The sequence below is a fragment of the Xenorhabdus miraniensis genome (assembly GCF_002632615.1).
Map to the genome: position 1 here is coordinate 1 of NZ_NITZ01000025.1, position 48,102 is coordinate 48,102.

The following is a 48,102-nucleotide window of genomic DNA, read 5'->3' on the forward strand; positions in this document are numbered from 1 at the left end:
TCACCTAATTCATCGATTTTTCGACGGTGATATTCGGATGCCAGCTTGTCTTTTTTTAAAGCAGAACGAGGCGGTATCATGACGGCGCTACCTTGTAGAGATGTACTGTGTCTACATTTTACTCAATTTTGTGGCTGTGAAAAGTTTTTAGAGGTTCCCTAAATATATGCTTAGTTTTTGCTTAGTATACTTTGTTTTCCCATATACTATAGGCAGATGTACCTGCTGCCACATGATTCCAAGAGATGGATTTATAGTTAAGTATAACTCTTTCATATGGCATGGCATCAAAATCATTTATAGAATTCGGATAGGCACAAGAAACTTCAGAAATTGTGGCTTCCGTGATTTTGACTTCATAGAAAAGTTTTAAATTCCCTGCTTGACCAGTACTGTAAAAAATAAATTTACCATCTAACGATTCGTTGGAATCTATTGCCATGGCTAATAGTGGTGATGATTTTTCTATGGATTTAATAAATTGTATAGGGCTGTGACTAACGTTTTGTTGACGAGTTATTGAGTGGTTTAAACTCAGTACCTGTATTTGGTTTTCGTGTCCGTTCTGATATCTGTTTCCTATTGAGTCGGGGGTTGAGCACCCAGTAGATATGAGGCCTTGCTTTTTACCATTTAAAGTTAGATAAATCATGTATGACATAAAATTACCATCCTAGTTTTTTTAGATCTGGAAAAGGTAAATTAACATACAAGCTAAAATTACAATAGTAATTCAAAGCAAAAAATAGGTATTAAAAATGCTTTTTGTTAGTCGCATTAGTGAATTTTAAATAAAAATAGCGATTTAAGTCGATATTTTTATTTGTTTATCTTCTTTAGATCTAAAATGCAGAGCTACTACGGCTCGGCCTTTTTTTACAATATCCACTGATACCACTAAATCGCTTTTTTCATTTAATTCTTTTATGGCTTAGTGGAAGTGAAGCTGTAACCGCAATAAACTTAGGCTTTGATATCTGGGTCATGACGCCAAAGCGTTAATTTGATATTATTATGCTTTTTCGGAGGGGGATCATCATGACTGCCACGATAGCAGTCGTTTGCCGATACTGCGCCAGTACGTAAACACGGAACAGGTAAAGCGGGTTTTCCGCGCTATTACTGCAAAGACTGCCAAAAAACCTTTCAACTTAACTATCTTTACAATGGTCATAATCCCGGCATGAAAGAAAAAATGATTGATATGGCTATGAATGGTTCTGGTGTCAGGGATACCGGTCGTGTTTTAGGCATCGGCATCAACACGGTTATACGGACTTTAAAAAACTCCCACCAAAGCAGGTAACATCAAAGTAGGAGGCTTACCATGATGTCACGCTCATTTGCGAGTTGGATGAACAATGGCCTTTCGTAAGGAATAAAAAACAACGTCATTGGCTTTGGTATGCTTTTGATACTAAAAGAAAACAAGCCATCGCCCATGTATTTGGTTCCCGAAAAGATGAAACCTGCCGAAAACGCCTTGATTTATTGGTACCTTTCAATATTCGTTTTATGACGACCGATAACTGGGGAAGCTATGCTCGGGAAATTGAACCAGAAAAACCTTTGCTGGGCAAAATTTTTACCCAGCGTATAGAGCGACATAATCTTACTCTACGCATTCATATCAAACGATTAGCAAGAAGAACTATTTGTTATTCACGCTCGATAGAAATTCATGAAAAACTTATTGATGCCTATATTGAAAAACATCGTTATAACACTTTGGAGTCATGACCTAAAAACAAGACATTGGATGCGTGTTTTGAAAGGCTTAATTCTTAAGATTCTGTATATGATTGAAAGAGAATACTATATTTAAGGCAGATCAACGGATTGAATATGTGACCGATGATTGTATCAATGACTATACATGTAATATCGATATTATTAAAGCTAAAAATAGGAATAAAATAAGTATATCAAATACGTTTTGGTATCGAAATTAAACTGCGCCTTTATTTTATAAAATATAAAGATGCAAAATACTTATTTATATTAATCAAGGGAAAGTCATGGCTGGAAAAGATATTGATTACATAAAGTTATTAGAAAAAGATGTTTGTACAATGTGTGGAGAAAAGAATTGTCCGTGGGGGAAAGGACATGGATTTATGAATAAGATCATGAAAAGTTTTGTAGAGGCTTATTGCAAAAACGATATGGGTCAGGTTAAAAAAATATATATATACAACGTATGGCTGCTATGACTGGTACATTTAGAAATTCCCTTGCCAGGGCGCAAGAAGATAATAGTATGAGTTCTATTGGTTTAATGAATCATTATAGAAGCCATACAGGACAACCAGTAACACTTTCTCAAGTAGGTGTACAAGAGAAAATTAGCAATTTGATACAAAAGCCGGGTGCTTTTAATAGATTGGATAATACAAGTGTTCAATCTCGTTTTATTTCACAAGTTCAAAATGGTGAGCGAATTCATTTCATAAATTCTTATGATCTTCGTAATGAAACAGGGAAGGTAAATGATCCACTATGGACTATGCGAGGAGCATTGGTTGGTGGTCATTTAAGTAATGTCAAAGCATAACCCAATGGGAATAAATATAACTTATCGGGTGAGGTTAATTATAATTTTTATAATAAGTTCAAAGATCCACTAAATATTTTTGATTGGTTTGGAAAAGACTGGAATCCAGATGGAACCCCATTCGGAATTTCGGGGGACTGGAAACAGCGTGTGAATTTTGATATTGATAAACATATGTATGAAAATAAAATCAAATCAAACCAATGCTTGATACAACTAATAGCATGAGTGGATCAGGCATGAGTGGATGGGACATGTTTTCTCATTATAGAGGCGACTCAGGCCGGTCTCTTACGCTCTCTGAAATTGGTGTGCATGATAGAGTTCGCGAGTTAATGCATAAATCAAATGCATTTGGGAAAGCAGACGGTAGCATCCATTCTCGTTTTATTTCACAAATTCAAAATGGTAAAGGAGTTGATTTTAATAATGCATATGATTTTACTAAAGAAGCAAAAGAAGTAATATTCGATCCACTATGGGCTATTGGTGGTGCAAAAGTCAGCGGGGTTTTGACAAATGTTAATGCTGAAAATATAGGCGATAAGTATAATGTATCTGGTGTAATAAACTATAAACTGTATGATAATTTTACCGATCCATATGATATGAAGGATTTAATTGGTGTAGAATGGAATCCTAATGGTACTCCATATGATATTCATGGGGAATGGACAGAATCAGTTAATTTCGATGTAAAAAAAGATATTTATGAAAACACAATTAGACCAAAACTTAGTCAATAGAAATAACTGATAAAATAACCATTAGTCGCACATTAAATGTGCGACTTTATAAAATATGCTCATCTAAAAAATGTATTTATAAAGAACCATAGGTAGATAATGACTTATAACTGCAATAATAGTCATCACTATAGACACTAATATTGTTTTTTTAAAGTTTCTTTTAAAAATGAAAAAATAATTCACAAACACTGTTATGATAAAAAAGAACACAAATATCATAAATAAAATAGCGATGAATGGCATAATACATCCCTTGTCAAAAAATGTTCTGTCATTATATATCCATCCAATTAAGAATTATATCATTATTTTGTCACGCATTCAATCCGTTGATCTGCCTTAAATATAGTATTCTCTTTCAATAAAAGTCCCGATAAATTTGTCATGCATCTCAGGGAATTTTGAGTAGTCGAGTATTTTATGGTTCAATCGTTTAATTCTGTTACGAAGTGTAAGATTTTCACGTTCGATACGTTGCGTGAAACTTTTCCCGACGAGGTGTTTATTTTTAGGCAACATATTGTAAGCTTTAAACTTATCTGTACACCAAAAAGCAACATGGAATCGCGATAGTTTTTTCAGAAGCTTTTTAAGTGTTTTCTTGTTCCGCCTTCCAAACTGTTGCATTGCTATACTGCCGCTTCCACCGCTTGAACTCTGTATTCTTTTTCTGCATCTCCTATAGGCAAATCATATACAGGGTCTTAAGCAATAACCGCCTATTTTAGATAGTAAAAAGGCTTCATTTATGATCTGATAATCGTCGCCAAACTAATATCAAAACCACGGATGAAGCCTGTGACGATTATCGCTATAAAACACCAGCTAATGCAATTCTTCAATGACGTTTCTTTGAAAAATATCGCCTTCTGATGCGGATTTATAAAACGCATCAGAAATATCGAACCCCATGTGTTATGCCAAATAATGTCCGATACTGGATTTTCTGTATTTCTTTTATCTGGCGGTTTCGCTGACAGCAAGGATAAGCACGCTGTTCATTCAGATATCCAGCCACCTGTCTCTGGATCACGGATTGCTGGATAGCGTTCAAAAGCAATTATAGATTCAGACAGGAAGAGTCCAATGTCATTGGGAGAGTCGGTATTTTTTCTATCGTGAATAATTTCTCGGTATGGCTATTCCCTGATTTATCGACCATTGCTATTTGGATCGTGAGTTGTATGATGCTGTCCTCCTAGGGTGATTTATTTGTTAAATAATAATATTACATTCTTTTTATTTAATTGAAATTTGCAAAATTAAATTCATTTTAATTATGCATATAACTGTTTGAATATTCAATAATTTTAATATAAAACACCAGAGATTAACTAAATCAAAGTGAATTAAACTTTATTTGAAAAACAACAAATATCATTGGAAAAATAATTTGTTTTTTTGTATTTTTACTATTGAATTAAAAACGTTAAGGATAAAATAAGATGTCTAACATTATTTATTTGACAATTAAAGGTAAAAAACAAGGGTTATTATCTTCTGGGTGTTCATCAGAAGACTCCATTGGAAATCTTTATCAAAATGGTCATGAAAATGAAATATATATTTACGAATTAAACTCCTCTTTATCCAGAGAACAAAATGTAAATCACTTCCCTATTAACATAAAAAATCCAATAGATAAGTCAACTCCATTACTAGGAGTAGCAATATCAGATAATGAAGAATTAGAATGTATATTTAATATGTATAGAACAGATAGCAACGGTGGATTATCTCTTTATTTCTCTACAAAAGTCACAGGTGCAACAATTTGCAACATTGATATTATTTGCCCTAACTCATCAACTCATAATGATGCACAACCATTAGAGAGCGTCTCATTTAAATACAAAAGTATAACATGGCAACATCACTTAGCTGGTACTAGTGGTTATAGCATCTGGGATGATAGGGTATATTAATCATGTACATAAATAGAAATAATGATTATTTCTCTGCAATGGGAGCATTATCTGCCAAAAGTGTGAATGAGAGTGCTTTATCTGCGTCAAGATTTATTAATAGTCCTTTTGTTAAATATAAATTTCAAGAGGAAATAAAAAAATTCACTAATTATCATATAGGGATAATAATAAGCAAATCATCTCCGGAATCCTCTAAATTAAAATCAATACAAGAATTAAAAAAAGAAAAAGAATACTTATGCAATCAAGAAAAAATATTGAGATACAATCAAATTGAAAAATATGCCATTATAGAACTAAAAAAAGAGAACGATGTTGTTAGTTATGTATTAAAAGGAGTCGGTTTAGTTGCTGGTGTCTTTCAAGTTATTTTGGGATATACCATGTTGACTACAACAAGCGTTACTGTTGTTGGTGCTGTTGCAGGCGCATCCCTTGTAGTTCATGGCTTTGGTAACATAGAAGAAAATTTTATGTCATTATTAAATAATGATGCCGAATATAAAGGTTATTTAAGAATAGGATATGAAAAAACTTTTGAATTTTTCGGATCAGATAAAAAAACAGGAAATCTAGTTTATGGTGGAGTAGATATTGCACTATCTGGATATGGGTTGTTCCGAAATGTATTAAAACCTGACGCATGGAGATTATTCAATTATATAAATGAAGATTTTATAATTGGATATAAAAATATGGGCGGTTATTCTCTGATGTTTGAAATGACAGTAGATGGGATGACGATAAAATCCACCTATGACTCATATAACGACCCACAGAATAGCAAAAAATAAAACTATATAAGTCGTTTATATTTTTTCATAAAAATAAACGACTTATATGATAACTTGAAAGCTGTTATATACAGTGCTAATGGAATTGTAAGCACAAGTGATATAAAAAAACCAATTAAATTCATTTTACCGGCTATTAAAAAAATACAAGCAGCCACAAAAAAAACAAACAACAATGCAAATAGAGACCTGTAAAATCTTCTTTCCAATTCAATTAATTCATTTAGTAATGTAGTGTTGTTTTTTTTATTTATGGACTTTAATAACTTTATATCTTTAAAAGTAAAGCCACTTTTTTCCATTAATTCTTCTATTTTTTCACTATTCATTTCTTCACTCCCTATTTTCCTTAAACTTTTCATAATCATTTGTAATTAAATTTAATTTCTCTTCTAGCTGCTTAACTTTTTGATAAGTAGCAGCAACAGCATTATAATTATTATCAAGCGCAGAACCAAAGAATAATTTTACGCTCAATGCGATTACCACAAGTACAGCCACGATGTTTCCTGCAAAAACGAGGGCAACCATAGATTTTATGCTCTCAGTAAATTTGCCTGTGATTACATCCAAATCTAATGTCTTTTATAGCAGATCATTTTTGCTGATAACAATCAAGCGATGGCGGTGTACTTCGGTATTATACCCCCAACAGAATGCTTTCCACTTTCCAATAAGTTCATTGGTCATGTATTCAACGCGTTGAATACATGACTATAATAAGCTGTTAGCAGATAAAGTTAATGGTGTGGCAATTGCATTGAAAATCAGTCACTCAAGGTAAAAAGTTACTAGGTAAAAAATTTATACAAAAATTAAGTTGTTAGATTGATAAATAGGATGGTCTTTTTGTCACCTATTTATTCTATCAATAAAAATACCTAATCTCGAATTAGATGAATAAAAAAAACTGTACAAACAAACAGAAGTTCCACCACAAAATTTATGATTATCGCTTGATTCTTATCCCCGATTCACTGGATAATCATTCGCCTCAAATTTTCTCACTATTTTTTTGCCTTAAAAGCCAAACGATTGCGCAAGCGAATGGCTGAACTGATGAGTACAGCACGGATTTTTTTATCCAGTAACGTAATCGTTTTCGTTGGCGTTCCGTAAGGCAAGGTAGAGAGAGAGTGATAGGTTTTTAGCGAAATAGTCAACAGAAAGCAGGGGAAAAACATGTCTGGTACGCAGGCACCAACTCAATGCAAACTCGATAAGTATTTTAAGATTACTGAACGCGGATCGACGGTACGTCAGGAAATTCTCGCTGGATTAACAACATTTTTGGCGATGGTGTATTCCGTTATTGTAGTACCGGGTATGCTTGGACAAGCCGGATTTCCCCATACTGCCGTATTTATTTCTGTCTGTTTGGTGACGGCCTTTGGTTCATTATTGATGGGGTTGTGGGTTAATTTGCCGATGGCGGTTGGCTGTGCAATTTCGTTGACTGCATTTACTGCGTTCAGCTTGGTATTAGGCCAACAGGTGAGTGTTCCTGTGGCGCTGGGAGCTGTTTTCCTGATGGGATGTTTGTTTACGATCATTTCAGTGACAGGGATACGTGCATGGATTTTGCGCAATATACCGATGGGAATTGCGCATGGGGCAGGTATTGGTATCGGGCTATTTCTGTTGTTGATTGCAGCAAATGGGGTTGGGCTGGTAATTAAGAATCCACATGCAGGTTTACCCGTTGCGTTCGGATCATTGACGGCTTTTCCTGTGCTGATGACGTTATTGGGGTTAGCGGGTATTATTGCTCTGGAGCGAAAAAAAGTTCCCGGTGGTATTTTGCTGATGATTATTGCAATTTCAATTATCGGTTTGATTTTTGATCCTGCCGTAAGATATCAAGGGTTTTTTAAATTTCCTACGTTGGGGGAAGATGGTTTATCCCTGATGTTTAGTATGGATATAATGGGCGCCTTACAGCCTGTGGTGTTACCGAGCGTTCTGGCGTTAATAATGACTGCGATATTTGATGCGACAGGAACGATCCGGGCTGTAGCCGGGCAGGCGAATTTATTGGACAAGGGCGGCCAGATTATCAGTGGTGGTAAGGCATTGACCGCTGATTCTGTCAGCAGTATCTTTGCCGGTGTAGTTGGTTCCTCTCCTGCCTCAGTTTATATCGAATCTGCTGCGGGAACGGCGGCAGGCGGGAAAACGGGTTTAACTGCTTCCGTTGTGGGTATTTTGTTCCTGCTGATTTTATTCCTGTCTCCGTTATCGTATTTGGTTCCTGCCTATGCGACAGCTCCTGCTTTGATGTATGTCGGGTTACTGATGCTGAGTAATGTGCGGAAGCTGAACTTTGATGATTCTATTGATGCGATGTCAGGCTTGTTGTGTGCGGTGTTTATCGTGCTGACTTGCAATATTGTGACAGGAATTATGCTTGGCTTTAGTGTACTGGTTGTTGGGCGTCTTTTTTCTGGTGAATGGCGTAAGCTGAATATTGGCACGGTTATTCTTACCATCGTATTAGTGATATTTTATGCCGGAAACTGGGCTATCTAGTTGGTTCTACGAACTGGGGTTATTTAGCCTAACTGAGAGAGGGATGAAGCGGAGATACTTCATCCCTTTCAATCACAACGACATGTTTCTTCACAAAAACACTTTCACGAAATACCTTTTTAATCTGTCAAAATCAAACGTTGATAATTTGGATCTGCGATAATCTCTGATTCTTTAAATGGCAGGCGTAACCATTGCTTCGCCTTATACGAGCGAGTGGCATCGTTATAGTGAGGGGAAGCAGGATCATCTGACAATGAGGTTAATAATAAAGTATAAGCCTCCACTTTATTATGTGGGAAGCTAATAAGCTGTAAGTAACTATTGCCAACAATCTTGGTCTTTTCTCCACCGATATTTTTTATACAGGCGATAGTGAAATAGCCAATTTCACTACAGCCACCATATAAAGGAATACGATGCTTTTCTCGTGATAAATATAAATAGTCACCCCGTTGGGCATTCAGGGCTAACCCACGGTGATTTAGATCCAGCACGGTGGCTCCCAGAGCTTGTCGGAGTGTTTCAGTGATATCAGCATGTAATTTACGCGGCGTATTTAATGGGTCATTTTTGTTAAAGGGAATGGCAAATAAAACATGATCCGGTAAATTCAATAGCCGGTTCCAAACACCATCCCAGATATGAGCACCCCGCGCGGTGAGATTACCACTATTATCCCAAGCCTTCAGGATATGGCAGGCTTGAGTTACATCAACGCGTTGTGGTGAAGAATAGGTTGTGTCATTCAAAGCATCATGTTTTACATCGATCAACGGTGAATGACAGACTCTCTCTAACAGTTCGGATTTGAACAGTTCAGCGGTCAGAACACGGCTGTCCAATACCATTTTCTGGAGTACGTCATGGTTGATGTATTTCCCCGGAGATTGATCCCGGCCTTTCAAATGTTCTTGTATCATGATATGGCCTAAACGCGTACGCATACTGACAGGTTCATTACTATCAGGGCCAAAGATAACAGGGTAGCCAGTCAATGGTGATTGGGGATTGGTAAGCCAATAACTGTCGTTCATGTTGGCGACATAATCAGTGCGCATCAAACTGGGCATTCGTGCCGGGCCTATGGCACCTGCCTGAGCTGAATCGGGATCACTTTGCCAATCGCAGAAGCTGCGCGAACCGTCAAAAAATGGGATAGCAGGCGATAATTGATTAGCCAAGGCTTGGCGTGACTCAGTAGTACAGATTTTCTCCTGCTCAGGGGAAACATTGGGCACAACTCCTATATCTGCATACCAGGCTTTATCGCTGTCACGTCCAACGGCTACGGTATTCACCCAAGGCATAGAAGCTTCTTGCTGTTGAATGGCAACGAATTCTTCAAGAGAACGGGTTTGGCCCCAGCGCAGCCAGTTCCGCCATAAGCGAAAATTTTCTTGATTGATATCGCGGATCGCAAATGCTTTTTTTGTATCCCAACGTAATGGGGGAATGTTCACCAGCGGGCCGTATTCTGATTTATACAAGGTACGGGTAATAGGGGTCAACGTGCCAGAATCTTGCTTAACCTGAACTGTAATGGTATTGGCTTGCATTTTTATTATCTTGCCATCACGGAGGTAACTTGATGGATCATCAGGCGCCAAACTGAGTTCGTAAAAACCCATGCGAGCGGCTGTCGAGACGGTGTGGCTCCACGCAATATTCTCGTTAAAGCCAATTTGGATGAGGGGGATACCTAAAAACGCCACACCACTGACATTGATTTCTCCGGGGATTGTAAGCTGAGCCTGATAAAAACGATCTGGGCTAAACCAATACCAATGCGGGTTACCAAATAACAGCGGAGAGTCTGAATTGGTGGCTTGTGTGCCAAATCCATAGATATTACTGCCGATGCCTTCACTCACTAAGCTGTCCAAATGAAATGAAGCTATCGACATGGTGGATTCTGAATCTGAAATGTCCGTAGCTGGTAATGCGGCAGGAGGTTGGGCGTTGACAATATTGGTCAACATACGGGTATATCCCTTTGCAAAACCGATGGCATACATGCGTCGATAAATATCCTGCTCACTGATTGGCTGAATCCAGTCCTTATTACGACAAGCCTGATGAACGGTCGGGTGGAGAGGTAATTCGTGAAGGTATCGGTTATAACCGGCAGTGAAACCGGCAACAAGCTGTTTGATTTTTTCAGGCTGGGCCTGAATCATGCGTTCCAGCATATCTTCTGAAAGAATATGGCGGTGATAAAAATCAGAATCTAAATTTTTCACTCTATCCGTTAATCCCTCATAAACCAGTGTGGCTTGTCCCCCAAAATATCGGGAACGTTCACCACGGTAAGTCAGAAAGGAATCTGCCATAGTACAAAGATTGTCTTGTGTCTGGACATAACCATAGCCATAACCCAATCCAACCCAATTTTTTGCTTTAATATGCGGAACCCCGAAACTGGTACGGCGTATTTCTGCATAGGTATCCAAATGACGATTAGCCTGCTTCGTGGGGACATGATGAAGGCAGGCACTTAATAAGCTTGAGAGTACAATCAAAGTAAACACTTTAAGGCAGGTTTTTATTTTTATCGTTTCAAATATCATGTTACTTTTCCTCAACAATTATTAATATTCAGTCAATAATTTTCTTTCGTGGTTGTAGTGGCTTTGAATAAATCTGACCGACATGCTTTACGTGAGGTTTCTGAGTGATTAGGAATAAAACGCTTATCCTTAGTACAAAAACACTATTATTTTTCTCCATTAGATTAATTTGATATTGAAAGTAATGGTTATTTGGGGCTTCAGATAAAAAAATCATATTTTCGGGATAGCGCATTTTATAGCTCCCTTTTTATATTTCTTTGATAACTGATAAAATAAAAATTAAATGCTGATATAGTACCGAATCGTTTTTAATTAAACTGGGTCTATTAGTTATTAGCGTTTTTTGATTGTTTTGTATATTTTAATTTAAAAAGTGGTTGTTGTTTTTTTGTTAAAATCAAATTCAGGTATGGAATTAAATTTACTTTATTAAACTAACTATTGTTACTAATCAATTTTCATTGTGTTAAAAATATCTAGCTCTTATTGAATTTAAGAAGAAATAATGGTGAGCCTGCTCCAGAAACTCAGGAAGAGATGGAGGCATCTGCATGGAGGTTTGTTGTCGAATTTTCAAAATAAGTTGAAACATTAATAAAATAATTGAGGGTTCTCCTGGAAGCTTGAAGGTGCTTCTTTACTACCGGACACATTTCAAAATGTGCTAATTTTTCACCAAACTCTTGCCGATAAGTATAAAATGAACAAATGACTTGTTGGTCATTGATTCATAATGTGATTGTTTTTTGATTTTCTTGAATAACTGCAATATTTATGCTTATTAGCGCTGTTATTAAAAGTAAAAAACAGTCACAATCTTTTCACCGACGGATTTTTGGCAATTTGTAAGGGTAACATGGAAATATTCTTTACTATCTTGATATTGATTTTGGTGGTGTCAGTTTCTGGTGTTCTTACTAAAATGATTCCGTTCCGTGTCCCCTTGCCTATAGTGCAAATAGCAATGGGAGCACTGCTCGCCTGGCCTCATTTTGGTTTACACGTTACTTTCGATCCAGAATTATTCCTCGTTTTACTTATCCCTCCTTTGTTGTTTGTTGATGGTTGGAAAACACCGACCAGAGAGTTTTTCCAGCATGGACGTGAAATTGTTATTTTAGTTTTAGTATTGGTATTAGTGACAGTTGCCGGTATTGGCTATTTAATTCACTGGTTACTGCCGAGTATCTCACTTATTGCTGCTTTTGCACTGGCGGCAGTATTATCACCTACTGATGCGGTTGCATTATCATCAATTGTTGGAAAAGGGCGTATTCCTAAGAATATGATGAGCATACTGGAAGGCGAAGCATTGATGAATGATGCTTCTGGTCTGGTGGCTCTGAAATTTGCTGTGGCAATTGCCATGGGAACGATGGCCTTTACCGTCACTGGTGCAACGATGAAGTTTTTCTTAGTTGCGCTTGGTGGATTGGCTTCCGGTATTGCTGTCACATTGATATATAGTAAATCTCTCCGACTGATGAGTCGCTGGAGTGGTGATGATCCTGCAACTCAAATCATGTTCATGATGTTGTTGCCATTCGCTTCCTACATGATTGCTGAACATATCGGTGTATCCGGTATTCTGGCAGCAGTGGCTGCGGGTATGACGATCAGTAAAGCAGGGGTGATCCGTAATGCACCACTGGATATGCGTCTGCGTGCTGATAGCGTATGGGGAATGCTGGCCTTCGTCTTCAATGGCCTTGTATTCATCATGCTGGGGCTGCAATTACCGGGTATTTGGGAAACCTCTGTCGCTCAGGCTGAACTTGATCCGCAAGTTGAAACGTGGATGCTGTTCTCTGCCGTAGGTATCATTTACGTAGCGTTGGTATTACTGCGGTTTGCTTGGTTGTGGCTGATGAAAAATAGCAGCAGAGTATTAATGAAGAAGAAACCGCTGGAGTTTGCTTCTTACACAACCCGTGAATTGTGGTTGGCTTCGTTTGCCGGTGTTCGCGGTGCAATTACACTGGCGGGTGCGTTGTCTATTCCTCTCTTTTTACCGGATGGTGATCCGTTCCCGGCTCGTTATCAGTTGGTTTTCATTTCAGCGGGTGTGATTCTGCTCTCCCTGTTTATGGGGGTTATCGCTTTACCTTTGTTGCTTCGTGGCATGAAAGTGGGTGATAAATTGGCGGATCTCAATGAAATCAGAATGGCAAAAGCAGCAATGGCTGAAGTTGCGATTGTCAGTATGAATAAGATGGAAGAACGTTTATCTGCCAGTACGGAAGAGAAACTGGATGCAGAAGACATTAGTGAAATCGCTTCCCGGGTTATCGGTTATTTGCGGCGTCGTACTGCGGGTACGGATGAAATCGAACACAATTTGATGGTTGAAGAGCTGGAACGTCGTTTCCGCTTAACGGCATTAAGGGCTGAGCGAGGAGAACTGTACCATTTGCGTGCAACCCGTAAGATTAGTAATGAAACACTACAATCGCTGCTGCATGATCTGGATTTGCTCGAAGCGCTTTTAGTGGGGAAAGATCAATAAGGGTAGGTAAAGACGAATAAATTATGTGGCTGTTAACAATCACAACCTTTTTGTGGGCCGCTTCATTTAGCCTGATCGGTGTCTATCTCGCTGGTCAGGTTGATAGCTGGTTTTCAGTTCTTGTCAGGGTAGTGCTGGCGGCAATGGTGTTTTTGCCATTTTTGCGCTGGCGTGGTCTATCATTGAAAGTTATTTCACTGTATATGGCCGTCGGTGCTTGTCAGCTTGGTGTGATGTACTTATTTGTGTTTCATGCCTATCACTACCTGACTGTTGCGGAGTTTTTGCTGTTTACCATCATGACGCCGCTTTATGTCACATTGATTTATGATTTGATGGGACGCCAGCGGCTGCGTTGGGGGTATGCGCTGAGTTCTTTGCTGGCTGTGGCTGGCGCAGCGATTATTCGTTATGACCGATTGAGTGAATCTTTTTGGGTTGGTTTGGTACTGGTGCAATTGGCGAATATTTTCTTTGCGATGGGGCAGGTTGGGTATAAGCGTTTGATGGAGGTCCATCCAATTCCACAGCGAGTGGCGTTTTCATGGTTCTATCTGGGCGCTTGTGTTGTTGCCATCATCGGCTGGCTGATGTTTGGTGATCCGCAAAAGTTACCGACAACTCAGATACAGTGGGGCGTCCTGATTTGGCTGGGAATTGGTGCATCAGGCATTGGTTACTTCATGTGGAACTATGGCGCAACCCAAGTGGATGCCGGAACACTGGCAATTATGAACAATATGCTGGTTCCGGCCGGGTTGTTGGTCAATTTTGCAATTTGGCAGCAGCATCCTGATTGGCTGAGTTTTACCATTGGAGGCAGCCTGATTGTTGCATCGCTTTGGGTGCATCACCGCTGGATACTGAAACCCGTTTCACAAAAGGCAAATTGTCCACCGCGTGTTGGCGAGCAGAACGAATAAACGTATCAATGGCAGGTTGACGCTGTTCTCCTTCCCGGTTGGCAGCGTACAATCTGCTCCATAACCCTTCCCCTAACGTTTGGGTCACAACCAACCCCTGCCTTTCGAATGTTTCCACTGCCCAATGTGGTAATGCAGCAATACCCAAACGGGCCGCCACCATTTGGATCAGCAATAGCGTATTATCAACAGCTTTCAATGTCGGAGTGACATCCGCAGGTTCGAGAAAACGCCGCCAGATATCAAACCGTTGCCGCTGAACGGGATAAATCAATAGGAGCTCAGAAGCAAGATCTTGCGGATGGATATCTTGTTTATTTGCCAGAGGATGATCCGGCGCGATCACCAGTTTTACTTCATAATCAAACAGTGGAGTGTAGTGCAGATTACTGTCCGCAATGATGTCTGATGTCAGAACGATATCCAATTCTCTCTTTTGCAGAGCAGGCTGAGGATCAAACGTTACACCGGATTCAAAATCCACGTTAACTTGTGGCCAGCTTTCACGAAAACGCTTAAGTGCGGGTGTCAGCCATTGAATACAACTATGGCATTCAATGGCAATGCGTAGATTTGTCTCTTCTGGTTCATTACATTCACGCAGGGAAGCCGTAATCAAGGGCAATACTTGTTCCGCCAGTCTTAATAATATTTCTCCCTGGGGCGTTAACCGCAGAGGCTGGCTTTTACGAATGAATAGCTTAAATCCCAGCCGATGCTCTAATTCACTGAATTGATGAGAAAGGGCAGATTGCGTCTGATGAAGATAATTTGCAGCCGCCGCCAACGATCCACAATGGTTCAGTGCTTGTAGTGTTTTGAGATGTTTTATTTCGATCATGAAAAACCTTCAAGTTGATAATGAATAAATTGCGCTTGTGGTTTATACACTACATGTTGATTATAGAAGTGTAAACATCTAGACGGCTAAAAATTTCACGGGTGATAACATGACGGTTTTGAATCATACTTTAGGTTTTCCACGTATTGGCTTGAAAAGAGAGCTGAAAAAGGCGCAAGAAAATTATTGGGCAGGCAAGATTTCCCAACAGGAATTGCTGGAGACAGGTCGTGAATTACGCGCCCGTCATTGGCAACAACAAAAAGAAGCGGGCGTTGATTTAGTCCCCGTTGGTGATTTTGCCTGGTATGACCAAGTATTGACCACTAGCTTGTTATTGGGCAATGTTCCACCACGTCATCGAAACGAAAGTGGAAATATTGATCTGGATACCTTGTTCCGTATTGCTCGTGGCCGGGCACCGACAGGCACACCAGTAGCAGCTTCGGAAATGACCAAATGGTTCAACACAAATTATCACTATATCGTGCCTGAATTTCAGGAAGGGCAGGAATTCAAACTAGGCTGGAACCAGTTGCTGGATGAAGTGGATGAAGCTCTGGCGTTGGGACATAAAATAAAACCTATCCTGTTGGGACCGGTGACTTATTTATGGCTTGGTAAAGTGAAGGGCAAGGCTTTTGATCGCTTATCTTTACTGGCAGATATCTTACCGATATACCAACAAGTGCTGACAGAACTGGCAAAACGTGGCATTGAGTGGGTACAGATTGATGAACCAGCGTTAGTGCTGGAACTGCCAGAAGAATGGCTCTCGGCATTCTCAACGGCTTATCAGGCTCTTGAAGGGCAGGTGAAATTACTGCTGACGACCTATTTCGATAGCATCGGTCATAACTTGGAGACAATCAAATCACTGCCAGTGCAGGGGCTGCATGTTGATTTAGTGGCAGGACAGGATTCTCTTGAGAGTTTGGATAAATCACTGCCGGATAATTGGTTGCTTTCATTAGGTGTCATTAATGGCCGCAATGTTTGGCGCGCAGATTTGAGTGAGAAATATCAGCTTGTTGCACCATTGGTCAGTAAGAGAAATGTGTGGATTGGCACTTCCTGTTCATTGCTGCATAGCCCGATTGACCTGAATGATGAAACAGGGTTAGACGAAGAAGTGAAAAGCTGGTTTGCCTTTGCATTGCAGAAATGTGCGGAGCTTTCTTTGTTGTCACAAGCATTGAATGCACCAGAAGGCAGTAAGCAGGCTGAACTGGATGCTTATAGCGCACCAATTCGTGCCCGCCGTAGCTCTACAAGGGTAAATAATCCAGCGGTTACTGAGCGTATCGCTGCGATCAAGCCGCAAGATAGTGAACGCTATCAGGCATATCCTGAACGTGCCAAGCTTCAGCGTCAACGTTATAACTTACCGCTGTGGCCAACAACAACCATCGGTTCATTCCCGCAGACAACGGAAATTCGTGGCTTGCGTCTCGATTTCAAAAAGGGCCGGGTGGATAGTACGCATTACCGCACTAATATCAGTGAACATATTAAGCAGGCGATTCAGGAACAGGAACGTTTGGGGCTGGATGTGCTGGTGCATGGGGAAGCTGAACGTAACGACATGGTGGAATATTTCGGTGAACACTTTGATGGTTATGTCTTCACGCAAAATGGTTGGGTGCAAAGCTACGGTTCCCGTTGTGTAAAACCACCAGTGATTATCGGCGATATCAGCCGCCCAGAAGCCATTACTGTAGATTGGGTGACTTATGCACAATCCTTGACTGATAAACCTGTGAAAGGGATGTTAACAGGGCCGGTGACAATTCTCTGTTGGTCATTCCCAAGGGAAGATGTCAGCCGGGAAACTATCGCTAAACAGATAGCGCTGGCTCTGCGTGATGAAGTTGATGATTTACAAAAAGCAGGCATTGGTATCATTCAGATTGATGAGCCTGCATTGCGTGAAGGGTTGCCACTGCGCAGAGAAGAATGGCAGGCATATCTGGAATGGGCGGTGGATGCCTTCAAGCTGAGTGCAGCCGTTGCGGAAGATGACACCCAAATCCACACTCATATGTGTTACTGCGAGTTCAATGACATCATGCCGTCTATTGCTGCACTTGATGCGGACGTGATCACCATTGAAACTTCTCGCTCAGATATGGAGTTGTTGGATTCATTCGAAGATTTCTCATATCCGAATGAAATTGGGCCTGGTGTATATGATATTCACTCACCAAACGTGCCAAGTGTTGAATGGATTGAAGCACTACTGCGTAAAGCGGCTGACCGTATCCCTGTTGAACGTTTGTGGGTAAACCCGGATTGTGGTTTGAAAACCCGTGGTTGGACAGAAACCAGACAATCATTGGCGAACATGGTAGAAGCCGCAAAACGCCTGCGTGCTTCAGTGAATGATTATCTTTAAAATTAAGAGATAAATTGAAAATGCCCGCCACAGAGGATGTAATGTGGCGGGTTTAAGAGATTATTTCCCAAGGAGTTTGTTTTTCAATAAACTCATACCAGCCGATTTCAAATCCAGATTTTCCGGCACTTCACCGTTTGGTGTGACTTTATCAATGAGATTTGGCAAATGTTGGGAGAGTAAAGAAGAGGCTTCATTGGGATCTATCCCGATTTTATCTGCCAACTGTTGGATTGTTGAAGAACCAAAAATAGAAGAAATTTGATCGTCATGAACAGGTAAATTTTCGCCTGAACCAATCCATGAATGAATCGTCCCATCCAGACCTTGCTGGGAAAACTTATCAATTAACCCACTTATTCCTCCCTGACCTTCAACCCAGTCCATCATATGCTGTAGTTGCTGGTTTTTACCACCACTCAGCATATTAGCGATTTGATCGAAAAAGCCCATCGTAACACTCCCCTTTGTTGAGGTTTTATCTGCTTGACCAGATAAAACACTTAGCTAGGTACATTTACAGGAATAAAGTAGTAGAAATGTTATGAAATAAAGATGAGTGACAGATTTAATTATTACAGTAGCACAATATTTCAAATTCATCTTATATGGGGAAAAGAGGATTTGAGCATTAAGCGTTTTTCTTACACTAATCTCATTTTTATCACATCAAAGTGTTAAATGAATATTTCTGGTTTGTCTATAAAAAAATATTATAATTCAAATGATTACAATATTTTTTTATTATGAAATATAAATTATGAATGTGATATCTATCGTTTTTTTGTGAAATTATCTATGTGAAGATTACAAAAGTAATAAATAGTCATACAACACCAGGGAACCTCATGAATAATTCAATACAAAAAATAGGGGTTATAGGATTGGGAGCGATGGGAATGGGAATCGCTCAGTCCTTAATCAGGGAAGGCATTTCAACTTATGGTTTTGACTTAAATGCCAAAGCTTGTGAGCAACTTAAACAGATAGGAGCAATAGGTGTCGCTGATAGTGCAGCCCAGTGGTGTCAGGAACTTGATGTGCTTTTATTGGTAGTGGTTAACAATGTACAAATTGAGCACATTTTGTTTGGTGGCGAAAAACCGTTAGTCAATCAACTTAAAGCGGGTACAACTGTTGTTCTACACAGTACTGTATCCGCTGAACAGGCACGGGGTTTTGCCAGTCGTTTGCACGAATACCATATTAAGATGCTTGATGCACCAATTTCAGGAGGGCCGCAGAAGGCTACTAAAGGGCAATTAACCGTTATGGCCTCAGGCCCCTCTGAATTGTTTGAGCAACTCAAACCGATTTTTGATGTGATTTCAGAACGTCTTTATTACATTGGTAGTGAAATCGGTCAGGGTTCAACCGTTAAAATGATTCATCAGTTATTGGCAGGCGTTCATATTGCCGTTGCGGCGGAAAGTATGGCGCTTGCCGCCAAAGCAGATATTCCACTGGATTTAATGTATGACATCGTAACTCATGCGGCGGGAACTTCATGGATGTTTGAAAACCGTGTTCCCCATATCTTGTCAGGAGATTATACGCCTAAATCTTCTGTCGATATTTTTGTTAAAGACTTAGGAATTGTGCTTGAAGCTGGAAGGACGATGAAATTTCCTCTGCCGATGGCAGCAACGGCACATCAAATGTTTTTAGCTGCCAGCAATGAGGGGCTAGGACAGTGGGATGACAGTGCAGTGATCAAGACATTCAAGGGCATAATTTTGCCAGAGAGTAAAACATGACTATCAAACTGGGGGTAATTGCTGATGATTTCACAGGAGCAACAGATATAGCCAGTTTTATGGTGCAAAGTGGTTGGAAAGTAGTCCAGTTGTTAGGGATTCCAGATGAGGATACCTATATTCCATATGATGTAGATGCTGTTGTAATTAGTTTGAAAATTCGCTCTTCTCCTGTTGCTGAATCGATTTTTCTTGCATTGAAGGCTTGCCGTTGGCTCCTGAATAAGATTGGTTGTCGGCAACTATTTTTCAAATACTGTTCTACTTTCGATTCCACACCTGAAGGAAATATTGGCCCCGTCATAGATGCTTTAATGGATGAACTCCAAGTTGATATCAGCCTGATTTGCCCAGCTCTGCCAATTAATGGACGGACAGTAGTGCACGGACACTTGTTTGTTAATGGACAGTTATTGAACGAAAGTGGAATGCAATATCATCCAGTCACTCCGATGAAAGATGCCAATTTACTGCGATTGATAGAACAGCAATCAAAAGGGAGAGCAGGACTCGTTAATCTTGATTGTGTGCGTCAGGGAAAACAAATTATTTGTCATCATCTGGAATCATTACGTCAGAATGGCATTCGTTATGCGGTCGTGGATGCGATGATGATGAAAGATTTGATACCTATCGCTCAAGCAGTATCGGATATGACATTAGTGACAGGCGGTTCTGGTCTAGGGGCAGCACTAGCTAGTTACCATTCAGGGCACGCTCTGGCATCTTCGACAGTTGGCGATATTCCACCAGCTATAGGTAGAAGAACTGTTATTCTTTCAGGAAGTTGCTCTGTTATGACGAATCGGCAAGTCATTGAGTATAAAAAAATTGCACCAGCCATGGCATTGAATATTGATGAATGTATTAATAATTCCATATACGCTAATCAATTGGTTGATTGGGTTATTCAACAACCAGAAGATGGCTTGGCACCGATACTATATTCTACACAGCCCCCTCAATTGTTAGAAATGATTCAGCAACAGTATGGCATCTCAAAAGCGAGTAATTCAATTGAACGGCTCTTTGCTGAGATCGTTAATAAATTGAAACAACAAGGATTCAATACGTTTATTATCGCGGGAGGGGAAACTTCTGCTCAGGTTGTACGAAGTTTAGAAATCAACCAATTCAGTATTGGTGCACCTATTGCACCTGGAGTTCCTTGGGTACATGGTTCACATACCGATTGTTGGCTAGCTTTGAAATCAGGTAACTTTGGTGAAGTAAATTTCTTTCAACACGCACAGGAGATGTTTCATGGATGAGGATATGCTACGTGCGGCATTGGTGAAATGGGCTCGTTCAATGTTTGAGCGTGGTTATAGCAGCGGTGGTGCGGGAAATATCAGTGCAAGGCTACAAGATGGTTCGTTTATTGTTACGCCAACGAATTCTAGTTTTGGAGATTTACAGGTAGATAGACTAAGTAAATTGGATGCAGAGGGGAATTGGATATCAGGTGATAAACCGACTAAAGAGACTTCTATGCATTTGGCAATGTATCGTAATCGATCTGAATGTAATGCGATAGTTCATTTGCATTCTCCCTGGCTAACTGCTCTTTCTTGTATGCCTAATTTGGATCGTGAGAATTGCCTTCCTCCTATTACTCCATATTATGTCATGAGAGTAGGACGTTTGCCTGTGATAGAATATTTTCCACCTGGGGATGAAAGAATTAGCCAAGAAATTGCGAGGCTTGCCACAAAACACAACGCTATTTTGCTTGCAAACCATGGACCGGTTATCGGAGGTAAAACGCTAAGGCAAGCTTTTTTTAATGCAGAAGAATTGGAGGACACCGCACGGATTTATCTGATGTTATTGCCGCATGGTTTTACTACCTTGAGTGAATCGCAAGTACAGGAACTGGAAACGCGTTATCCCAGATAATAACAAGGGCTAAAGATGGCTAGATTTGCTGCAAATTTGAGTATGATGTTTAACGACGTTCCTTTTATTGAGCGATTTTCTCGGGCTGCAGATGCAGGGTTCAGTGGTGTTGAATACTTGTTTCCTTATGAAGAGTCGGTGGAAAAACTTGAAGCATTGTTGACAAAACACCAATTGACACAAGTGTTGTTCAATATGCCAGCAGGGAATTGGAGTATAGGTGACAGAGGAATGGCTTGCTTACCGGGGCGTGAGAAAGAATTTGTCGCTGGGGTGCATAAGGCAATGGAATATGCTTTACCATTAGGTTGTAAACAAATTCATGTAATGGCCGGAAAATGGGACGGGCAATTTACTCAGGAGCGGCAAAATGAGTGCTATATTGCAAATATCCAGTATGCTGCGGATGTTATGGCTGAACATGATATTAATGTTTTAATTGAACCGATAAATATCCGTGACATGCCTGGTTATTTTTTGACAACATCAAAGCAAGCAGAAGAATTATTAAAGGCTATTGATCGTAAAAATGTCTTTATTCAATTGGATCTTTATCATTGTCAGATTATGGAAGGTGATTTGCTAAGAACAATAGAGCGGTTGTGGAAGAAATTTACTCATGTTCAAATTGCATCAGTTCCGGGACGTCATGAACCAGATGACGGTGAGATCAACTACTTTTGGCTATTTAAAAAGTTGGATGAGATGGGATACCAAGGATGGATTGGATGCGAATATCATCCGGCAGGATATACGGAAGAAGGGCTTGGATGGCTGGTAAAAGCTCAATCATAACTAGACGATAATATATAGCAGGAAAGGTAATGAATCCCCCAGAGCGTAGAGATTTTATTTATCGTTATTTACATGAATATCAGACCGTTTCTATTAGTACATTAGTTTCATTGCTGAGTGTCTCGCATATGACTGTTAGGCGGGACATTCGTGTTTTAGAAGAAGAAGGAAAGATAATTAATATCACTGGAGGTATCCAGTTGAATGATGCGTTGCGTCAAGAATTACCATGGAATGAAAAAGCACTTATTCATCATCGCCATAAACGAGCAATTGGAAAATATGCGGCCTCATTGGTGGAAGATGGGCAAGTGGTTTATCTGGATGCGGGTACTACAACATTTGAAATTGCTCAGGTATTAGCAGAACGTTTCCATCTGACGATTGTTACGAATGATTTTTCTATTTCCCATTATTTGATGAATAAACCACAGCTTAATTTGTTTCATACTGGGGGACAGGTAGATAAACGTAATTATTCTTGTGTTGGAAATAGTGCAGCCATGTTGTTGCGTACTCTAAATATAGATATTGCATTTATCAGCACCAGTTCGTGGGATCTTGAACATGGAATTTCCACTCCCTATGAAGAAAAAGTATTGGTGAAGCAGGCATTGTTAGAGATTGCTCGTAGGAAGATACTGATTTCCGATAGTAGTAAATATGGTAAATATGGCATGTTTCGTGTCTGCCCTCTCTCAAGTCTAAATGACATTGTATGTGATGGGCAATTGCCAATGCTAGTACAACAACAATTACAGGAACTAAACCTGAAATTACACATCGTTAACATATAAAAATCAAAAAACTCTCATCTATAAAATAGCCTCCGATAGGCCACAAAGGAGTGCTTTTCGTTAAAGAATTATTCCGTGTATTATTTAAAAATAACTATGGAATAAATTTTAAATAATTGACACCAGCTGACATGTAGTATTCTCGTTTTCCAATAAATTTTCCCCCCTTCAAAGATATCGTTTTTGAATTATCTACAATAATTCGTATTGAAATGGAGTTTGATGATGGCGTTTTACATCCCAATTATAGGTTTAGGAGTAGCTGTATTTACCCTAATTTTCTTGGTCTTGCGTACCCGTATTCATGTGCTGCTTGCTATGTTGATTGCGGCGATAATTGCAGGTGTTTCGGGAGGCTTGAGTATTACTAACACTGTTGAGGTGATTACCAAAGGATTTGGCTCAACATTGGGCAGCATCGGTATCGTGATTGGATTGGGGATCATGATGGGGCGGGTGTTAGAGGTTTCCGGAGCTTCTGAACAAATTGCTTACAGTTTCATTAAATGGTTGGGGAAAAAGCGTGAAGAATGGGCATTGGCGATTACCGGTTACATTGTCAGTATCCCTATTTTTGTTGATTCGGCTTTCGTAATCCTTTATCCGTTGGCTAAGGCATTAGCGAAGAAAGGCAAGCGAAATTTATTGACACTGGTGGTTGCACTGGCTGGGGGATTAGTGGTAACTCACCATATTGTTCCTCCAACTCCCGGGCCACTTGGTGTTGCTGGTATCTTCGGTGTGGATATCGGGGCAATGATGTTGGTAAGCATGATACTGGCTGTACCATGTGTTATTGGGATTACTCTTTATGCAAAATGGTTAGCAACTAAGTATCCGGAATACCAACCAACTGATAAAGAACCTGAAAATTTAAAACAGATCCATCAAGATTACTTGGCAGAAAAAGCCAATAAATCGTTGCCAAGCTTGTTTCTCTCTCTTCTGCCTATTATTGTTCCTATTATCTTGATCCTTATAAAAGCCATTAATAGCTTACTACTGGGAACAAAAACATTTCTCGGAAAGGAGAACTATTTATATTTTCAAGTCTTTGATTTCTTCGGTTCACCAATTATTGCCCTGTCAATCAGTGTATTAATAGCGATTTATACTTTAATACCCAAAGCTAGCAAACAAGAAGTTATTGAGCATTTGGAAACTGGATTAAAGACAGCGGGTATTATTTTATTGGTTACGGGGGCTGGAGGAGCGTTAGGTGCTGTACTGCGCGAAAGTGGGACGGGAACTATCTTGGCAAAATATATTGCTAGCCTGCCAATAATACCAGTTTTGATTCCATTCGTCATTTCGACGCTAGTGCGCTTGATTCAAGGTTCTGGCACTGTGGCAATGATTACCGCAGCCTCTATTTCAGCACCTATTCTCAATCAGATACCAGATATCAATATGTTAGTGGCTGCTCAGGCTGCGACAGTAGGTACACTGTTTTTCGGTTACTTCAATGACAGTTTGTTCTGGATGGTTAACCGAATGATGGGCATTAAAGATGCAAAACAACAGATGATAGTCTGGTCAATCCCTACCACAATTGCATGGGGGATTGGGCTGTGTGGTGTACTGCTTCTCAACCTTGTCATGTAACATATTAAAATGGCGCTCTGTAACGGGCGCTTTTCTGTTTTCAAGCTTTGTAATTAACTTTCGAATATTATTCTCACTTCTGCATTACTTTCTCTTTACATTGTGATCTTAATTGCAATTAAATGCGTTGCGTCATCTTAAACACTAGAGATGACGTAACACATTTTAAGCCAGATGATATCCAGCCATATTTTTGTTTTTAAGGCCATTTTAAGTTTTAAAGTTAGGTCTTTCACTCCTTTGCAAAGATAATTCTAAGGTTATGAAGAGTAATTTCTAAGAAAAATTATTACTATTTGGCATTTTTTTAGATCTAACTGTTATTTTTTCAGGCGATGGTATCCGTGCATTTATCGCTAATCATACAGATTGAAATAGGGTTTTATGATGGAGTTTTACATTCCAATTATTGGATTGGGAGTGGCGGTATTTACGCTGATTTTTCTGGTCTTACGATCTCGTGTTCATGTCCTTATTGCCATGCTAATTGCTGCAATAATCGCTGGAATATCAGGTGGATTAACGATAAGCAATGTCGTCGAGGTGATCAGTAAGGGATTTGGTTCGACATTGGGCAGTATTGGCATTGTGATTGGGTTGGGGAGCATGATGGGGCGGATATTGGAAGTTTCTGGTGCAACAGAGCGGATCGCCTATAGCTTGGTAAAATGGTTGGGTCAAAAGCGCGAAGAATGGGCTTTGGCGATTACCGGATATATTGTCAGTATTCCCATATTTGTGAATTCGGCCTTTGTGATCCTTTATCCGCTGGTGAAAGCATTAGCAAAGAAAGGTAAACGAAATGTATTGACTCTGGGCGTATCACTGGCAGGCGGGCTGGTAGTAACCCACCATATTGTTCCACCAACACCGGGGCCTCTTGGTGTCGCAGGGATATTTGGTGTAAGTATAGGCTCAATGATGTTGGCAGGCGCGATACTGGCTATTCCATGTGTAATTGGCATTATCCTTTATGCAAAGTGGCTGGAGACTAAATACCCTGAATATCAGGTTACTGATGCAGAAGAAAATTCAGAAAATCTGCAACAAGTTCATCAACGCTATCTGGAAGAAAAAGCCAGTAAGCCCCTACCAAGCTTATTTTTTTCCCTTTTGCCTATTGTCGTGCCGATTGTTCTGATTTTTATAGGCGTAATTAGTGGCATGGTGTTGAAAACCGATGAATTTGCCGGGAAAGGAGACAATTTATATTTTCAACTCTTTGATTTTCTTGGTTCGCCCATTATTGCTTTAGCAATCAGTGTATTGTTGGCGGTTTATACGCTTATGCCTAAAGTCAGTAAACAGGAGGTGATTGAACATTTGGAGGCCGGGTTAAAAACTGTGGGGATTATCTTGCTGGTGTCGGGGGCCGGAGGTGCATTGGGAGCTGTATTAAACGAAAGTTCGACGGGAACGATGCTGGCTCACTATATTGCTGCCCTGCCAATAACACCGGTCCTGATTCCGTTTATCATCGCGACCTTAATACGCATCATTCAGGGTTCTGGTACGGTAGCAATGATTACCGCAGCATCTATTTCAGCGCCTGTTATCAGACAGATACCGGATATTAATATGTTGGCAGCGGCTCAGGCTGCGGTGATGGGAACACTGTTTTTCAGCTATTTTAATGACTGTTTTTTCTGGGTGGTTAGCCGGATGATGGGGATTAAGAATGTGAAGCAGCAAATTATTGTCTGGTCAATTCCTACTACAATCGCATGGGGAATTGGGCTGTGTGGTGTACTGCTTCTCAATTTTGTCATGTAAATATACCCGTCGTCTTCCAAGTTGCCGCTTTGTTGGCTGTGGTTCATTCCCTTGCCGTCGCGCTGCATCTTGAAATCCACCGGGTAAAATCCAGAAGGCGCTCTGTGAGGGGCGCTTTTCTGTTTTCAGGGTTTGTGATTGTTCTTCGAATATTGTTTCCGTTCCAGCATTATACTCAAAACATTATTTCCTCTATTATTTGTGATTTGAATCACAAATGTATGTATGTGTTTCTTTTTTATATTCATTAAAGGTGATTTTAATCACTAAAAAATGTCAGAGTATTGACTAAATTTAGGTATCCATATTTTGAGCTATATCCGTTGAGGAGTCTGATATGTCTGATGTATTTCATTTAGGTATCACTAAAAGTGACCTGCAAGGCGCGACTTTAGCGATTGTGCCGGGCGATCCTAATCGTGTTGAGAAAATTGCGCGTTTGATGGATAACCCAGTGCATCTGGCTTCCCATCGTGAATTTACAACATGGCGTGCAGAAATTGACGGCAAAGCCGTTGTTGTCTGTTCCACGGGTATTGGTGGCCCCTCAACGTCGATTGCTGTAGAAGAGCTGGCGCAATTGGGAGTACGTACTTTCCTGCGTATCGGTACAACCGGAGCTATCCAACCACACATCAATGTTGGGGATGTATTGGTAACAACAGGCGCAGTCCGTTTGGATGGTGCCAGCTTGCACTTTGCACCAATGGAATTCCCGGCGGTTGCTGATTTTGAGTGTACCAACGCATTGTATGAAGCAGCGAAATCATCCGGATCTGTCACTCATGTTGGTGTCACGGCTTCTTCTGATACCTTCTATCCAGGACAGGAGCGTTATAATACTTATTCCGGTCGGGTTGTTCGTCGCTTTCAGGGCTCTATGAAAGAGTGGCAGGAAATGGGCGTAATGAACTTTGAGATGGAATCTGCAACATTGTTGACTATGTGCGCAAGTCAGGGCCTGCGTGCCGGTATGGTGGCTGGTGTTATTGTTAACCGTACCCAACAGGAAATTCCTGATGTTGAGCTGTTGAAGAAAACAGAAAGCAACGCGTTGGGCATTGTTGTTGAGGCTGCCCGTCATCTGCTGTAACGTTTTTCATCAAGGGCCGGAATATTCTGGCCCTGTCATTTATGTGATCTTTTCTTCCTTTCATTCTAAAATCTGATAATGTCATAACGTTTTGTGCTAATAACTATTTCTGTAAATAGCTATTTTTATTAATAGCTATTTTGGGCAATAACTGTTGGCATCAATAACTATCAATTGAATACAGCAGTATCAATAATTACTTGTTTCCATAACGTTTTATACTTTATCTCTTTCAAGTTACTATCAGTAACGTAATACCTTGAAAATAAGGTGTATTTTAATCAAAATAAGAGTGACTATGACCACAACATTAATCTCTCATCCTTCAGTACTTCCTTTGAATGGCGGCATTAACTTTCGTGATTTAGGCAATAAAACGCTAAATAATGGCGCTAAGATCAAGTCAGGGCTGCTATTTCGTTCCGGATCGCTGGATAAGCTGACAGAAAATGATCAGGCTTTTTTAGTGGATCAAAACCTTTTTCAGATCATCGATTATCGTGATAGTAGCGAAATCATGGATAAACCCGATCAGGTATGGCATGGCGCCCATTATCACCATGCACCGGCCAATCCGCTTTCCAAGGAAGTGGATGCTAATCTGGAGAAGATAGATAAAGAAATACTGGAGCAATTCGATGCAAAAGGGTTTATGTCGCGTCTATATGAATTGCTACCTATCAATAATCCGGCTTATAAGAAATTAGCTACGTTATTGTTGCAACCAGAAAAAGGCGGAATTGTGCAACATTGTGCGGTTGGCAAAGACAGAACAGGAGTGGGTTCTGCTCTGGTTTTGCTGGCGTTGGGTGCTGATTGGGATACGGTAATGGAAGACTATTTGCTGACCGATATCACGTTGGCTCCGTACCGGGACTATTTATTGCATGAACATGCAAAAGTCATGAGTGAAAATGTAGTGGAAAAATTTGCTTATGTTTATTCTGTCAGGGAAGAGTTTTTACTGACTGCGCTGAATAGTATTAACCAACATTATGGCAGTGTGGATATTTGGCTGGAAAAAGATATCGGACTCGATATTGCGGCCCGGGAAAAACTGCAAGCTTATTTTCTCGAATAAAAATATCAGGTTAGCTTTGGTTTATTTGTACGGTGCTAACCTATGACATCCCACTGATAATAATACAGGAAAGACTAATGTGAGCCTGCATGAAATTATTGAACTGGTCACGAACTTTGTAAGAGCCCATGAAGCCTGGGCAATTCCCATCATTTTCCTCCTTGCATTTGGTGAATCGTTGGCATTTATCTCCCTATTATTGCCGGCGACGATCATTTTACTGGGGTTAGGTGCATTGATTGGTGAAAGCGGGTTAAATTTCTGGCCAATATGGATAGCCGCAGCAGCAGGAGCCTTTTTTGGCGATTGGGTTTCTTACTGGTTTGGTTTCCACTATAAAGAAAATGTCGGCAAAATGTGGCCGCTTTCTCGTCATCCCCAAACTCTAGTGCGTGGGCATCGATTCTTTGAGCGCTGGGGAGTCTGGGGCGTTTTTATTGGGCGGTTTTTTGGCCCTTTAAGAGCCGTAGTTCCGCTGGTGGCCGGAATTTGTGCCATGCCAAAACGTCATTTTCAGCTTGCTAATTTCGCTTCTGCATTGATCTGGGCATTCGGTATCTTAGCGCCGGGCGCTTTTGGCCTGCGATGGTTGGCCGAATGGATGGGGTAGTGTGGATGAGGTAATTGCGAGCCGCTTTGCAAACTGAAAGAAAGCGATTAAATAATCTGGACATCTATACAGCCTCTATTTAACTTACATTGAGGCCAGAGAGCCAAAAAAGTTAACCGAAACTTAACTAGAATGGTGTTAGTGAGGGTGTATAGGTGGATATCCAGTGGTTATATATGTTGATTGGCGGCTTAAGTGGATTGCTGGGCGGGGGGATCTTCGTCTGGCTTTCTGTTCATCAGAGAATCCAACAAAAAGAGCAGGCGCTACGCGAATTATATAGTCAACTGGCTGTCAGTCATGAAAAGCTAGAACAGTCTCATTATTGGCGTACTGAGTGTGATCAATTAAACCAAGAACTGTTGGCTCAACGCGAAGTGAATAGTGTGCAGGAAGCTGAATTGCGAGAACTGAGTACGCGGCTTGAAGAAAGCAGGTTGGCGGCGGAGGAAAAACAACGCCTGTTGATCAATAGTGAACAGCGCCTGAATACCCAATTCGAAAATCTTGCCAATCGTATTTTTGAGCAAAACCGGCTCCGTACTGATGAATATAATCGTCAAAACCTCAATAATCTCTTAATGCCATTTCGTGAGCAACTTGAAGGTTTTCGCCGCCAGGTTCAGGACAGTTTTGGTCAGGAAGCCCGGGAACGTCATACCTTAACCCATGAGATTCGCAATCTTCAGCAACTGAATGCCCAGATGGCAAAAGAGGCGCTCAATCTCACTAATGCGTTGAAAGGAGATAATAAAATGCAGGGAAATTGGGGGGAGATGGTGTTGGCTCAGGTTTTGGAAGCGTCCGGATTGCGTGAAGGGTATGAATTCGACACACAAGTTAATATTCAATCCGAAAACAGCGGACGTTTTCAGCCCGATGTGATTGTGCATTTGCCACAGGGAAAAGATGTCGTTATTGATGCCAAAATGTCGCTGGTTGCTTATGAACGTTATTTCAACAGTCATGATGAACAACAGCAGATACAAGCATTACAAGAGCATATCAACTCCATAAAAGGACATATTCGCGGCCTGAGCCGAAAAGATTATCAGCAATTGCCCGGTTTGCGCTCTCTGGATTATGTGCTGATGTTTATCCCTGTGGAACCGGCTTATCTGGTGGCACTTAATCAGGCTCCTGAATTACTGGATGAAGCGTTGAAACACAATATCATGCTGGTTAGTCCATCCACATTACTGGTTGCTGTTCGTACTATCAATAACCTTTGGCGTTATGAATATCAGAGTCAGAATGCCCGTCTGATAGCTGATAAAGCTGCCAGAATGTATGACAAAATGCGTTTGTTTGTGGATGATATGCAAGGGTTAGGGCAAAGCTTAGATAAAGCACAGGCGAGTTACCATTTCGCGATGAAAAAACTGGTCGAGGGGCGAGGTAATCTGATTAGTCAGGCTGAAGGCTTTCGAGACTTAGGTGTGGATGTGAAGCGTCCTATTGATTCACACGTGATTGATAAATCCTTACAATCGTTACAAATTAACGAGTGAAGTCTGGATAGGGTTTTATCGGAAAGGCTGGTACACTTGCTATAAATTTTTCGAATAAAAAGCGGACAAATAACATGGCAAATCAATCGAAAGAAACCACTGATTTTGGTTTCCGCACTGTAGCCAAAGAAGAAAAAAAAGACATGGTGGCAGAGGTATTCCACTCGGTAGCGGCAAAATATGATTTGATGAATGATTTGATGTCATTTGGTATTCATCGTATCTGGAAGCGTTTCACTATTGAAGCAAGTGGCGTCCGACGCGGTCATAAAGTGCTTGATCTCGCCGGTGGAACAGGTGATTTGACAGCAAAATTTTCCCGTATTGTGGGTGAAAAAGGTCAAGTTGTTCTGGCAGACATTAACGACTCAATGTTGAAAGTCGGGCGTGAAAAGTTGCGTGATATCGGTATCGTCGGCAATGTCAGTTATGTTCAGGCTAATGCTGAAGAACTGCCTTTCCCAGATAATTATTTTGACTGTATTACGATTTCTTTCGGTCTGCGTAATGTGACGGATAAAGAAAAAGCCTTACGTTCCATGTGCCGAGTGCTTAAGCCGGGCGGTCGTTTATTGGTGCTGGAGTTCTCCAAACCTGTACTGGCACCACTGAGCAAAGTTTATGATGCTTATTCGTTCCATGTTTTACCCCGAATTGGTCAGATGGTTGTTAAAGACGCGGACAGTTACCGTTACCTGACAGAATCCATCCGCATGCACCCTGATCAGGAAACCTTAAAAGGTATGATGGAAGAAGCTGGCTTTGATCAGGTTTCTTATACCAATATGACCGGGGGAGTCGTTGCTCTGCACAAAGGGTTTAAATTCTGAAATGGAAACACCCTCACCAAGCCATAGTGTGAATTCTGCGGTATTGAACTCCCCTGAATTGAGTCCTGCTGCATTGAATTACAGAGTATTATTTCCGGTTCTGACGGCTTTTCTGGAAACAACGCTGAATTATTTGTTGTATCGGGAAACCGTATTAAAGCCAGCCCGTTTGAGGTTGGTGGGCAAGACATTGTCCATCAAGCTGAAGGAAATTGACACACCACTGGTATTGATATTCAGTGAAAAGCAATTGGATGTTTTAAGCCAGTGGTCGGAACCTGCGGATTGCTCAATGAAAACGACGATACCTGCATTACTCAAGTTGCGGGATCGCCAATGCCTTTCGGCGTTGATTAACAGTGGCGAGATCATCATTGAAGGGGATATGCAGATCATTCAGCAATGGTCAGCTTTGTTGGACATGTCAGAGTGGGACCCTGCCCATTATCTTTCTCCTTATGTCGGTGATATTGTTGCAGAAGGCATTAGCCGGATAGTGAAAAAAGGCGTTAAATTTGCCAGTAATACCATCGAAAGGAAGAAAACGTACTTCATCGAATCATTGACTGAAGAATGGAAAATGGCCCCCAGCGCCCTGGAAGCTGCCTATTTCAGTGAGGAAGTTGATGCTGTTGCCAATAAAATGACTCAAATAGAGAAACGGTTGGCTGCGCTGGAGGGGAAACATGACGCCCAGTGAAATCAAACGGCTTTATTTCATTATTCGAGTCTTTCTTTCCTATGGACTGGATGAACTGATCCCTAATATTCGTCTGACTTGGCCACTGCGTTTCGGACGTTATTTCCTGTTTTGGATAACCAATCGGCATAAAGACAAATCGCTTGGTGAACGCTTGCGTTTGGCACTGCAAGAGCTTGGGCCTGTATGGATCAAATTGGGTCAAATGCTTTCTACCCGTCGCGATCTGTTTCCGCCTGCGATCGCAGATCAGCTTTCGATGTTGCAAGATAGGGTGGTTTCTTTTGATGGCGCTGTGGCGAGACAATCGATTGAAACCGCATTAGAGGGGCCTCTGGAAACGTGGTTTGAGAATTTTGATCCACAGCCACTGGCTTCAGCGTCTATTGCTCAGGTACATACCGCTCGGCTGAAAGAGAGTGGTAAAGAGGTTGTCCTGAAAGTGATTCGTCCGGATATTCTGCCTGTCATCAAAGCGGATGTGCGATTGATGTATCGTTTGGCTAATCTGGTGCCCCTTTTGCCGGATGGGCGTCGCCTTCGTCCACGTGAAGTCGTGCGCGAATACGAGAAAACTTTGCTTGATGAGCTGAACTTGTTGCGTGAAGCTGCCAATGCAATTCAATTGCGCCGAAATTTTGAAGATAGCCCGATGCTTTACGTGCCAGAAGTTTATCCCGATTATTGTCGGGAGAATGTGTTGGTTATGGAACGCATTTATGGTATTCCCGTGTCTGATATTTCTGCTTTAGAAGCGCAGAACACCAATATGAAATTGTTGGCTGAGCGTGGTGTTCAGGTATTTTTTACCCAAGTGTTTCGTGACAGTTTTTTCCATGCGGACATGCACCCCGGCAATATTTTTGTCAGTTATGAGAATCCGGAAGATCCTACCTATATCGGCATCGATTACGGCATTGTTGGTTCTTTGAATAAAGACGATAAACGCTATCTGGCTGAAAATTTCATTGCTTTCTTCAATCGCGATTACCGCCGGGTAGCTGAACTGCATGTTGATTCCGGTTGGATCCCTGCCGATACCAATGTGGAAGATTTCGAATTTGCCATCCGTACCGTTTGTGAGCCGATTTTTGAAAAACCACTGGCTGATATTTCGTTCGGGCATGTTTTATTAAATCTTTTCAATACTGCCCGCCGTTTTAATATGGCTGTTCAACCCCAGTTGGTTCTGTTGCAAAAAACGCTATTGTACGTTGAAGGTTTGGGGCGTCAGCTTTATCCTCAGCTTGATCTATGGAAAACCGCAAAACCTTTTCTGGAAGATTGGCTGCATGATCAGGTTGGGATACCCGCCATTGTACGTGCCTTTAAAGAAAAAGCCCCCTATTGGGCGGAAAAACTACCGGAATTTCCTGAACTAGTGTATGGCACACTTCAACAGCATAGGCGTTTACAGGCCAGTATTGATCAGATATCACAACAATTCAGAGATCAACAGATTCAGCAACGCAAGTCTCTTTATTTACTGGGGATCGGAGCAACGCTATTTATCTGTGGCAGCCTGTTTTTCATCATAGACCAGAAACATTTGTCGTGGGGATTGATGGGGGCCGGAATTGTATCGTGGGGATTAGGTTGGCGCAATTTAAGCAGACGTCAGTGACAATTAAAAGGTCAGTGACAATTAGAAAGTAAGTAAAGATCTAAAAGTAAGTAGAGATCGCTTTACCGTGTGTTTGGTATGATTGTGTTATTTTCGAACATAAAGTTCGTAGTTTATAATGGAATCATTAGTGATATTCCGATGAATGTGGTATTCCAATGAATAGAGGTAACTCAGTATGGGTGGTATAAGTATTTGGCAATTGCTCATTATTGCGCTCATTGTCGTATTGCTGTTCGGTACTAACAAACTTCGTACCTTGGGCTCAGATTTGGGGGAGTCGATTAAAGGCTTCAAAAAAGCGGTGAATGGCGATGAAAAACCGGAGCAATCTGAAAAAACGAGCCATGACGCTGATTTCGAAACTAAAAACCTTGCTGAAAAATCTACCGTTACACAATCTGAAAAATCAGAGAGCAAAAACAAAGAGCAGGTATAAACCGTGTTTGACATTGGTTTTAGTGAACTGTTGTTAGTGATGGTCATTGGCTTGGTTGTTCTGGGGCCTGAGCGTTTGCCTATTGCAGTTAAAACAGTCGCCGGATGGATTCGGGTATTACGCTCGTTGGCGGCGAATGTTCAGAATGAACTTGCTCAAGAATTGAAATTGCAAGAGCTTCAGGACAGCCTGAAAAAAATGGAAGAAAAAGCAGATATGCAATCACTATCTCCAGAATTGAAGGCATCAATGGAAGAACTAAGGGAGGCGGCTGAGTCGTTGAAAAACGTGTACCAGCTCAAGCCTGATGAAATGAGGGAATTGGAGGAGGATGAAACGCATTACCACTCCTCTGTATCCCAGTCGGCTGCAAGGGGCTCAATTCCAGAACAATTAGTATCAGGACAATTAGCCTCAGAACAATCAGCCTCAGAGCAATCGGGCGTGAAACCAGATCAGCAAAAAAATAAATCTCCTGCACAAGCAAATGGCGAACACTAAAACATGTCTGTGGATGATACCCAACCGCTTATTAGTCATCTGATTGAATTACGTAAGCGGATTTTAAATAGCTTAATTACTGTATTGGCCGTTTTCTTGGCATTGGTGTATTTTTCCAATGACATTTATCGGCTTATTGCTGCACCCTTGATGGAACAATTACCTCAAGGTGCAAATATGATCGCAACGGATGTGGCATCACCTTTTTTTACACCGATAAAACTAACCGGTATGGTGTCTGTCTTCGTTTCGGCACCAATGATCCTCTATCAGGTTTGGGCATTTATTGCTCCAGCGCTATATAAGCATGAACGCCGTTTGATAATGCCTCTGTTGTTTTCCAGCAGTGTGCTATTTTATCTGGGAATGGCATTCGCTTATTTTGTAGTTTTTCCTATCGCATTTGGTTTCTTTATCAAGACGGTTCCCGCAGGTGTTGTGATCTCGACAGATATCAGTAATTACCTGAGCTTTGTGATGGCGCTGTTTATGGCCTTTGGTGTTTCATTTGAAGTACCGATCGCCATTATTTTGCTGTGCTGGAGCGGAGTGGTGACGCCGGAATCGTTGAAAAAGAAACGCCCTTATATTTTGGTCGGCGCTTTTGTGGTTGGCATGTTGTTAACACCGCCTGATGTTTTTTCGCAAACGTTGTTAGCTGTTCCTATGTATTTGCTCTTTGAATTAGGAATTTTGCTTTCTCAGTTTTATATCGGTAAATCAGGTAAACACAAAACAGTCAATTCAGAACATGAATAAGGTCGTGATATCGGTGACAATCTGAAAAAATAATTTGATTCTGGTCATTCATGATTATCGCTAACCGATTGATGATGTTAACATCACTTGTATAACGTGATGGCTATTAACCCAGCGCCTGGCGCTGGGTTTTATTAGGAGTGAAGTATGAGCTATGTATTTCCGGGGGCATTTCCCGGTCGTCGTATGCGTCGTGTGCGCCGCCATGATTTTTCCCGCCGCTTAGTTGCTGAAAATCAAGTTACTGTCAATGACCTAATCTATCCCGTCTTTGTTATGGAAGGCACTAATCAGCGTCAGGAAGTGCCTTCGATGCCAGGAGTGTATCGTCTGACAATCGATCTTTTGCTGAAAGAAGCCGAAGAGATTGCCCGACTGGGTATTCCTGTTTTGTCTCTGTTTCCAGTCATTGAAGCAGACAAGAAATCATTGGATGCGAAAGAAGCTTATAATCCGGACGGTTTGATTCAGCGTTCTGTTCGTGCCCTGAAAGGTGCTGTACCTGAATTGGGCCTTTTGACGGATGTTGCACTCGATCCATTCACTACACATGGGCAAGATGGTGTCATTGATCAAGATGGTTATGTTATCAATGACGTGACTAAAGAGATTCTGGTCAAACAGGCGTTATCCCATGCTGAAGCAGGAGCCGAAATTGTCGCTCCAAGCGATATGATGGATGGCCGCATTGGTGCTATTCGTGAGCAGCTTGAGCTGGATGGTCATATTAATACCCAGATTATGGCTTATTCTGCTAAATACGCCTCTTGTTATTATGGACCATTCAGGGATGCAATTGGTTCCAGTAGTAATTTAAAAGGTGGCAATAAGATGACCTACCAAATGGATCCTGCGAATAGTGACGAAGCGTTACAGGAAATTGCACAGGATTTGCAGGAGGGAGCTGATAGCGTTATGGTGAAACCCGGTATGCCCTATTTGGATGTGATCCGCCGGGTAAAAGATACGTTTGGCGTACCAACATTTGCTTATCAGGTTTCTGGTGAATATGCGATGCACATGGCTGCCATTCAAAATGGTTGGTTGAAAGAACAGCCTGCAATTATGGAGTCACTGCTGTGTTTCAAACGTGCTGGCGCTGATGGCATTCTGACTTATTTTGCTAAACGAGTAGCACAGTGGTTGCATGAACAAAAATAACGATCTTCTTGCGTAAAGGCCGATTCTGGTTCATTAGAACAGACATAATAAAAACGGGCAAAATTGCCCGTTTTCTGCTTAGACTTTGATAAATTGTTTATTATCTAATACCTTCGACACTTCCTTGTTGAGAATATTTAGCAGGAGAATGGAACGAGTTTCTCCATCTGGTTCATTATAAATTGCTTGAATGCCTTCGAAAATTCCCTCAGTGATTAATACTGTATCACCAGCAATTGGTGTTTCAGGGGCAACATATTCTTGCTCAGTGACGGACATCAATTCATCAATTAATGTTTGGGGAACAATAGCGGGATAAGTACTGAACCGAATAAAATGATTTACACCACGAGTTGAATTAACGGTAGTGGTATGAATAACTTCGGGATCAAAGTGTACGAAAAGATAATTGGGAAACAGTGGTTCAGTAACGGTGGTTCGCTTACCCCGAATAATTTTTTCAATTTTGGCTGTAGGTGTCAGGCAAATAACATCTTGTCTCTCCAGGTTTTCTATCGCCCGAGAGATTTGCCCACGTTTACAGTAAAGAAGATACCAATTTCCCATAATATTCCGACTCCATTACTTAGAATGTTTAGCATAACAAAACCAGTACTAAGGGGTCATCAATAAAGCCAAAAGTTATTTGAGACGTGGTCAATGTATTATAGTCACGCGTATTTATTTCCAGTAAAGATTTATGTATGACATTTATTGTGATAGTGGAAATACTCACCCCACAAGATTACTTTAACTCCATTGATTTTTAGCAAGTTATGAGTTTACCTTGTAACCCTCATGGGAGGGCTTATAATGTCTTTCCCTCCTTACAAATCGGCACGAATGAACAATATGAAATACCGCGATTTAAGAGATTTTCTTTCCTTGTTGGAACAATCAGGTGAATTAAAACGAATTCGTATGGAAGTTGATCCTTATTTGGAAATGACTGAAATCGCAGATCGTACTCTTCGTGCCGGTGGCCCTGCCTTATTATTTGAAAATCCTAAAGGATATTCGATGCCAGTGTTGTGCAATTTGTTTGGAACACCAAAACGGGTTGCTATGGGAATGGGGCAGGATGATGTTCAGGCGTTGCATGATGTTGGTAAGTTATTAGCCTTCCTTAAGGAGCCTGAACCACCAAAAGGATTCCGTGATCTGGTAGATAAATTGCCTAAATTCAAACAGGTACTGAATATGCCAACCAAACGCCTTAGCTCTGCACCTTGTCAGGAGCAGATTTGGGCTGGAGATGAAGTGGATCTTACCCGCATTCCGGTTATGCATTGTTGGCCGGAAGATGCAGCCCCATTGATCACATGGGGGCTGACGGTGACCAGAGGGCCGAATAAAGAGCGCCAGAATCTGGGTATCTACCGTCAGCAGGTGTTGGGTAAAAATAAACTGATTATGCGCTGGTTATCTCATCGTGGCGGCGCTCTCGATTTCCAGGAGTGGTGTCAGGCTCATCCGGGAGAACGTTTTCCAGTGTCGGTTGCGTTGGGGGCTGATCCAGCCACAATATTAGGCGCAGTGACGCCAATCCCTGATACGTTGTCTGAATATGCTTTTGCTGGTTTGCTGCGTGGGCATAAAACGGAAGTCGTTAAATGTCTATCCAATGACTTGGAAGTCCCCGCCAGCGCGGAGATTATCCTTGAGGGTTACATTGAACCTGGTGAAATGGCACCGGAAGGGCCATATGGTGATCATACTGGTTATTACAATGAAGTTGACATGTTCCCAGTATTCACGATAACTCACATTACCCAGCGCCGTGATGCCATCTATCATTCCACTTATACCGGACGCCCGCCGGATGAACCTGCGGTGTTAGGTGTTGCGTTGAATGAAGTTCTGGTGCCAATACTACAAAAGCAATTTCCTGAAATTGTCGATTTTTACCTGCCGCCAGAAGGGTGCTCTTATCGGCTCGCTGTCGTTACGATGAAAAAACAGTATGCAGGTCATGCCAAGCGAGTCATGATGGGCGTCTGGTCATATCTGCGGCAATTTATGTACACAAAATTTGTTATCGTCTGTGATGATGATATTAATGCGCGAGATTGGAATGATGTCATCTGGGCGATAACAACGCGAATGGACCCGCAAAGAGATACTGTCTTAATGGAAAATACACCAATCGACTATCTCGATTTTGCATCCCCTATTTCAGGGTTAGGATCAAAAATGGGGCTAGATGCAACGAATAAATGGCCAGGAGAGACACAAAGGGAATGGGGGCGCCCGATAGTGATGAGTGATGAGATTCGGGCCCGTGTCGATGAAATTTGGGATCAATTAGATATTTTGAAGCGATAAGAGGGAACGCATGACAACACTAAGCTGTAAAGTAACATCGGTTGACTCCATTACAGATACAGTTTATCGGGTTCGTTTATTACCTGATTCGCCTTTTTCTTTTCGTGCAGGGCAATATTTGATGGTGGTTATGGATGAAAGAGACAAACGTCCTTTTTCTATGGCATCACCACCATCAGAAAAACAGAGCATTGAGCTGCATATTGGCGCTTCTGAGCTGAACCTGTATGCAATGGCGGTGATGGACAGAATACTCGATCAGAAAGTTATTGATATTGATATTCCACATGGTCAGGCATGGTTTCGTGAAGATAGCGAAAATCCGATGCTATTGATTGCGGGAGGAACAGGGTTTTCCTATACCCGTTCTATCTTATTGGCAGCATTGGAAGCAAACCCTAACCGTGAAATCTCAATTTATTGGGGAGGGCGTGAACTGTATCACCTTTATGATTTGGGTGAGTTACAGGCATTGAGTGAACGTTATCTTAACTTGACGGTTGTTCCTGTGGTTGAACAGGTTGATGAGCACTGGCGAGGAAGGAGCGGAACGGTTCTGAGTGCAGTTTTGGAAGATTTTGGCAGCTTGGCAAATCATGATATTTATATCGCCGGTCGCTTTGAAATGGCTAAAATTGCCCGTGAGCGGTTTTGTAGTGAACGTGATGCGTCGATTGATCGCATGTATAGCGATGCGTTTGAGTTTATCTAATCCGCTTTCCCGATAAAAAACAAAACGATAAAAATAAAAAACCCGCCCCTGACAGGCGGGAAACTACGGCAACAACTTATTAGAGTGATGCAATAGACAAGACAGACAAGGGAAAAATACGTATAAATTTCAATCTCCAGCTACTCTTGATCACTAAATCTGGTCACTACACTCTTTCAATAATCGTGGCGATACCCTGACCTAAACCGATACACATGGTTGCCAAACCAAACTGTACATCCTTGCTCTCCATTAGGTTAAGCAGAGTGGTAGTAATACGAGTGCCAGAACAGCCTAATGGATGCCCAAGCGCAATTGCGCCACCGTTTAGATTGATTCTGTTATCCATACTATCCAGCAGATTCAATCCCTTAATACAGGCCAAAGATTGCGCAGCAAATGCTTCGTTCAATTCCATCAGGCCAATATCAGAAAGGCTTAATCCCGCTTTTTTCAATGCCATTTGTGTTGCTGGCACAGGGCCATAACCCATAATAGAAGGATCGCAACCGACAACGGCCATTGAGCGGATACGAGCACGAGGCTTCAATCCTAATTCTTTGGCTTTGCTTTCGCTCATGATTAGCATTGCAGATGCACCATCAGACAGTGCTGAAGAGTTACCCGCAGTAACACTCCCGGTGACAGGGTCAAAGACAGGGCGCAGCGCCGCGAGATCTTTTAGGTTAGTGTCAGGGCGGATGACTTCATCAAAATCGACAAGCTTCATGTTGCCATCTGCGTCATGCCCATAAATAGGGACTATTTCGCTGGCAAAGGCTTTGGATTCTGTTGCTTGTGCTGCACGTTGATGAGAACGCAGGGCGAATTCATCTTGCATTTCGCGGCTAATATTATACATCTTAGCCAGCATTTCTGCCGTCAGGCCCATAACGCCTGCTGCTTTTGCAACGTTGCGGCTCAATTTAGGATGGAAATCGACGCCGTGTGTCATGGGTACATGCCCCATATGTTCAACGCCGCCAACCATCGCGATATTGGCATCACCCGTCATAATCATGCGGGCACCGTCATGCAGTGACTGCATTGAAGAACCACACAGACGGTTAACGGTGACTGCGGGAACTGAATGGGGAATACCTGCCAGTAATGCGGCATTACGTGCAATGTTAAACCCTTGCTCCAGCGTTTGTTGTACACATCCCCAAGAGATATCATTGATATGCTCTGGCTGAACGGCAGGATTGCGTTTGAGTATTGATTTCATCAGGTGTGCGGAGAGATCTTCGGCACGAACCTGACGGAATGCACCACCTTTTGAACGCCCCATTGGGGTACGGATACCATCAATAATAACTACGTTTTCCATGTTTTCAGACCTCACTCTTTTTCACCTGGATTAACAGCAAGTTCTGCTGGGGCAGGGTAGTAACTTTCATTGCTTTCGGATTTTGCCTTCAGGCCCGCTGGTACGTGATAAAGCGCACCCAAGTGAGCATAACTTTCCGCCATTCTCACGTAGGCTGCGGTTCCCATGGTATCCAGATAACGGAAAACACCACCGTGGAATGGAGGGAATCCGAGACCGTAAACCAGAGCCATATCAGCTTCTGCCGGGCTGGCAATGATACCTTCTTCTAGACAGCGAACGACTTCGTTAATCATTGGGATCATGGTACGAGCAATGATCTCTTCGCCAGAGAAAGTATGTTTTGGTTTGCTGATGCCTGCCAGTAACGGGTCAACAATCTCATCTTGCGCTTTTTTCGGTTTGCCTTTTTTATCTTGAGTGTATTGGTAGAAACCAACGCCATTTTTCTGGCCGTAACGCTGATTTTCGAATAATACATCAATGGCATCCCGGTAATTACGGCTCATGCGATCAGGGAAACCTTGTGCCATAACAGCCTGTGCATGATGAGCTGTATCAATACCAACAACATCAATGAGATAAGCAGGACCCATTGGCCAGCCAAATTCTTTTTCCATGATTTTGTCGATTTGGCGGAAATCACCACCATCTCGCAGCAACATGCCGAAACCTGCCAGATAAGGAAATAAAACGCGGTTTACGAAGAAACCAGGACAGTCATTGACGACAATCGGCGTTTTACCCATCTTGCTGGCATAAGCGACAACGGTCGAAATGGTTTTATCCGATGTTTTTTCACCACGAATAATTTCAACCAGTGGCATACGATGTACTGGATTGAAGAAGTGCATTCCGCAGAAGTTTTCTGGGCGTTTCAGTGATTTTGCCAAATCTGTGATTGGGATCGTGGAGGTGTTAGAAGCCAGAATGCAATCATCACTGATATGTAATTCTGTTTCTGTCAGAACCGCAGCTTTAACTTTGGGGTTCTCAACGACAGCTTCGACAACAATCTGAGATTGTTCAATACCAGCATACGTCAGGGTCGGTTGGATAGAAGACAGGATTTTGGCCATCTTCATAGCATCCAGACGCCCACGCTCAAATTGCTTATTCAGCAACTTGGCCGCTTCATTGATACCTAAATCCAGCGCTTTTTGATTGATGTCTTTCATCAGGACAGGAATACCTTTGCGCGCTGACTGATAGGCAATGCCTCCACCCATGATCCCAGCGCCAAGTACAGCCGCATGTTCAGGTGTAGTGACTGCTTGCAGATGTTTTTTCGCTAATCCTTTGACGTACTGGTCATTCAGGAAAATGCCGACCAGAGCACGGGCAACGGTGGTGTGTGCCAGTTTAACAAAGCTGTCGGACTCTAACGCCAGAGCACCATCACGGCCTAATGTAGCGGCTTTTTCAATCGTTTTTACCGCAGTGATTGGTGCAGGATAATGAGGGCCTGCAACTTTCATCACCATGCCTTTTGCCACGGTAAAACTCATGGTCCGTTCGATCTCATTGAGATTCAGAGGCATTAGTTTAGGCTGGCGGGCGGTTTTCCAATCTAAATCCCCCCTAATAGCTTGTTCCAGAATTGAAACGGCAGAGTCAACCAGTTTTGCAGCAGGAACTACGGCATCAACCAGACCATTTTTCAGCGCCTCTTCAGCACCAATATCTTTTCCTGCGGAAATAATTTCGAGAGCATTGTCCGTACCAATTAAGCGTGGCAGGCGGACGGAACCACCAAAGCCCGGCATTATGCCTAATTTCGTTTCTGGTAATCCGATACGAAGATCAGGCGATGCAACCCGAAAATCCGTTGAAAGTACGACTTCACAACCACCGCCAAGCGCGTATCCATTGATAGCGGAGACAGTAGGGACAGGAAGATCTTCAATACGGTTAAAAATATTGTTGGCGAGGTTCAGTAATTCATGAAGTTTTTCTGCTGGTGCATTAAATAATGATAAAAATTCAGTAATATCTGCACCAACAATGAAGGCTTGTTTTTCAGAACGTAATAACAACCCTTTTAGTTCAGTTTGTTGCTCAAGGGTGGCAACGGCCTTATCTAATGAAGTAACCGTGTTTGTGTCTAATTTATTGATTGCAGCGGGTGCATTGAAGATCAGTTCTGCAATGCCATCTTTCAGCCATTTTACTTGAATAGTTTCACTTAGGTAGAGCATGTCATTCTCCTCAATGAGTGCATACCATCTGGTATGACCAGATGCTGTTGATTGTGATTAGTGTGTTAATTTAATGCAAATCAATGATTAATTTTTTGTAGGACAGATCACAGGTAAGATTTATGACGGGGGAAGATATTTTTTGTTAGTATTTTGAAAAATATGAATATTGTCGTTTTATTCCAGATAAGCTGTTTTTCATCAGGTAACTCCCCAAATAATGAATTGTGGTAATATCTAAGCTCCCGCCAGAAAATCAAAAGGCTAATTAAGATGGAAAAGTTGGCACCTCTATACCACGAACATATTAAAACATTACAAAAACGCGCACGTGAAATATTGGCACGAACTCAGCTTGATGCCCTGCTTATTCACTCCGGTGAATCATTGCGAGTTTTTCTTGATGATCACTATTACCCTTTCAAGGCAAACGTACACTTTAAGGCTTGGGTTCCTGTGACCAAAGTCCCGAATTGCTGGTTATGGATTGATGGAATCAATAAACCGAAGCTCTGGTTTTATTCCCCGGTAGATTATTGGCATAGTGTAGAACGATTACCTAATAGTCACTGGACTGAAGAAGTAGAAATGATTAATTTGGCAAAAGCCGATGATATCAGCATGCAACTGAGTGGATTACCAAAACAGAATGTCGCCTATATTGGTGAGCAAACTGAACGTGCTAAGTCTCTGGGCATTCTTGAGCGCAATATCAACCCGGAAACAGTCTTGAATTATTTGAGTTACCATCGCTCATATAAAACAGATTACGAATTGGCATGTATGCGTGAAGCCCAGAAAACAGCGGTGAATGGTCATCAGGCGGCGTATGAGGCATTTCTGTCTGGTGTGAGCGAATTCGAAATCAATATGTTCTATCTGATGGCAACGGGACACCGTGATACGGATGTTCCTTATGATAATATTGTTGCCTTGAATGAAAATGCAGCCATTTTGCATTACACCAAATTACGGCAGACAGTACCTTCTGAAATTCGCAGTTTCTTGATTGATGCTGGTGCGGAATATAATGGCTATGTTGCCGATATTACGAGAACCTATGCCGCAAAATCCAATAATGATTTTGCCTCATTGATTAAAGATCTTAATGAAGAACAGCAAGCGATTATTGGAACGATTAAAGCGGGGGTTCGATATACTGATTACCATATCAATACGCATCATCGTATAGCTAAGTTGCTAAGAAAACATGACATTATTCATGGCATCAGCGAAGAAAGCATGGTTGAGAACGGATTTACAACGCCATTTTTCCCGCATGGACTCGGGCATCCACTTGGGTTGCAGGTACATGATGCTGCCGGATTTATGCAAGATGATAATGGGACCCACTTGGCTGCTCCAGAAATGTATCCTTATTTACGTTGTACCCGTATCTTGGAGCCGGGAATGGTTTTGACCATTGAGCCGGGTCTCTATTTCATTGAAACCTTATTGGCGCAGTGGCGTGAAAATGAATACCGTCAGCATTTTAATTGGAAGAAAATCGATACGCTGAAACCTTATGGTGGTATTCGCATTGAAGACAACATCGTTATTCACGATGGAAAAATTGAAAATATGACCAGAGATTTACAATTATCGTAATGAAGCCTTATTTAATTCCTGCGGCTTCAGTCAGTTTTACTGAAGAAATCAAAAAGAGTCGTTTCATTACCCTGCTGGAACATACCAGCGGGGTGGATGAGGCAAAATCATTTATCCAAAGTATTAAGGAACAATATCCTGACGCCAGACATCATTGCTGGGCTTTTGTAGCAGGCGCACCAGATGATTCCCAGCAATTAGGTTTTTCGGATGATGGAGAACCGACCGGAACCGCGGGTAAGCCCATGATTGCCCAATTGATAGGAAGTGGATTAGGTGAAATCACTGCTGTGTCTGTTCGCTATTTTGGCGGCATAAAGCTTGGCACAGGCGGATTGGTGAGAGCCTATGGCAGTGGCGTACAGCAAGCACTGAAATTATTGGAAACTGAATACAAGGTCCCGCAGAAGCTGTATCAATTACAGTGTGAATACTCGCACATTTCTATGGTTGAACAATTATTGCAACAATTTTCTGGGCAAGTGATTGCCAGCGACTATGCTGAAAATGTCACGCTACAAGTATCACTGCCAGCTACCCTTGTGGGGGAGATAGGTGATAAATTACGGGATTTAAGCCGTGGTGCTCTATTTTTAACACCAAAATCATAATGATGTTGTCATACCGGATTTCTAAGGAATTAGCTGAATGCATTTTCGCGCCATAACCCGTATTGTCGGGCTACTTGTCATTCTTTTTTCTGTCACAATGATCATTCCGGGGTTGGTGGCATTGATTTATCGCGATGGCGCAGGCAGGGCATTTAGTCAGACATTCATTTTTGCCCTCGTGATTGGTTTAATGTTATGGGTGCCTAATCGGGAACAGAAACACGAGCTTAAGCCAAAGGAGGGTTTTTTGATTGTTGTCCTATTTTGGACAGTATTGGGCAGTGTCGGGGCATTACCGTTTATTTTCTCTGAAAAACCTAATCTTTCAGTTACTGATGCTTTTTTTGAGTCATTCTCAGGTTTGACGACAACAGGTGCAACGACACTTGTTGGCCTTGATTCTCTCCCCAAAGCCATTCTTTTCTACCGACAAATGCTGCAATGGCTAGGAGGTATGGGAATTATCGTTCTGGCTGTTGCTATCTTGCCATTACTTGGTGTTGGTGGAATGCAGCTTTATCGTGCTGAAATGCCGGGACCATTGAAAGATAACAAAATGCGTCCTCGTATTGCAGAAACAGCAAAAACGCTCTGGCTGATTTATGTTTTGCTGACCATTGCTTGCGCGATAGCTCTATGGGCAGCGGGAATGTCGGTGTTCGATGCGATCTCACATAGCTTTTCAACTATCGCTATTGGCGGCTTTTCCACCCATGATGCCAGTGTTGGTTTTTTCAATAGCCCGACCATTAATACAATTATTGCCATTTTCTTGCTGATATCGGGTTGTAATTTTGGCCTGCATTTTGCCGTTCTTTCGGGCCGAAGTTTGAAAGTGTATTGGCGCGACCCCGAATTTCGTATGTTCATTACTATTCAATTCGCATTGCTGGCGGTTTGTGTGCTGATACTGTGGCAGCACTCGGTTTATGAATCGGAGTTGGAAGCGCTTAATCATGCTTTCTTTCAAGTTGTCTCAATGGCAACAACGGCGGGGTTTACAACGGATAGTTTTGCCAACTGGCCTCTGTTTCTGCCTTTCTTACTATTATGTTCTGCATTTATTGGGGGATGTGCGGGTTCGACAGGAGGCGGCCTGAAAGTCATTCGCATTTTGTTGTTGTTTTTGCAAGGCTCCCGTGAATTAAAACGCTTGGTTCATCCGAATGCGGTATACACCATTAAATTAGGGCATAGGGCATTACCAGAACGAATTATTGAAGCAGTATGGGGATTCTTTTCTGCTTATGCCTTAGTTTTCATCATTAGTATGTTGTTATTGATAGCAACAGGGGTTGATGAGTTTTCCGCTTTTTCTGCCATTGCTGCAACACTGAATAACTTGGGGCCTGGGTTGGGCGTAGTGGCTGATAACTTTACCACCATGAATCCAATAGCTAAATGGATACTGGTCTTCACTATGTTATTTGGACGTTTGGAAGTATTTACACTATTAGTGTTGTTCACACCAACTTTTTGGCGTGATTAGATGAGCTATTTATGTCATGGGCAGTCAGTTACGTAACTCGCTATCTATAAAATATTTGTATTTGAATCGCTGTATAATAAGGGCGTATCTATGAGCTATTTGTTGCTTTATTCCACTCAGGATGGTCAGACTAAGAAAATCCTCACTCGTATCGCAGAGAATCTCCGCCGTACTGGTATTAAATGTGATTTAAGAGATTTGGCTACATTGAAGCAGGTTAATTTGGTGCCTTATCATAAAGTAATGATAGGTGCATCGATACGCTATGGTCACTTCAATTCTGTATTGCATAAGTTTGTTATTCGCCATCAAAAACAATTGAATCAAATGCCAACTGCTTTCTTCGGTGTCAATTTAACGGCGAGAAAACCAGAAAAGAGAACACCAGAAACGAATGCTTATGTACGTAAGTTCTTAACTAAAAGCCCGTGGCAGCCTGATTTATGTGAGGTTTTTGCCGGAGCGTTGCTTTATCCACGTTACCGCTGGTTAGATCGCATCATGATTCAACTCATCATGCGAATGACCGGGGGAGAAACAGATACTAAAAAAGAGATTGAATATACAGATTGGGAACAGGTAGATCGTTTTTCTGAAGCATTTTTGCAAATGCCGTGTAATAAAGCGTCTTAAAAATAGTCTTTTTGCTGGTTGTTTCTTCGTTTTGAGGAAAAAAAACACGAACGGAAAAAAAATGCAAAAAAACTATTGTCAGCGCCGTAAAACTCCCTATAATGCGCCACCACTGACCGACGCCGCGCTGAGACAAGCCGCCGAGGAAAGTGGGAGGAGGGCGAAAATAAACGCTTGACTCCGGAGGCGAAAAGCGTAAGATACGCAGCCTCGCAACCCGGAAGAAGATTTCCAGTTGCCATGCTCTTTAACAAATTAATCAGACAATCTGTGTGGGCACTCGCAAGACACTATCCACGCCGGAAGGCGAAAAGATATTAAGTCTTGAAGAGTGACTGAACAGTTAATTCATTACGAACTAACCCAGTTGAATTCTTTGAGCATCAAACCTTTAATTGAAGAGTTTGATCATGGCTCAGATTGAACGCTGGCGGCAGGCCTAACACATGCAAGTCGAGCGGCAGCGGGA

Annotated in this window: 42 protein-coding genes and 5 pseudogenes; 34 read left to right on the plus strand and 13 right to left on the minus strand. The window is 41.6% G+C overall.

Annotation, left to right across the window (positions count from 1 at the left end):
- Positions 1 to 181: 181 nt before the first annotated feature.
- Complete coding sequence (locus Xmir_RS18565) at positions 182 to 661, minus strand: Hcp family type VI secretion system effector (RefSeq protein ID WP_099115607.1); 480 nt, start codon at positions 659 to 661, stop codon at positions 182 to 184.
- Positions 662 to 805: 144 nt separating this feature from the next.
- A pseudogene (locus Xmir_RS29480) lies at positions 806 to 928 on the minus strand (replication initiation protein); the annotation flags it as partial.
- Between the two features lie 141 nt (positions 929 to 1,069).
- On the opposite strand from Xmir_RS29480, the pseudogene Xmir_RS18575 reads away from it, so the two are divergent.
- The 4 genes and pseudogenes from Xmir_RS18575 to Xmir_RS18590 form a co-directional block, all read left to right on the plus strand.
- A pseudogene (locus Xmir_RS18575) lies at positions 1,070 to 1,740 on the plus strand (IS1 family transposase); the annotation flags it as partial.
- Positions 1,741 to 2,018: 278 nt separating this feature from the next.
- Positions 2,019 to 2,213 carry a hypothetical protein gene (locus Xmir_RS18580; RefSeq protein WP_099115608.1) on the plus strand — a complete coding sequence of 65 codons (195 nt, stop codon included), beginning with the start codon at positions 2,019 to 2,021 and terminating at the stop codon, positions 2,211 to 2,213.
- The gene (locus Xmir_RS18585) at positions 2,210 to 2,554 is read left to right on the plus strand and encodes a hypothetical protein (protein ID WP_145956926.1); all 345 of its coding nucleotides are present in this window, start codon (positions 2,210 to 2,212) and stop codon (positions 2,552 to 2,554) included. The genes Xmir_RS18580 and Xmir_RS18585 overlap by 4 nt, the downstream gene beginning before the upstream one ends.
- 239 nt (positions 2,555 to 2,793) lie before the next feature.
- Entirely contained in the window at positions 2,794 to 3,300 is a 507-nt protein-coding gene (locus Xmir_RS18590; protein ID WP_145956927.1) for a hypothetical protein, read from the plus strand.
- Between the two features lie 342 nt (positions 3,301 to 3,642).
- On the opposite strand, the pseudogene Xmir_RS18600 reads toward Xmir_RS18590, so the two are convergent.
- Together Xmir_RS18600 and Xmir_RS18605 are read right to left on the minus strand one after the other, a co-directional pair.
- A pseudogene (locus Xmir_RS18600) lies at positions 3,643 to 3,936 on the minus strand (IS1 family transposase); the annotation flags it as partial.
- A gap of 283 nt (positions 3,937 to 4,219) precedes the next feature.
- Positions 4,220 to 4,489, minus strand: a pseudogene (locus Xmir_RS18605) (ISKra4 family transposase); the annotation flags it as partial.
- A gap of 259 nt (positions 4,490 to 4,748) precedes the next feature.
- On the opposite strand from Xmir_RS18605, the gene Xmir_RS18610 reads away from it, so the two are divergent.
- Together Xmir_RS18610 and Xmir_RS18615 are read left to right on the plus strand one after the other, a co-directional pair.
- A complete protein-coding gene (locus Xmir_RS18610; RefSeq protein ID WP_099115613.1) occupies positions 4,749 to 5,228 on the plus strand; it encodes an Hcp family type VI secretion system effector in 480 nt (159 codons plus the stop codon).
- Between the two features lie 2 nt (positions 5,229 to 5,230).
- Entirely contained in the window at positions 5,231 to 6,025 is a 795-nt protein-coding gene (locus Xmir_RS18615) for a DUF4225 domain-containing protein (RefSeq protein WP_244170983.1), read from the plus strand.
- A 2-nt stretch (positions 6,026 to 6,027) separates the two neighbouring features.
- Here Xmir_RS18615 and Xmir_RS18620 read toward each other — a convergent pair whose 3' ends face one another.
- From Xmir_RS18620 to Xmir_RS25780, 3 genes are all read right to left on the minus strand, one after another.
- On the minus strand, positions 6,028 to 6,354 hold the full coding sequence (locus tag Xmir_RS18620; RefSeq protein WP_099115614.1) for a hypothetical protein: 327 nt from the start codon (positions 6,352 to 6,354) through the stop codon (positions 6,028 to 6,030).
- Positions 6,355 to 6,358: 4 nt separating this feature from the next.
- On the minus strand, positions 6,359 to 6,526 hold the full coding sequence (locus Xmir_RS25775; RefSeq protein WP_167386010.1) for a hypothetical protein: 168 nt from the start codon (positions 6,524 to 6,526) through the stop codon (positions 6,359 to 6,361).
- A 506-nt stretch (positions 6,527 to 7,032) separates the two neighbouring features.
- The gene (locus Xmir_RS25780) at positions 7,033 to 7,209 is read right to left on the minus strand and encodes a hypothetical protein (RefSeq protein ID WP_167386011.1); all 177 of its coding nucleotides are present in this window, start codon (positions 7,207 to 7,209) and stop codon (positions 7,033 to 7,035) included.
- Here Xmir_RS25780 and Xmir_RS18630 point away from each other — a divergent pair.
- The gene (locus Xmir_RS18630) at positions 7,208 to 8,554 is read left to right on the plus strand and encodes an NCS2 family permease (protein WP_099115616.1); all 1,347 of its coding nucleotides are present in this window, start codon (positions 7,208 to 7,210) and stop codon (positions 8,552 to 8,554) included. The two genes, Xmir_RS25780 and Xmir_RS18630, sit on opposite strands and share 2 nt — an antisense overlap.
- 119 nt (positions 8,555 to 8,673) lie before the next feature.
- Here Xmir_RS18630 and Xmir_RS18635 read toward each other — a convergent pair whose 3' ends face one another.
- On the minus strand, positions 8,674 to 11,124 hold the full coding sequence (locus Xmir_RS18635; protein ID WP_099115617.1) for a penicillin acylase family protein: 2,451 nt from the start codon (positions 11,122 to 11,124) through the stop codon (positions 8,674 to 8,676).
- Between the two features lie 859 nt (positions 11,125 to 11,983).
- Here Xmir_RS18635 and Xmir_RS18645 point away from each other — a divergent pair.
- Positions 11,984 to 13,633 carry a Na+/H+ antiporter gene (locus tag Xmir_RS18645; protein ID WP_099115619.1) on the plus strand — a complete coding sequence of 550 codons (1,650 nt, stop codon included), beginning with the start codon at positions 11,984 to 11,986 and terminating at the stop codon, positions 13,631 to 13,633.
- 23 nt (positions 13,634 to 13,656) lie between these two features.
- Positions 13,657 to 14,556 carry a carboxylate/amino acid/amine transporter gene (locus Xmir_RS18650; protein ID WP_099115620.1) on the plus strand — a complete coding sequence of 300 codons (900 nt, stop codon included), beginning with the start codon at positions 13,657 to 13,659 and terminating at the stop codon, positions 14,554 to 14,556.
- Here Xmir_RS18650 and metR read toward each other — a convergent pair.
- Positions 14,441 to 15,397 carry an HTH-type transcriptional regulator MetR gene (gene metR, locus Xmir_RS18655; protein ID WP_145956928.1) on the minus strand — a complete coding sequence of 319 codons (957 nt, stop codon included), beginning with the start codon at positions 15,395 to 15,397 and terminating at the stop codon, positions 14,441 to 14,443. The two genes, Xmir_RS18650 and metR, sit on opposite strands and share 116 nt — an antisense overlap.
- Before the next feature lie 109 nt (positions 15,398 to 15,506).
- Here metR and metE point away from each other — a divergent pair, with 109 nt between their 5' ends.
- Complete coding sequence (gene metE / locus Xmir_RS18660; RefSeq protein WP_099115621.1) at positions 15,507 to 17,792, plus strand: 5-methyltetrahydropteroyltriglutamate--homocysteine S-methyltransferase; 2,286 nt, start codon at positions 15,507 to 15,509, stop codon at positions 17,790 to 17,792.
- Between the two features lie 60 nt (positions 17,793 to 17,852).
- Here metE and Xmir_RS18665 read toward each other — a convergent pair.
- Positions 17,853 to 18,254, minus strand: a pseudogene (locus Xmir_RS18665) (YidB family protein); the annotation flags it as partial.
- A gap of 386 nt (positions 18,255 to 18,640) precedes the next feature.
- Between Xmir_RS18665 and ltnD the strand changes: the two are divergent.
- The 18 genes from ltnD to hemB all read left to right on the plus strand — a co-directional run bounded on the left by ltnD (position 18,641) and on the right by hemB (position 36,727).
- Positions 18,641 to 19,549 (plus strand): L-threonate dehydrogenase, encoded by a 909-nt coding sequence (gene ltnD, locus Xmir_RS18670; RefSeq protein WP_099115623.1) that lies wholly within the window; start codon positions 18,641 to 18,643, stop codon positions 19,547 to 19,549.
- Entirely contained in the window at positions 19,546 to 20,820 is a 1,275-nt protein-coding gene (otnK, locus tag Xmir_RS18675) for a 3-oxo-tetronate kinase (RefSeq protein WP_099115624.1), read from the plus strand. The genes ltnD and otnK overlap by 4 nt, the downstream gene beginning before the upstream one ends.
- Positions 20,813 to 21,448, plus strand: a complete 636-nt coding sequence (otnC, locus tag Xmir_RS18680) for a 3-oxo-tetronate 4-phosphate decarboxylase (RefSeq protein WP_099115625.1) — start codon at positions 20,813 to 20,815, stop codon at positions 21,446 to 21,448. Before otnK ends, otnC begins: the two co-directional genes overlap by 8 nt.
- 15 nt (positions 21,449 to 21,463) lie before the next feature.
- Positions 21,464 to 22,243, plus strand: a complete 780-nt coding sequence (gene otnI, locus Xmir_RS18685) for a 2-oxo-tetronate isomerase (protein WP_099115626.1) — start codon at positions 21,464 to 21,466, stop codon at positions 22,241 to 22,243.
- A gap of 29 nt (positions 22,244 to 22,272) precedes the next feature.
- On the plus strand, positions 22,273 to 23,040 hold the full coding sequence (locus tag Xmir_RS18690; protein ID WP_099115627.1) for a DeoR/GlpR family DNA-binding transcription regulator: 768 nt from the start codon (positions 22,273 to 22,275) through the stop codon (positions 23,038 to 23,040).
- A 222-nt stretch (positions 23,041 to 23,262) separates the two neighbouring features.
- Positions 23,263 to 24,645, plus strand: a complete 1,383-nt coding sequence (locus Xmir_RS18695) for a GntP family permease (RefSeq protein WP_422646025.1) — start codon at positions 23,263 to 23,265, stop codon at positions 24,643 to 24,645.
- 387 nt (positions 24,646 to 25,032) lie between these two features.
- Positions 25,033 to 26,418, plus strand: a complete 1,386-nt coding sequence (locus tag Xmir_RS18700) for a GntP family permease (RefSeq protein WP_099115629.1) — start codon at positions 25,033 to 25,035, stop codon at positions 26,416 to 26,418.
- Positions 26,419 to 26,755: 337 nt separating this feature from the next.
- Complete coding sequence (gene udp / locus Xmir_RS18705; RefSeq protein WP_099115630.1) at positions 26,756 to 27,511, plus strand: uridine phosphorylase; 756 nt, start codon at positions 26,756 to 26,758, stop codon at positions 27,509 to 27,511.
- A gap of 298 nt (positions 27,512 to 27,809) precedes the next feature.
- Positions 27,810 to 28,592 carry a tyrosine-protein phosphatase gene (locus Xmir_RS18710; protein WP_099115631.1) on the plus strand — a complete coding sequence of 261 codons (783 nt, stop codon included), beginning with the start codon at positions 27,810 to 27,812 and terminating at the stop codon, positions 28,590 to 28,592.
- Between the two features lie 79 nt (positions 28,593 to 28,671).
- On the plus strand, positions 28,672 to 29,202 hold the full coding sequence (locus tag Xmir_RS18715; RefSeq protein WP_099115632.1) for a DedA family protein: 531 nt from the start codon (positions 28,672 to 28,674) through the stop codon (positions 29,200 to 29,202).
- 155 nt (positions 29,203 to 29,357) lie between these two features.
- Positions 29,358 to 30,713, plus strand: coding sequence for a DNA recombination protein RmuC (rmuC, locus tag Xmir_RS18720; protein ID WP_099115633.1), 1,356 nt, complete (start codon positions 29,358 to 29,360; stop codon positions 30,711 to 30,713).
- A gap of 74 nt (positions 30,714 to 30,787) precedes the next feature.
- Positions 30,788 to 31,543, plus strand: a complete 756-nt coding sequence (gene ubiE / locus Xmir_RS18725; RefSeq protein ID WP_047961859.1) for a bifunctional demethylmenaquinone methyltransferase/2-methoxy-6-polyprenyl-1,4-benzoquinol methylase UbiE — start codon at positions 30,788 to 30,790, stop codon at positions 31,541 to 31,543.
- Position 31,544: 1 nt separating this feature from the next.
- Positions 31,545 to 32,243 (plus strand): ubiquinone biosynthesis protein UbiJ, encoded by a 699-nt coding sequence (ubiJ, locus tag Xmir_RS18730; RefSeq protein WP_099115634.1) that lies wholly within the window; start codon positions 31,545 to 31,547, stop codon positions 32,241 to 32,243.
- A complete protein-coding gene (gene ubiB, locus Xmir_RS18735; RefSeq protein WP_099115635.1) occupies positions 32,230 to 33,867 on the plus strand; it encodes a ubiquinone biosynthesis regulatory protein kinase UbiB in 1,638 nt (545 codons plus the stop codon). Before ubiJ ends, ubiB begins: the two co-directional genes overlap by 14 nt.
- Positions 33,868 to 34,045: 178 nt before the next feature.
- Positions 34,046 to 34,306: a Sec-independent protein translocase subunit TatA gene (gene tatA, locus Xmir_RS18740; protein ID WP_099115636.1), complete on the plus strand. Its 261-nt coding sequence runs from the start codon at positions 34,046 to 34,048 to the stop codon at positions 34,304 to 34,306.
- A 3-nt stretch (positions 34,307 to 34,309) separates the two neighbouring features.
- On the plus strand, positions 34,310 to 34,807 hold the full coding sequence (gene tatB / locus Xmir_RS18745) for a Sec-independent protein translocase protein TatB (RefSeq protein ID WP_099115637.1): 498 nt from the start codon (positions 34,310 to 34,312) through the stop codon (positions 34,805 to 34,807).
- 3 nt (positions 34,808 to 34,810) lie between these two features.
- The gene (gene tatC / locus Xmir_RS18750) at positions 34,811 to 35,566 is read left to right on the plus strand and encodes a Sec-independent protein translocase subunit TatC (protein WP_099115638.1); all 756 of its coding nucleotides are present in this window, start codon (positions 34,811 to 34,813) and stop codon (positions 35,564 to 35,566) included.
- A 147-nt stretch (positions 35,567 to 35,713) separates the two neighbouring features.
- Complete coding sequence (hemB, locus tag Xmir_RS18755; RefSeq protein WP_099115639.1) at positions 35,714 to 36,727, plus strand: porphobilinogen synthase; 1,014 nt, start codon at positions 35,714 to 35,716, stop codon at positions 36,725 to 36,727.
- A gap of 78 nt (positions 36,728 to 36,805) precedes the next feature.
- Here hemB and rfaH read toward each other — a convergent pair whose 3' ends face one another.
- On the minus strand, positions 36,806 to 37,294 hold the full coding sequence (rfaH, locus tag Xmir_RS18760; protein WP_099115640.1) for a transcription/translation regulatory transformer protein RfaH: 489 nt from the start codon (positions 37,292 to 37,294) through the stop codon (positions 36,806 to 36,808).
- A gap of 285 nt (positions 37,295 to 37,579) precedes the next feature.
- Between rfaH and ubiD the strand changes: the two genes are divergently transcribed.
- Both ubiD and fre read left to right on the plus strand, forming a co-directional pair.
- Positions 37,580 to 39,052: a 4-hydroxy-3-polyprenylbenzoate decarboxylase gene (gene ubiD, locus Xmir_RS18765; protein ID WP_099115648.1), complete on the plus strand. Its 1,473-nt coding sequence runs from the start codon at positions 37,580 to 37,582 to the stop codon at positions 39,050 to 39,052.
- 10 nt (positions 39,053 to 39,062) lie between these two features.
- Positions 39,063 to 39,764, plus strand: a complete 702-nt coding sequence (fre, locus tag Xmir_RS18770; protein ID WP_099115641.1) for an NAD(P)H-flavin reductase — start codon at positions 39,063 to 39,065, stop codon at positions 39,762 to 39,764.
- A 166-nt stretch (positions 39,765 to 39,930) separates the two neighbouring features.
- Here the strand turns inward: fre and fadA are convergent, their stop codons facing one another.
- Both fadA and fadB read right to left on the minus strand, forming a co-directional pair.
- Positions 39,931 to 41,094: an acetyl-CoA C-acyltransferase FadA gene (gene fadA / locus Xmir_RS18775; RefSeq protein ID WP_099115649.1), complete on the minus strand. Its 1,164-nt coding sequence runs from the start codon at positions 41,092 to 41,094 to the stop codon at positions 39,931 to 39,933.
- Between the two features lie 11 nt (positions 41,095 to 41,105).
- On the minus strand, positions 41,106 to 43,292 hold the full coding sequence (fadB, locus tag Xmir_RS18780) for a fatty acid oxidation complex subunit alpha FadB (RefSeq protein WP_099115642.1): 2,187 nt from the start codon (positions 43,290 to 43,292) through the stop codon (positions 41,106 to 41,108).
- Between the two features lie 273 nt (positions 43,293 to 43,565).
- On the opposite strand from fadB, the gene pepQ reads away from it, so the two are divergent.
- From pepQ to hemG, 4 genes are all read left to right on the plus strand, one after another.
- Positions 43,566 to 44,900: a Xaa-Pro dipeptidase gene (gene pepQ, locus Xmir_RS18785; protein ID WP_099115643.1), complete on the plus strand. Its 1,335-nt coding sequence runs from the start codon at positions 43,566 to 43,568 to the stop codon at positions 44,898 to 44,900.
- On the plus strand, positions 44,900 to 45,511 hold the full coding sequence (locus Xmir_RS18790) for an IMPACT family protein (RefSeq protein ID WP_099115644.1): 612 nt from the start codon (positions 44,900 to 44,902) through the stop codon (positions 45,509 to 45,511). The genes pepQ and Xmir_RS18790 overlap by 1 nt, the downstream gene beginning before the upstream one ends.
- A gap of 37 nt (positions 45,512 to 45,548) precedes the next feature.
- Positions 45,549 to 47,000, plus strand: a complete 1,452-nt coding sequence (gene trkH, locus Xmir_RS18795; protein WP_099115645.1) for a Trk system potassium transporter TrkH — start codon at positions 45,549 to 45,551, stop codon at positions 46,998 to 47,000.
- A 90-nt stretch (positions 47,001 to 47,090) separates the two neighbouring features.
- Positions 47,091 to 47,633 (plus strand): menaquinone-dependent protoporphyrinogen IX dehydrogenase, encoded by a 543-nt coding sequence (gene hemG / locus Xmir_RS18800; RefSeq protein WP_099115646.1) that lies wholly within the window; start codon positions 47,091 to 47,093, stop codon positions 47,631 to 47,633.
- Positions 47,634 to 48,102: the final 469 nt, after the last annotated feature.

Coding starts and splice junctions, on each gene's coding strand:
- Xmir_RS18565 (WP_099115607.1), bottom strand. CDS start 661: ATGTCATACATGATTTATCTAACTTTAAATGGTAAAAAGCAAGGCCTC.
- Xmir_RS18695 (WP_422646025.1), top strand. CDS start 23,263: ATGATGGCGTTTTACATCCCAATTATAGGTTTAGGAGTAGCTGTATTT.
- Xmir_RS18690 (WP_099115627.1), top strand. CDS start 22,273: ATGAATCCCCCAGAGCGTAGAGATTTTATTTATCGTTATTTACATGAA.
- Xmir_RS18630 (WP_099115616.1), top strand. CDS start 7,208: ATGTCTGGTACGCAGGCACCAACTCAATGCAAACTCGATAAGTATTTT.
- udp (WP_099115630.1), top strand. CDS start 26,756: ATGTCTGATGTATTTCATTTAGGTATCACTAAAAGTGACCTGCAAGGC.
- ubiB (WP_099115635.1), top strand. CDS start 32,230: ATGACGCCCAGTGAAATCAAACGGCTTTATTTCATTATTCGAGTCTTT.
- Xmir_RS18580 (WP_099115608.1), top strand. CDS start 2,019: ATGGCTGGAAAAGATATTGATTACATAAAGTTATTAGAAAAAGATGTT.
- Xmir_RS18615 (WP_244170983.1), top strand. CDS start 5,231: ATGTACATAAATAGAAATAATGATTATTTCTCTGCAATGGGAGCATTA.
- otnK (WP_099115624.1), top strand. CDS start 19,546: ATGACTATCAAACTGGGGGTAATTGCTGATGATTTCACAGGAGCAACA.
- fadB (WP_099115642.1), bottom strand. CDS start 43,292: ATGCTCTACCTAAGTGAAACTATTCAAGTAAAATGGCTGAAAGATGGC.
- rfaH (WP_099115640.1), bottom strand. CDS start 37,294: ATGGGAAATTGGTATCTTCTTTACTGTAAACGTGGGCAAATCTCTCGG.
- ubiE (WP_047961859.1), top strand. CDS start 30,788: ATGGCAAATCAATCGAAAGAAACCACTGATTTTGGTTTCCGCACTGTA.
- tatA (WP_099115636.1), top strand. CDS start 34,046: ATGGGTGGTATAAGTATTTGGCAATTGCTCATTATTGCGCTCATTGTC.
- pepQ (WP_099115643.1), top strand. CDS start 43,566: ATGGAAAAGTTGGCACCTCTATACCACGAACATATTAAAACATTACAA.
- fadA (WP_099115649.1), bottom strand. CDS start 41,094: ATGGAAAACGTAGTTATTATTGATGGTATCCGTACCCCAATGGGGCGT.
- otnC (WP_099115625.1), top strand. CDS start 20,813: ATGGATGAGGATATGCTACGTGCGGCATTGGTGAAATGGGCTCGTTCA.
- Xmir_RS18585 (WP_145956926.1), top strand. CDS start 2,210: ATGACTGGTACATTTAGAAATTCCCTTGCCAGGGCGCAAGAAGATAAT.
- Xmir_RS18645 (WP_099115619.1), top strand. CDS start 11,984: ATGGAAATATTCTTTACTATCTTGATATTGATTTTGGTGGTGTCAGTT.
- Xmir_RS25780 (WP_167386011.1), bottom strand. CDS start 7,209: ATGTTTTTCCCCTGCTTTCTGTTGACTATTTCGCTAAAAACCTATCAC.
- Xmir_RS18635 (WP_099115617.1), bottom strand. CDS start 11,124: ATGATATTTGAAACGATAAAAATAAAAACCTGCCTTAAAGTGTTTACT.
- ubiJ (WP_099115634.1), top strand. CDS start 31,545: ATGGAAACACCCTCACCAAGCCATAGTGTGAATTCTGCGGTATTGAAC.
- Xmir_RS18650 (WP_099115620.1), top strand. CDS start 13,657: ATGTGGCTGTTAACAATCACAACCTTTTTGTGGGCCGCTTCATTTAGC.
- Xmir_RS18710 (WP_099115631.1), top strand. CDS start 27,810: ATGACCACAACATTAATCTCTCATCCTTCAGTACTTCCTTTGAATGGC.
- ltnD (WP_099115623.1), top strand. CDS start 18,641: ATGAATAATTCAATACAAAAAATAGGGGTTATAGGATTGGGAGCGATG.
- tatC (WP_099115638.1), top strand. CDS start 34,811: ATGTCTGTGGATGATACCCAACCGCTTATTAGTCATCTGATTGAATTA.
- Xmir_RS18620 (WP_099115614.1), bottom strand. CDS start 6,354: ATGAATAGTGAAAAAATAGAAGAATTAATGGAAAAAAGTGGCTTTACT.
- Xmir_RS18790 (WP_099115644.1), top strand. CDS start 44,900: ATGAAGCCTTATTTAATTCCTGCGGCTTCAGTCAGTTTTACTGAAGAA.
- metR (WP_145956928.1), bottom strand. CDS start 15,397: ATGATCGAAATAAAACATCTCAAAACACTACAAGCACTGAACCATTGT.
- fre (WP_099115641.1), top strand. CDS start 39,063: ATGACAACACTAAGCTGTAAAGTAACATCGGTTGACTCCATTACAGAT.
- ubiD (WP_099115648.1), top strand. CDS start 37,580: ATGAAATACCGCGATTTAAGAGATTTTCTTTCCTTGTTGGAACAATCA.
- Xmir_RS18610 (WP_099115613.1), top strand. CDS start 4,749: ATGTCTAACATTATTTATTTGACAATTAAAGGTAAAAAACAAGGGTTA.
- hemG (WP_099115646.1), top strand. CDS start 47,091: ATGAGCTATTTGTTGCTTTATTCCACTCAGGATGGTCAGACTAAGAAA.
- trkH (WP_099115645.1), top strand. CDS start 45,549: ATGCATTTTCGCGCCATAACCCGTATTGTCGGGCTACTTGTCATTCTT.
- Xmir_RS18590 (WP_145956927.1), top strand. CDS start 2,794: ATGAGTGGATGGGACATGTTTTCTCATTATAGAGGCGACTCAGGCCGG.
- Xmir_RS18700 (WP_099115629.1), top strand. CDS start 25,033: ATGGAGTTTTACATTCCAATTATTGGATTGGGAGTGGCGGTATTTACG.
- metE (WP_099115621.1), top strand. CDS start 15,507: ATGACGGTTTTGAATCATACTTTAGGTTTTCCACGTATTGGCTTGAAA.
- hemB (WP_099115639.1), top strand. CDS start 35,714: ATGAGCTATGTATTTCCGGGGGCATTTCCCGGTCGTCGTATGCGTCGT.
- otnI (WP_099115626.1), top strand. CDS start 21,464: ATGGCTAGATTTGCTGCAAATTTGAGTATGATGTTTAACGACGTTCCT.